Below are 56341 nucleotides of genomic sequence, written 5' to 3' on the forward strand. Positions count from 1 at the left end.
GGTGCGCGGGCAGGATATCATCGGACTCGTCCAGGCGCGCGATGGCGGCGACGACGGGGCCAGAAAGCTCGCGGCAATCGCGCGGGCGCGATTTGCCGATACCGGCGGTTGCCGGATCATCGGCTGTTTTACATCGGCTCAATTGGATTTGGCATTGGGTCGGTCAAATGTGATACATGCTGCACTGCTTGCAGGCCGGGCAGGCGAGAACGCTCTCGTCCGGGTTGAGGAACTGGAGCGTTTCCGTACCGAATCCGACAGGACCCCGGTTGCCGGAACGCTCGACGATCCGGTTTCGAATGACGGTGCGGGCGATGCGGTGATCCAGGACTGAAGGCGATATGAGCGAAACGAAGAACCCCGGCGACAAGACGATCAGCATGGAGCGCAAGACACTGGGCCTGAAGCGGCCCGGCGTCGAGCAGGGCACTGTTCGTCAGAGCTTCTCCCATGGCCGCACCAAGGCGGTCGTGGTGGAGAAGAAGAAGCGCCGGGTCGTCCTGCCGGGCGAAGGCGGCAAGCCGGAGGCCGAGGCCGAGGCGGCACCGCGCAGCGTGGCGCCGCCCCCCCAGCGCCGGCCCGATATCGAGCTGGCGACGCCCTCGCGCCGGTCGGAGACGTCCGGGCAGCAGCGGCCGCGTGGTGGCAACATCCTGCGCACTCTGACCGAAGACGAGGCGGCTGCCCGGCAGCAGGCCCTGATCGAGGCGCAGCGCCGCGACGCCGAAGACCGCAAGCGGCGCGAGGAAGAAGAGCGCCTGCGCGCCATCGAGGAAGAACGCCGCAAGGTCGAGGAAGCCGAGCGGGCCAGGCAGGAGGCCGAGGAGGCCGCCCGTCGTGCCGCCGAGGAGGCCGAGCGCAAGAAGAGCGACGACGGCCGCGAGAAGGTTTCGGCCTCGGACGCGGCCGACGCGATCTCTGCCGCAGTCGGCGAGGTGTCGGCTGACGCGCCGGCTCCGGCCGCCCGTGACGAGGCCGCGCGCAAGCCGGCCGCCGCGGCTCCCGCCGCCCCGGCCCGCCGGGCCGAGGGAGACGACGAGGACAGCCGCAAGGGCGGCGTGAAGGCCGTCAAGCGCGCCAAGGTTGCGCCGGTGCGCGCTCCGGCCAAGACCCCCGGCGCCGACGACCGTCGCCGGTCCAAGCTGACCATCTCCTCCGCCACCGGCGATGACGAGGGGCGCAGCCGTTCGCTCGCCTCGCTGCGTCGCCGCCGCGAGAAGGAGAAGCGGGCCGGCCAGCAGGTGGTGCGCGAGAAGATCTCCCGCGAGGTGGTTCTGCCCGAGGCGATCACCATCCAGGAGCTCGCCAACCGCATGGCCGAGCGGGCCGTCGACGTGATCAAGCTGCTGATGAAGCAGGGGCAGATGCTCAAGATCAACGATGTGATCGACGCCGACACGGCGGAACTGATCGCCTCGGAGATGGGGCACTCGGTCAAGCGCGTCTCGGAAGCCGATGTCGAGGAGGGCCTGTTCTCCGCTCCCGACGCGGACGACACGATGGAGTCGCGTCCGCCGGTCGTCACGATCATGGGCCATGTCGACCACGGCAAGACGTCGCTGCTCGATGCGCTGCGCCGCTCCAACGTGGTGCAGGGCGAGGCCGGTGGCATCACCCAGCATATCGGCGCCTATCAGGTCGAGCAGGGTGGCAACAAGATCACCTTCATCGACACGCCGGGCCACGCCGCCTTCACCCAGATGCGGGCCCGTGGCGCCAAGGCCACCGACATCGTCATCCTGGTGGTGGCCGCCGATGACGGCGTCATGCCGCAGACGAAGGAAGCCATCGCCCATGCCAAGGCGGCCGGCGTGCCGATCATCGTCGCGATCAACAAGATGGACAAGCCGTCGGCCGATCCGAGCCGCGTGCGCACCGACCTCTTGCGCGAGGACATCGTGGTGGAATCGATGGGCGGCGACGTCATCGATGTCGAGGTTTCGGCGCTGAAGGGCACCAATCTCGACAAGCTGCTGGAGATGATCCTGCTGCAGGCCGAGGTTCTGGAACTGAAGGCCAACCCGCACCGCACCGCCGAGGGCATCGTCATCGAGGCGCAGCTCGACAAGGGCCGTGGTCCGGTGGCGACGGTCCTGGTGCAGAAGGGCACGCTGAAGGTCGGCGACATCGTGGTGGCCGGCTCCGAGTGGGGCCGCGTGCGCGCCATGCTCGACGAGAACAGCCAGCAGGTGAAGGAGGCGCCGCCCTCCAAGCCGGTCGAGGTCCTCGGCTTCAACGGCACGCCGGATGCCGGCGACATGGTCGCCGTCGTCGAGAACGAGGCCCGCGCCCGCGAGATCGTCGACTACCGCCAGCGCCAGAAGCGCGACAAGGCCTCGGTCCTCGCCAGCGGCGCCCGTGGTTCGCTCGAGCAGATGATGAACCGTCTGCAGCAGAGCGGCCACAAGGAGTTCCCGCTGGTCATCAAGGGCGACGTGCAGGGCTCCGTCGAGGCGATCGCCGGTGCGCTGGACCAGCTCGGCACCGAAGAGGTCAAGGCGCGCATCCTGCATGCCGGCGTCGGCGGCATCACCGAAAGCGACGTGACGCTGGCGGCCGCCTCCAACGCGCCGATCATCGGCTTCAACGTCCGCGCCAACAAGCAGGCGCGCGACGCGGCCGAGCGGGAAGGCATCGAGATCCGCTACTACAACATCATCTACAACCTGGTGGATGACGTGAAGGCGGCGATGTCGGGCCTGCTGTCGCCGGAGCGCCGCGAGACCTTCCTCGGCAATGCGGAGATCCTCGAGATCTTCAACATCACCAAGGTCGGCAAGGTGGCCGGTTGCCTCGTCACGGAAGGCATCGTCGAGCGCGGCGCCCAGGTGCGCCTGATCCGCGAGAACGTGGTGATCCACGAGGGCAAGCTCGGCACGCTGAAGCGCTTCAAGGACGAGGTCAAGGAAGTCCAGTCCGGCCAGGAATGCGGCATGAACTTCGAGAACTACCAGGATATGCGCCCGGGCGACGTCATCGAGTGCTACCGGGTGGAGGAAGTCGCCCGCACCCTTTAAGGGGCGCGGCCGCGCAGTGCTCGCCGGCGGGATCGTCCCGCCGGCGTTTGCCGTTTGGCCCGGATCGGGGGGCGTGCGGGGAAGCCGCCGTCTTTGCTCCCGACATTTCCGGGCTCCCGAGAGGTCCCAGGTTACCAAGAGATCCCAGTTTGCCAGGCGATCCCGGGTTCCTGACGATCCGCAAAGAAGTGGACCGGCTCCATGGCTCCGAACAACAGACATTCCGCGGGAATGCCGTCGCAGCGGCAGCTTCGCGTCGGCGAACTGGTGCGCAAGGAAGTCTCCGACATCCTGGCGCGCGGCACGCTGGCCGATCCGGCCCTCGACGGCACCATCATCTCCGTGCCGGAGGTGCGCATGACGCCGGACCTGCGGCTCGCCAACTGCCTGGTGATGCCGCTCGGCGGCCGTGATGCCGAGCGTGTCATCGAGGCGCTCAACCGCAGCGCCCGCATCATCCGCCGCGATCTGGCGCGCCGGCTGACGATGAAATTCCTGCCCGACCTGCGCTTCGTCCTCGACACCCGCTTCGACGACGACGACCGCATCAACGCGCTGCTGTCCCGCGACGAGGTGCGCCGCGACCTTGCCGAGGACGAGGCGGACGAGACGGACGAGGCTTCCGACGACGCCCCCGGCGAGACCCCCGAAGACGCCCCCGAAGACGCCCCCGACGACGCCCCCGATCAGGGTGGACGCTAGGCGCATGGCACGACGCAGGAAGGCGGCCCGCAACCGCATCGACGGTTGGCTGGTGCTCGACAAGCCGGTCGGCATCACCTCCAACGAGGCGTTGACGCGGCTGAAGAAGATCCTCCACCCGGAGAAGGTCGGCCATGCCGGCACGCTCGACCCGCTCGCCTCCGGCCTGCTGCCGGTGGCCTTCGGTGAGGCGACCAAGACCGTGTCCTTCGCCATGGACGGGCGCAAGGTCTACCGCTTCACCGTCCGCTGGGGCGAGGCGACGGAGACCGACGACACCGAAGGGCCGGTCGTCGCGACCAGCGACGCGCGCCCGGCTGCGGCCGAGATCGCCGCGGTGCTGGCGGAGTTCACCGGCACGATCCTCCAGGTTCCGCCGAAATATTCGGCGATCAAGGTGGACGGCGCGCGCGCCTATGACCTTGCCCGCGGCGGCGAGGAGGTCGAGCTTGCGGCGCGCGAGATCGACATCCACCGGCTCGACCTTGTCGACTGCCCCGACCGCGACCACGCGGTGTTCGAGGCGGAATGCGGCAAGGGCACTTATGTGCGCGCGCTCGCCCGCGACATCGCGGAGCGGCTCGGCACCTGCGGCCATGTTGCCGCCTTGCGGCGCCTTGTCGTCGGTCCTTTCGACGAGGAGGACATGATTCCGCTGGAAACTCTGGAGGAGTTGGGGCAATGTGCGCCCGGCATGGGCCTGACCGAGGCCCATGCCGATTTCATTCTGCCTGTAGAGACCGCGCTGGACGACATCCCGGCGCTGGCCGTCAGCCGGCAGGATGCCGCCCGCCTCCGACGGGGGCAGGGCGTTTTGCTGCGCGGGCGGGATGCCCCGGCGTTTTCGGGCCTCGTGTCAGTGACCACTCAGGGAGAACTGGTGGCGATCGGCGAGATCGAGCGCGGGGAACTCTTGCCGCGGCGCGTCTTCAATCTCGCTCCGGACATGTCCGGGGCGGACATCGTTGAAAGGACATGACCGATGTCGATTACCGCTGAACGCAAGGCGGAACTGATCAAGGAATACGCGATCAAGGACGGGGATACGGGCTCTGCCGACGTGCAGGTCGCCATTCTTTCCGAGCGGATCGCCAACCTGACCGAACACTTCAAGAGCCATGGCAAGGACAACCATTCCCGCCGCGGCCTGCTGAAGATGGTGAGCCAGCGCCGGTCGCTTCTCGACTACCTGAAGAAGACCGACGAGGGCCGCTATCAGGACCTGATCAAGCGTCTCGGCCTGCGCCGCTAACCGGTACGGGCAACGCGGCGTCCGCAAGGGCGCCGCGTTCGCGCATCTGCCGCCGGACTGGCGGCGAAAGACGGTCATGGGGCAGGATAGCAGGCGGCTTGAACGCACCGGCATCGCGCCGGGCGGGCACGAGCCTCCTGCTGTCTTGCCCATGGCGCGTCGCTTGAATGGCGCAGCCGGCACGATGCCGTCTCCGCCTGCCCATGGGAGCAGCCCGGGCCGCATATGGATGCGGGCCGGGTGACCGAAATAGGATAACAACATGTTCGATATTCATCGCGTGGAAGTCGATTGGGGCGGACGCCCGCTGGTGCTGGAGACGGGCAAGATCGCCCGCCAGGCCGACGGCGCCGTGCTCGCCACCTATGGCGAGACCAAGGTGCTGGCCACCGTGGTCGCCGCCAAGGAGCCGAAGCCCGGCCAGGACTTCTTCCCGCTGACCGTGAACTACCAGGAAAAGGCCTTCGCCGCCGGCAAGATCCCGGGCGGCTTCTTCAAGCGCGAGGGCCGTCCGTCCGAGCACGAGACGCTGACCTCGCGCCTGATCGACCGGCCGATCCGCCCGCTCTTCGTCGACGGCTTCAAGTGCGACACCCAGGTGATCGCCACCGTCCTGTCGCATGACATGGAGAACGCGCCGGACATTCTGGCGATGGTCGCCGCGTCGGCCGCGCTGACGATCTCCGGCGTTCCCTTCATGGGCCCGATCGGCGGCGCCCGCGTCGGCATGATCAACGGCGAGTTCGTGCTCAATCCGCTGATCGACGACATGCCGGAATCCGCCCTCGACCTGATCGTCGCCGGCACCGGCGAGGCGGTTCTGATGGTGGAATCGGAGGCCAAGGAGCTCTCCGAGGACGACATGCTGAAGGCCGTGATGTTCGGCTTCAAGGGCTTCCAGCCGGTGATCGACGCGATCATCAAGCTGGCCGAGACCGCTGCCCGCGAGCCGCGCGATCTCAACCTGCCGGATCACTCGGCGCTTGCCGCCCGCATCAAGGAGCTGGCCGCCGGCGACCTGACGGCCGCCTATGCCATCCGCGAGAAGACCGAGCGCCGCAACGCCATCGACGCCGCCAAGGCCAAGACGGTCGAGACGCTGGCCGGCGAGGCCGGTGACGGCGGCATCGACAAGGTCGTCGTCGGCGGCCTGTTCAAGGACCTGGAGGCGGAGATCGTCCGCGGCGCCATCCTCGACAAGGGCGAGCGCATCGACGGCCGCGACCTGAAGACGGTCCGCCCGATCGTCTCGGAGGCCGGCATCCTGCCGCGCACCCATGGCTCGGCCCTGTTCACCCGCGGCGAGACCCAGGCGCTCGTCGTCGCGACGCTCGGCACCAACGACGACGAGCAGTTCGTCGACGCGCTGGAGGGGACCTACAAGTCCGCCTTCATGCTGCACTACAACTTCCCGCCCTACTCGGTCGGCGAGACCGGCCGCATGGGTTCGCCCGGCCGCCGCGAGATCGGCCATGGCAAGCTCGCCTGGCGCGCCGTGCGCCCGCTCCTGCCGGCGCATCACGAGTTCCCCTACACGCTGCGCGTCGTGTCCGAGGTCACCGAATCCAACGGCTCCTCGTCGATGGCGACCGTCTGCGGCACCTCGCTGGCCCTGATGGATGCCGGCGTGCCGCTGAAGGCGCCGGTGGCCGGCATCGCCATGGGTTTGATCAAGGAAGGCGACCGTTTCGCGGTGCTCTCCGACATTCTCGGCGATGAGGATCACCTCGGCGACATGGACTTCAAGGTGGCCGGCACCACCAACGGCATCACCTCGCTGCAGATGGACATCAAGATCGACGGCATCACCGAGGAGATCATGCGTGTCGCACTCGGCCAGGCGCGCGACGGCCGCATCCACATCCTCGGCGAGATGTCGCAGGCCCTGTCCGAGGCCCGCGCCGAGCTCGGCGAGCATGCCCCGCGCATCGAGGTGCTGAAGATCCCGGTCGACAAGATCCGTGAAGTCATCGGCTCCGGCGGCAAGGTCATCCGCGAGATCGTCGAGAAGACTGGCGCCAAGGTCAACATCGAGGACGACGGCACCGTCAAGGTCGCCTCGGCCGACGGCAAGGCGATCAAGGCGGCGATCAACTGGATCAACTCCATCGCCGCCGAGCCGGAAGTCGGCATGATCTACGAGGGCCGCGTCGTCAAGACCGTCGACTTCGGCGCCTTCGTCAACTTCTTCGGCGCCAAGGACGGCCTCGTCCACATCTCCCAGCTTGCCCCGCAGAAGGTCGCCAAGACCACCGACGTGGTCAAGGAAGGCGACAAGGTCTGGGTCAAGCTGATGGGCTTCGACGAGCGCGGCAAGGTCCGCCTGTCGATGAAGGTCGTCGACCAGGAGACCGGCAAGGAGCTCGCCGCGGAGGACTGAGCCTTCGCGGGCGGCTTTCGCCCGTCTCCACGACAAAGCGATACGGGCCGGACCTCGCGTCCGGCCCACCGCTCTCTGACAGATCACAGAAAGATCGCTGACAGACCCGCCGGTTTCGGCGGGTTTTGTTTTGCTCGGGCCTCACGAGCCGGAGGGTGCCTCCTTGCCGGCCGCCAGGCGGGCGAGGATCCCGGCGACCGTCATCGCCACGTCGCCCCCGGCCGCGACCCGCAGCCAGCCCGGATAGGCGATCTGCCGTTGGAGCTGCCGCGCCAGGATGTCGCCGGTCGCGTCGGAGGGGCCGCTGGTCCGGCGCTCGACCCGCTGCCGCAGGGTTTGCGGGTCGGCATCGAGCCACAGGCCGAGAAACGGCACGCCGGCCGCGGCTGCCGCCGCCGCGATCCCCGCCCGGTCGGCCGGCCGCTCGAACACCGCCTCGGCGATCGCCGCCCCGCCCTGGCGCAGGACCAGCGCGGCGCGCCGCTCCATCTCCCGGTAGACCCTGTCCGACACCTCCGCCCGATAGGCCTCGGCCGGCAGGCGCGTTTCGGCCGGCACCCCGTGCATCGCCTTGCGGATCCTGTCGCTCTCGATGATCCGCGCCCCCGGCGGCGCGCCGAGATGGGCGGCGAGCGCTTCCGTCACGGTGGTCTTGCCGGAGCCGCTGAGGCCGGCGATGGCGACACAGCGCGGCGGCTGCGGGTGCAGCAGCGCGCCCGCCAGCTCGAAATAGCCGCGCGCCGCCTCGGTGAGCCCTTCCGCCCCGCCGCCCTCCTCGATCTGGGTCGCGGTGACATGCGCCCGCACCGCCGCCCGCACCGCCATGAAGAAGGGCAGCAGGGCGAAGCCCTCGTCGTCGCCGGTCTCGTCGAGATACTGGTTCATGACGAGATTGGCGAGGTCGGCGAACCCGTGATGCCACAGGTCCATCAGCAGGAAGGCGAGGTCGTAGAGCACGTCGATGGTGGCGATGTCCTCGCTGAACTCGATACAGTCGAAGAGCTGCGGCGTGCCGTCGATCAGGCAGATGTTGCGCAGGTGCAGGTCGCCGTGGCAGCGCCGGACCCGGCCCTCCCGCGCGCGGGCGTCGAGCAGCTCGGCCTGGCCGGCCAGCGCCGCGCGGAAGGCTTGGGTGAGGGTCGCCGTCTCCGCCTCGCCGAAGACATGGCTGGTGGCGAAGCCCGCTTCGTTGATGTCGAGCACCCCGGCCATCAGGGCGGCGCCGCCGCGCCCCCGCGCCGCCGGCGTCTCGCGGTGGAAGCGGGCGATCATCCGCGCCGTCTCGCGCATCAGGGCCGGGGTCAGCCGGCCGGCGCGGGCCATCCGGTCCAGCAGGCAATCCTGGTCGAAGCGCGCCATCTCCACCACCGCGTCGACCAGCCGCCCGGCGCCGTCCAGCACCAGCCGGCCGTCGGCCTCCTCGGTGATCCGGCGACAGCCGAGGTAAAGTCCCGGCGCGGTCCTGGAATTCAGCTCCACTTCGGCGGCGCAGGCGGCGAGGCGCAACTCCGGCGTCGAGAAGTCGACATAGGGCAGCTTCACCGCCCGCTTCATCTTCCAGGCCCGCTCGCCGGCCAGCACCACATGCGAGATATGGGTCTCGATGACCTCGACCGGCCCCGGCATGTCGGCCAGCAGGGCCATCGCTGCGCTCTGGTCGTCGACGATCATCCGTTCCGCCTTTCGCCGTTGCCCGGCATCGCGATGCCAGAGGACCGCTGGGGCCCCCGCGCTCGCCCGCGCGTCCGGCACGATGGAGCAAAGCTCAGCCCGGCGTGATGAAAACTCAGCAGAACGGATCGGGCTTCTGTGGTCAAGTGTCCCGGCGGTCGCACCACGCGGGCGGACCGGAAGCACGAGCGAGGCAATGGAACCCACGACACTGGCGGCGCTCGCCATCTATGCCTTCGTGATGTCGATCACGCCGGGCCCCAACAACCTGATGCTGACGACCTCCGGCCTGATCTTCGGCATGGCGCGGACCTGGCCGCATATTCTCGGCATTCCCTTCGGCGTCGCGGTGCAGCTTTCCGCCGTCGGCGCCGGCCTTGGCGCGGTCTTCGCGCTCGAGCCGCGGCTGCAGGTCGCCTTGAAGCTGGTCGGCACCCTGTATCTGCTCTGGCTGGCGGCCAAGCTCTGGCGCGCGGCCGAACTCAGCGATGCCTCGATGGCCGCGCCCATCAGCTTCTTCCAGGCCGCCGCCTTTCAGTTCGTCAATCCCAAGGCCTGGCTGATCGCCGTCACCGTCATCGCCGCCTTCGTCGCGCCGGGCGAGGGCTATGTCGGGCGGCTGGCGCTGGTGTGTCTTGTCTTCGCGGTGGTCGGCATTCCCTGCATGTCGGTCTGGGCGGCGTTCGGGGCGGGCCTGCGCAAGGTGCTGCGCGATCCCCGCAAGCTGCTCATGGTCAACCGGACGATGGCCGGCCTCGCCGCGCTGACCGCCGGCCTGTTCTGGCTGTGAGCGCTGTCATGGAGGTGGTCGAAGCGGACGCGGACACGGTCTATACTTGGGGCGACGCCTGCCTCGGCTGGCGCCTGCTGGAGCTGGACGGGCTGCAATTGCGTCAGGAACGGATGCCGCCGGGAGCGCGGGAAGAGCCGCATGAGCATCGCCGCGCCCGCCAGGTGTTCTATGTGCTGGAGGGAGAAATGACCCTGGTCACGCCGCAGGCGGTGCTGCGCGCCGGCCCGCGCCAGGGGCTGCATGTGCCGCCCGGACAGCCGCACTGGGTCCGCAACGACGGCGCGGCCGACCTGGTTTTCCTCCTCGTCTCGGCGCCCTCGACCGCCGGCGACCGGCTGCCGGTCGACCCTGCCGGCTGGCCGGTGCCCACGCTCCCCTCGCATCCGCAAACGGCAGAAGGTGACAGCCGATGACCCCGATCGTTCGACCCGAAAACCTGTCGCTGCAGACCCAGCGCCATGGCGAGAGCTTCGAGGCGCGCATGGCCTCGATCGCCGCCCCGTTCGGCGCCCGCCGGCTCGGCGCCCGCTATGTGGAAGTGCCGGCCGGCAAGCGGGCCTGGCCGTACCATTGCCACCACGCCAATGACGAGATGTTCGTGATTCTCTCCGGCACCGGCCGGCTGCGCTATGGCGGGGGGGGGCATGCGCTGCGCGCCGGCGATGTCGTCGTCTGCCCGGCCGGCGGGCCGGCCACCGCGCATCAGTTGATCGCCGATGACGACGGACCGCTGCGCTATCTCGCCGTCAGCAGCATGCATGAGCCGGACGTGATGGAATATCCCGACAGCGGCAAGCTGGTCGCCTTCGCCGGGGCGGCGCCGGGCGGCGACAAGGCGGCCCGGCGGCTGGAGGTCGTGCTGCGCCGGGACGCCGTCGTCGACTACTGGGCCGGAGAAGGGGAGGCAGAAGGAGAGGCGGAGGCAGAGGCGGAAAGAGGCGAGGGTGGCTGACCGGCAGCCTCGGCCAGCAGCCAGCTCCGCAGGTTGCGGATGCGCCGGTCGCGCTGCAGCGCCGGCGGATAGCACAGATGGTAGCCGGCATCGGCGGCGAGCGTGTGGTCGAACAGCCGGGCGAGGCGTCCGGCGGCCATGTCCTGGCCGGCGATCTCCAGGCCCGCCAGCGTCACGCCGGCCCCGTCGATCGCCGCCTTCAGCCCGAGCCCGGACGAATCGACCAGCGTCACCGCCGCCGGGCGCAGCGGCCCGCCCGGCAGTCCGGCGTTCCAGCGCTCGAACGCCTCGCGCCGGTTCTGCGACAGGAACAGGATGCTGCGGCCGATCTGCCGCCGGGCGCTCTCCTCGTCCGGCCGGACAAGGCCGGGGGCGCCGAGCAGGCCGAGGCTCTCCTCGAACAGCAGGTCCGAGATCACCCCCGGCCAGGAGCCGCGCCCGTGGCGGACGGCGGCGTCGGCGGCGCCCGCCGGCAGGTCGACGCTGGCCTGGCCGGTCGAAATCAGCAGCTCGAAGCCGGCCCGCGCGAAGGGATAGCGCGTCAGGCGCGGCGACAGCCAGTGCGCCGCGAAGGTCGGCAGCATCGACAGCCGCAGCGGCCCGAGCTTGCGCTCGCTCTTCAGCAGCCCCACCGCCTCGGCGATGCGGCCGAAGCCGGCGGTGAGTTCGGGCGACAGCGCCTGGCCGGTCTCGGTCAGTTCCAGCCGCGGCCCGACCCGGCGCATCAGCTCGACCCCCAGCACCGTTTCCAGCGCCCGCAACTGATGGCTGATGGCGGAGGGCGTCACGCCGATCTCCCCCGCCGCCGCCTTGATCGACAGATGCCGTGCCGCCGCCTCGAAGGCGCGCAGCGCCGTGAGCGGCGCGGCAAGCCGCATCGCCCTCTCTGTCGCTGTCCTGTCTGCTGTTGTCCTGTCCACCGGGCGCGGCGGGACCAGGGTCGGGGCGGCAAAGGCGGAGTGCGCGTCCTGGCGCATGGCGGTGGTCCGGTCGGCTGCGGGGGAAAGCGGGACTTTCATGACGGGCCATGCTATGGGCTGTGACACTTCGTTAAAACAGCAAAAGTGTCACGTTACACTCCGGGAGTTCGCATGCGCCTGCAATCGCCCTGGCACCCGCGTCTGGCCGAGATCGACGGCTCGCCCGCCGAACGGCTCGATGCCGCCCTGTCGCAGGACATCCTGTCCGGGGCTCTGCCGGTCGGCGCCCGCCTGCCGGCGCAGCGCGATCTCGCCTGGCGCCTCGGCATCGGTCTCGGCACGGTGACCAAGGCCTATGCCATGCTGGAGCGGCGCGGGCTGCTGCGCTCCGAGCGCGGCGCCGGAACCTTCGTCGCCGCGACGGCGGCGCGGCATGGCGACTTCATCGACCTGTCGCGCAACGTGCCGCCGTCGGCCGTCGGCGAGAGGCTGCCGGGGCGCACCCTTGCGGCGCTGGCAAGGCGCATCGATGCCGAGATGCTCAGCACCTATCCGCCGGTCGCCGGCCATCCCCGCTTCCGCAACGAGCTGGCCCGCTGGTTCCGCCGCCTCGGCATGGAGGCCGATCCCGCCTGCCTGCTTCTGACCGGCGGCGCCCAGCATGCGCTGGCCGTCGCCCTCACCACCGTCTGCGGTCCCGGCGGCACGCTGGTGGTGGAGGCGCAGACCTATCCCGGCGTGCTGGCGCTCGCCAGGCATCTCGGCCTGCGCGTCGTCGGCGTCGCCATGGACGGGCAGGGCATGCGGCCAGAGGCTCTCGATGAGGCTCTCGACGAGGCGCTGGGGCGGGCTCTGAAGGACGCGGGGGGAGGCGGCACCGCCGTCTATCTGACGCCGACCATGCAGAACCCGACCACCGGCTCGATGGACCGGGGCCGCCGCGACGCGATCGTCGCGCTGTGCCGCGCCCGCGACGTCATGCTGATCGAGGACGATGTCTACCGGCTGGTGCCGGAGCCGGACTTTCCCCCGCTCGCCAGCCTCGCCCCCGAGCGGGTCTTCTATGTCAACAGCCTGTCGAAGACGCTCAACCCGGCGCTGCGCATCGGCGGGCTGGTGGTGCCGCCGGCCTGGTTCGAGCGGGCGGAGGCGGCGCTCCATGCCAGCGGCCTGATGATCTCGCCGCTCGGCTGCGCGGTGATGGAGCAATGGGTGCTGGACGGCACGGCGGAGGCGATCGGCGCGGCAATCCGCGAGGAGGCGCGGCGCCGCCGGGCGCTGGCTTCCGCGATCCTCGGCCCGGCCCTGCGCGAGGCCCGCCATGTCGGCTATCATGTCTGGCTGCCGCTCGCCCCGCCGCTGGCGGCGGCGCTGGAGGTGGCGGCGCGGGCGCTCGGGGTTCTGGTCACCCCGCCCGAGTCCACTCGGGCCGCCTCAACCCTCATCGCGCCGGATCCGGCCGCCTCCGGCGTGCGCCTGTGCATCGGCGGTCCGGCGCCGGACGATCTGGAGGCGGCCCTGCGCGCCATTGCCGGCCTTCTCGGCAATCTCGGCGCACCCGCGCCCGCCCGCCCCGTCCTTGCCTGAGCGCCTTGTCAGCCGAGCAGCGCGTCGAGCGTCTCGCCGAGCAGGCGCACCATCTCGGCCAGTTCCGCGCCCGTTGCCGTATAGGGCGGGGCGAGCAGCACATGGTCGCCCGCCTCCCCGTCCACCGTGCCGGCGCCGGGATAGCACAACAGCCCGCGCGCCTGCGCCTCGCGCTTGATTGTAGCGGCAAGCTGCCGCTCGGGCGCGAAGGGGGCCTTGCTGTCGCGGTCGGCGACCAGTTCCAGCGCGAAGAAGAAGCCGCGCCCGCGAATGTCGCCGACATGCGGATGCTGGCCGAAGCGCGCCTCCAGCAGCGCCCGCACTAGCCGCTCCTCGGCCTGGACCTTCTCCACCAGCTTCTCGCGGCGGATGATCTTCTGCGTCGCCAGCGCCCCGGCACAGGCGACCGGGTGGCCGACGAACGTATGCCCGTGCTGGAACGCGCCCGACCCGTCCGCGAAAGCGGCATGGACATGCCCGCCGACCAGCACCGCGCCGAGCGGCAGGAAGCCCGCCCCCAGCCCCTTGGCGACCGTCATCAGGTCCGGGGCGATGCCTTCGGCAAGACAGGCATGCAAGGAGCCGGTGCGGCCCATGCCGCACATCACCTCGTCGAGGATCAGCAACACCCCGTGCCGGTCGCAGATCTCGCGGATCCGGCGGAAATAGCCGGGCGCCGGCGGCACCGCGCCGAGCGTTGCCCCCGACACGGTCTCGGCGATGAAGGCGGAGACGGTGCCCGGCCCCAGCTCCAGGATCTTCGCCTCCAGCTCGTCGGCGGCGCGCAACCCATAGTCTTCCGCGCTCTCGCCCTCCTGCCGGCCGCGATAGGCATGGCAGGGCGAGATGTGATGCATGTCGATGAGGAGGTCGGCATAGGCGGCGCGGCGCGCCCGGTTGCCCCCCGCCGACAGGGCGCCGAGCGTGTTGCCGTGATAGCTCTGCCAGCGGCTGATCACATGCCGGCGCGCCGGCTCGCCGCGCTCGCGGTGATACTGATGCGCCATCTTCAGCGCGCATTCCACCGCCTCCGAGCCGCTCAGCACGAAATAGACCTTGTCGAGCCCGCGCGGCGCCCCCTCGACCAGCAGGTCGGCCAGCTCTTCCGCCGGTTCGCTGGTGAAGAAGCCGCTATGGGCATAGGCGAGGCGCCCGGCCTGCGCGGCGATGGCCTCCGCCACTTCCTGCTGGCTGTGGCCGAGGCAGGAGACGGCAGCGCCGCCGCAGGCGTCGAGATAGCGCCGCCCGTCGCTCCCCAGGATGTAGCTGCCCTCGCCGGCGACGGCGAGCGGCGGGGTGGCGCGGGCGGATCGGTGGAAGACGTGGCTCATCGCGGGACCTTTGCGGAAAGCGGCAGGCGGGCAGGCGGCAGGCGGAAAGCGGCAGGCGGATCGGCCGGGGCGATGCGGCCGTCGATTGACAGCGGTCCGGATTCGCCCCTAGGATCATCCGCATAGTGAACACAAATCCGCTAAACGGACAAGCCTGTGGCGCGACAGCCCCGATTTTCTCCCGATCCCCTCCACCCGACCAGAAAGAGAGCGTGATGCGGCGTCTGGCGATTGCGCGGCTGTGGCATGAGGCCAATGCCTTTTCCCCCGTTCCCACCGGCCTTGAGAGCTTTCGCCGGCGCGAGTGGCAGGCGGGGCCGCAAGCGCGCGCGGCCTATCGCGGCACGGCGACGGAGATGGGCGGGACGGTCGCCTTTCTCGACGCCCGGCCGGACTGGCAGGGCGTGTTCCTGCGCTGCACCTCGGCCCCGCCCGGCGGCTTTGTCGAGCAGGCAGCGCTCGATGCCATCCATGACGAGATCGTCGCGGGCCTTGCCCGCGAGATGGCGCAGGCGCCGCTCGATGCGGTCTATGTCTCGCTGCACGGCGCCCTTGCCGGCACGCGCGACCCTGGCCCCGACCGCACGCTGCTTGCCCGCATCCGCGCCGCGATCGGCCCCCTTGTGCCGCTCGCCGTCAGTTTCGACCTGCATGCCTGCCTCGATCCGCGCAGCGCCGAAAGCGCCGACATCGTCGTCGGCTACAAGACCTATCCCCATGTCGACATGGTTGAGACGGCGGAAAAGGCCCTCGGCCTCCTTGAGCGGATGGTGCAGGGCGAGCGCTTCCGCTCGCTGATCCTGCCGGTGCCGATGCTGCCGCCCAGCCATTCCATGCGCACCGACGGCGAGCCGATGGGCGGGCTCGTCCGCCTGGCGGCCGAGCGCGAGGCGGAGGCCGGCCTTGCCGATGTCACCGTCTTCGGCGGCTTCGCCTATGCCGACACGCCCTGGACCTCGGCCGCCATCACCGTCTGCCACCGCGACGAGGACGATGGCGAGGGCGAGGGGGCCGGGGAGGGCGCCCGCGCCAGCGCCCGTGCCGTGGCGCAAGGGATGGCGGACGCGCTGCTGCGCTGCCATGGCGCCTTCCTGCCCGATCTGCCGGGAGCCGCCGAAGGCCTGGCGCGCGCCACTCGCCTGCTGGAGACCGGCACCCGCTGGCCGGTCGCGGTCTTGGAAAATTCCGACAATCCGCTGTCGGGCGGCGCCGGCGACACGCCGGGCCTGTTCCGCGCCCTTGTCGAGGCGGCGCCGCCCTGGCCGGCGCTGTTCGCCAGCTTCTGCGATCCCGATCTCGTCGCCCGCGCCCATGAGCTGGGCGCCGGTGCCCGGCTGGAGGCCGCTCTCGGCGGGCGGCTCGGCACGGCCTTCGGCCCGCCGGTGCCGTTTTCGGGCGAGATCGTCCGCCTCACCGACGGGCGCTTCGTCAACACCGGGCCGATGGAGCGCGGCCGGCCGGAGGCGGTCGGCCGCACCGTGCTGCTGCGCGCCGGCAATGTGTCGGTGGTGGTCGCCGAGACCGCCCAGAGCGTCAACGATCCGGCCTGGGCCGCCCTGCACGGCATCGACCTTGGAGAGGTCGCCCTGTTCTGCACCAAGGCCAAGAACCATTTCCGCGCCGCCTTCGGCACGTTTTGCGGCGCCATCATCGATGTCGACACGCCCGGCCCGGCCCCGGCGGATCTGACCAGCCTGCCCTATCGCCATGTGCCGGCGAGCTTCCTCCGCCCCGACGCCCCACCTGAGTGCTGGATCCTGTCATGAGTGCTTCGTCTTCCTTCGACGCCGTCATCATCGGCGGCGGCCATAACGGTCTCACCTGCGCCGGCTATCTTGCCCGCGCCGGCCTGCGGGTCGCGGTGGTCGAGCGCCGCGCCATCGTCGGCGGCGCCTGCGTCACCGAGGAGTTCCATCCCGGTTTCCGCAATTCCTCCTGCGCCTATCTGGTCGGCCTGCTGGCGCCGGAGGTGATCGCCGATCTGGAGCTGCACCGGCACGGGCTGGAGATCCTGGAGCGCGAGGGCGGCACCTTGAGCGTGCTGCCCGACGGGCGGTCCATCGAGCTGCTCGGCGACAAGGCGGCGGTGATGCAGCAACTGGCTGCCGAAAGTCCGTCCGACGCCAAGGCCTATGCGGAGCTTTCCGCCCTGCTCGACGTCTCGGCGACGGTGATGCGGGCGATCGCCCGCGAGCGGCCGCCGGAACTGACCGGCGGCTGGGGCGAACTGCTGCAGAGCGGCCGGGTCGGCTGGCACCTGCGGCACTTCAGCCGCGAGCAGCGCGCCGGCTTTGCCGACCTGATGCTGAAGAGCCTTGCCGATTTCCTGAACGAGCGGTTCGACAGCGAGGCGTTCAAGGGCATCTACGGCTTCAAGGGGCTGGTCGGCAACATGGTCAGCCCCTCGGCACTCGGCTCGGCCTATGTGCTGCTCCACCACGTCTTCGGCGAGGTCAACGGCAAGCGCGGCAAGTGGGGCCAGCCGCGCGGCGGCATGGGCGGCATCACACAGGCGATGCAGAAGTCGCTGGAAGCGCGCGGCGGCGTCGTCCATCTGGGGCGCGGCGTGCGCGAGGTGATCGTCGAGAAGGGCCGCGCCGCCGGCGTCGCGCTGGACGACGGCACCGTGCTGCGCGCGCGCATCCTTGCCTCCAGCGTCAATCCGCGCCTGCTGTTCCTGAAGATGCTGGACAGCAGCCTGCTCGACAGCGCCTTCCTGCGCCGGCTGCGCAACTGGCGCTGCCGCTCGGGCACCTTCCGCATGAATGTCGCGCTCTCCGAACTGCCGGACTTCATCGCCCGCCCGGGGCGCGAGATGCAGCGCCACCATGCCGGCACCATCGCCATCGCCCCCTCGCTCGGCTATCTGGAGACCGCCTATGACGAGGCCCGCCATCGCGGCTGGTCGCGCCGGCCGGTCGTCTCCATGTGCATCCCGACCGCCGTCGAGCCGGAACTGGCGCCGAAGGGGCAGCACATTGCCGGCCTGTTCTGCCAGCATTTCAACCCGGACCTGCCCGAGGGCGCCTCCTGGGACGATCACCGCGACGAGGTGGCGAAGCTGGTGATCGATACGATCGGCGACTATGCACCGAATTTCCCCGCCTCGGTGCTCGGCTACAGCGCGCTGACACCGCTCGATCTGGAGACCGAATACGGCCTTGTCGGCGGCGACATCTTCCATGGCGAGATGCATCTCGACCAGTTGTTCAGCCTGCGCCCGGCCGCCGGCCATGCCGCCTATACCAGCCCGGTCAAGGGCCTGTTCCAATGCGGCTCCGGCACCCATCCCGGCGGCGGCGTCACCGGCCTGCCGGGGCGCAACGCGGCGCGGGAGATCCTCAAGCGGCGCCGGGAGTTCGTCTAGCGAACACTCGTGCGTCATGCTAACGAGGGTCGCACGGGATGATTCTTGGAAAGGGCCGCCATGGCGCAGGACGATGTCGAGGACCTTGCGGACGCGCAGGCGGACACCAGCTCCGATTTCGTGCGCTCGCTGGCCCGCGGCCTTGCCGTCATCAAGGCGTTCGACCGCTTCACCCCGGCGATGACCCTGAGCGAGGTGGCGCGCAAGACCGGCCTGCCGCGCGCTGCCGCCGGCCGCTTCCTGAAGACGCTGGTGACGCTCGAATATGCCAGCTTCGACGGGCGCGACTATCGCCTGCGGCCGCGGGTGCTGGAGCTGGGCATGGCCTATTTCAGCTCCTTCTCCTTCATCGAGATCGCCAATCCGATCCTCGAGGCGGCGGCCAAGCAGGCCGAGGAGCCGTGCTCCATGGGCGTGCTCGACGGCGCCGAGGTGGTCTATGTCGCCCGCCACACCGCCAACCGGATGATGTCGATCAGCATCGCGCTGGGCAACCGCTACCCGGCCACCTCCACCTCGCTCGGCCGGGTGCTGCTTGGCGGCCTGCCCGATGCCGAGCTCGACGCGCTGCTTGCCCGCTCTGAGATCCGCCAGGTCACGCCGCTCACCGTCACCGACCGCCATGCGCTGCGCGAAATGATCCTCAAGGGCCGCTCCGACGGCTACTGCACCGCCGAGGGCCAGCTCGAGGTCGGTATCCGCTCCATCGCCGTGCCGGTGCGCGGGCGCGACGGACGCGTCATCGCGGCGATCAACATGGGCGTGCCGGCGACCCGCCACACCATGGAAAGCCTTGTCTCGCAGCTCCTGCCGGTGCTGCGCTCGGCCGCTTCCGAGATCGAATTCGCGATCCGCTCGCGGCCCTGAGCCGCGCGTCCCCCATCTTTCCCCGTCCTGTCGTTTCCCGCTAGCCCGCGCCGTCGGCGCGCGCGCCTGCCTTTGCGCATCTGCCTGCCCGCCTCTGCCCGCCCCTGCGCGCCTGCCCGTGTTCGCCTGTCTGTGTTCGCCTGCCGCCCGTTTGTTCGGGCGCTTGACAGCCTCGCTATTCCTTCCTAACGTGTGCGCACAGTGAACGCATGACCGCCAAGCGAACAAAACGGATCGCAAGGCGGTCGCACCGGGAGGGCTGCATGACCGACGGGACGCCGATCGTCGTTGACGACCTGCACAAGCGCTTCAACCAGTTGGAGGTGCTGAAGGGCATTTCGCTGCGGGCGGAAAAGGGCGACGTCATCTCGATCATCGGCGCGAGCGGCTCGGGCAAGAGCACCTTCCTGCGCTGCATCAACCTTTTGGAGCGCTATGACAGCGGCTCGATCCGCGTCTTCGGCGAGGAGCTGAAGGTCGGGCCGAAGGGTCGCGTCGACAACCGCCAGGCGGACCGGGTCCGCCGCCGCGTCGGCATGGTGTTCCAGGACTTCAACCTGTGGAGCCACCGCACCATCCTGGAAAACCTCATCGAGGGCCCGGTGCATGTGCTCGGCCGGCCGCGCGCCGAGGCGGTGGAGCAGGCGGAAGCCCTGCTCGACAAGGTCGGCATCCACGACAAGCGCGGCCATTACCCTGCGCATCTGTCCGGCGGCCAGCAGCAGCGCGCGGCCATCGCCCGCGCCCTTGCCATGGACCCGGACGTGCTGCTGTTCGACGAGCCCACCTCGGCGCTCGATCCCGAACTCGTCGGCGAGGTGCTGCGCGTCATGCGCGCGCTCGCCGAGGAGCACCGGACGATGATCATCGTCACCCATGAGATGCGCTTCGCGCGCGACGTCTCCTCGAAGGTCGTGTTCCTGCACCAGGGCCGCGTCGAGGAGGAGGGAACCCCGGCACAGGTCTTCGGCGATCCCGCCTCCGACCGCTGCCGGCAATTCGTCCGGCAGTCCTTCGAGGCCGCCTGACCCGCATCCACGGCCGCCCCATCGACCGACCAACCAGAGGAAGAACAAGACAATGACAACGCTGCGCATGAAATTCGCCACGCTGCTCGCCGCCTGCGGCCTCGGCCTTGCCGCTTCGGCGGCGCAGGCCCAAACCCAGACCCAGACGCTGCGCATCGCCACCGAGGGCGCCTATCCCCCGTTCAACTTCGTCGACGCCAAGGGCGAGCTGCAGGGCTTCGATGTGGAGATCGCCAAGGCGCTCTGCACTGAGATGAAGGTCGAATGCACCATCTCGGCCCAGGCCTGGGACGGCATCATTCCCGGCCTCAATGCCGGCCAGTACGACGCCATCGTCGCCAGCATGTCGATCACCCCGGCGCGGCTCGAGGCGGTGAACTTCACCAAGCCCTATTACCAGGCCGGCGCCGTGCTGGTCGCCCCCAAGGCTTCCGACCTTGCCCCGACCGCCGAGAGCCTTGCCGGCAAGTCGCTCGGCGTGCAGCGCGCCAGCACCTATGCCGCGCTGATCGACGCCCGCTTCCCGAAAGCCGACGTGCGCCTCTACGACAAGGTCGAGAACCACAATCTCGACCTCGTCACCGGGCGCATCGACGGGGTCGTCGCGCAGCGCATCGCCATGTCGAAGTGGCTGGAGTCCGACGACGGCGCCGCCTTCGAGATCAAGGGCGAGGCGATGCTCGACCCTGAGATCCTCGGCCTCGGCGCCGGCATCGCCGTGCGCAAGGACGACACCGACCTGCTCGCCCGGCTCGACGCGGCGCTCGCCACCATCAAGGCGAACGGCGTCTATGACGAGATCAACGACCGCTTCTTCCCCTTCAGCATGAAGCCGGCCGACTGATCGCAGTCGCGACGTCGCGGCGCGGCCGGGCCCGGACCCCGGCCGCGTCTTCCGCTTTTCCAGCCAATCGCAGGACCCCGCCCGATGCCCGACTTGCAAGGCTTCGGCCCGATGCTGGCCGTCGGCACGCTGATGACCGTCCAGGTCGCCCTTCTCAGCACGCTCTTCGGCATTCTCATCGGCATCGCCGTCGCCATGATGAAACTGTCGTCGAGCCGCACGGCCCGCATCGCCGGCGATGTCTACACCACCATCGTGCGCGGCGTGCCGGCCCTGGTGCTGATCCTGCTGATCTATTTCGGCGGCGTGCGCGCGGTGAACGGCCTTGCCCGCTGGCTCGGCCATAGCGAGCATGTCGACATCAACGCCTTCGTCGCCGGCGTCTTCGCCCTGTCGCTGGCCTTCGGCGCCTATGCGACCGAGGTCTTTCGCGGCGCCTTCCAGGCGATCCCCAAGGGCCAGATCGAGGCGGCGCGCGCGCTCGGCATGGGCCGCTGGCTGACCTTCCGCCGGGTGTCGCTGCCGCAGGTCTGGCGCATCGCGCTGCCTGGTCTCGGCAACATCTTCCTCGTCATCCTCAAGGAGACGGCGCTCGTCTCCGTCATCGGCCTGGAGGAGCTGATGCGCAAGACCGAATACGCGGTCGGCTTCACCCGCCAGCCCTTCACCTTCTTCCTCGCGGCGGCCTTCATCTATCTCGCGCTGACCATCGTCAGCATGCTCGCCATCCAGGTGCTGGAGCGCCGGGCCTCGCGCGGCCTCGAACCGGCGGGTGCGGCATGAACCTCCAGGTGATGATCGACGCTCTGCCCGCGCTGCTTGGCGGCGCCGGCCTGACGCTGCGGCTGGTCGGCCTTGCGCTTGTCGCCGGCTTCGTCATGGCGCTTGGCGTGGCGCTCGCCCGCCTTGCGCGCAGCCCGTTCGCGTGGATGCCGGCCTATGGCTTCGTCTTCTTCTTCCGCGGCACGCCGCTCCTGGTGCAGATCTTCCTCGTCTATTACGGCCTGTCGCAATTCGCCGCCGTGCGCGCCAGCCCGTTCTGGGTGGTCCTGCGCGAGCCGTTCTGGTGCGCGCTGATCGCCTTCTCGCTGAACACCGCCGCCTATACGGCGGAGATCGTCCGCGGCGCCGTCCAGGCGGTGCCGCGCGGCCAGGTCGAGGCGGCGAAGGCCATCGGCATGTCGCGGCTGACCCGGATGCGCCGCATCGTCCTGCCGCAGGCGCTGCGCATCGGCCTGCCGGCCTATGGCAACGAGGTGATCCTCCTGATCAAGGCGAGTTCGCTCGCCAGCACCGTCACCCTGCTCGACCTCACCGGCGTCGCCCGCACCATCAGTTCGGTCAACTACATGCCGGTCGAGCTGCTCTCCATGGCCGCGCTGATCTACCTGACGATGACCTTCATCGTCACCCGCGCCTTCAAGCTGGCCGAGCATCTTCTGTCCGGCGACCGCCGCCAGCCGCCCTCCCTTGCGGCCCGCCCCGGTCCCGGTTCCGGCGCCGTCTCCCCTGGTGAAGCGAAATGACCCTGTCCCCCACGCCCGTCGCTGCCCCCACTCACGTCAAAGACTGGCACGCCGCCGCCCGCGACCTGTCGCCGGAGGCTGAGGCCTTCATCGACGGCCGCTACCGCCCGGCGCGCTCCGGCGCCACCTTCGCCACCCTCAACCCGGCGACGGGCCGCATCCTCGCCGATGTCGCCGCCTGCGGCGAAGCCGATGCGGACGCGGCGGTCGCGGCCGCCATCCGCGCCTTCGAGACGGGAAGCTGGTCGCGGGCCGCCCCGGCGGCGCGCAAGGCGGTGCTGCTGCGCCTTGCCGACCTCATCGAGGCGGATGCGGACGCCTTCGCGCTCCTTGAAACGCTCGACATGGGCAAGCCGATCCGCGACAGCCTGGCGATCGACGTGCCGGCGGCGGTGCGCTGCCTGCGCTGGTTCGCGGAAGCGGCCGACAAGCTCTATGACGAGATCGCTCCGACCCGGGGCGACGTGCTCGCCATGATCCGCCGCGTGCCGGTCGGGGTGGTCGCCGCCATCGTCCCCTGGAACTTCCCGCTGGTCACGGCGATGACCAAGATCGCCCCGGCGCTCGCCGCCGGCAACAGCGTGGTGTTGAAGCCGTCCGAACTGTCGCCGCTCTCGGCCCTGCGGCTCGGCCGCCTCGCCGCCGAGGCCGGCCTTCCCGACGGCGTCTTCAACGTGCTGCCGGGCATCGGCGCGGAGGCCGGCCGCGCGCTTGCCCTGCATGACGGCGTCGCCTCGCTCGCCTTCACCGGCTCCACCGCCGTCGGCAAGCTGCTGATGACCTATGCCGGCCGGTCCAACATGAAGAAGGTGGGCCTCGAATGCGGCGGCAAGTCCGCCAATATCGTGCTTGCCGACTGCCCGGACCTCGACCGGGCGGTGCAGGCTGCCGCCATGGGCGTCTTCCAGAACCAGGGCCAGATCTGCAATGCCGGCACCCGGCTGATCCTCGAGCGCCCCATCCGCGACGAATTCCTGGAAAAGCTGGTGGCGCTGGTGCGGACCTTCGAGCCGGGCGATCCCCTGCTGCCGGAGACCCGCTTCGGCGCGCTGGTGTCTGCGGCCCATGCCGAGCGGGTGCGCGGCTATATCGCCAAGGGGCTTGCGGACGGCGCGACCCGCCTCACCGGCGAGGGGCCGCCCGCCGCCGGCCTTGTGCCGGAAACCTGCGTCCGCCCCACCGTCTTTGCCGATGTCGACAACAGCATGGCCATCGCCCGCGAGGAGATCTTCGGTCCCGTCCTCTCGGTTTTCGATGCCGGCAGCCTCGACGAGGCCGTCGCCATCGCCAATGACAGTCCTTACGGGCTGGCGGCGGCGGTGTGGACCGGCAGCCTTGCCCGGGCGCTGGAGGCCGAGCGCCGCTTGGACACCGGCTTCGTCTGGATCAACACCCTGCGCGTCGGCGACATCACCGTCCCCTTCGGCGGGGTGAAGGCCTCGGGCAGCGGCCGCGACAAGTCCTTCCACGCCTTCGACAGCGTCACCCATCGCAAGAGCGTCTGGGTCGACCTCTCGGCAAGTTCGTGAGCGCCATGGCAAAGCGCGTCCTCGTCGGTGCGATCCTGCACGAGACCAACACGTTCAACGTGGTGCCGACCCGGCTCGCCGATTTCGCCGGCCGCTATCTCGTCTTCGGCGAGGCGGAGGCCCGCGCCCGGCTCGCCGGCACCGGCACGGAGGTCGGCGGCTTCCTGGAGGCCGCCGCCGCCCATGGCTGGGAGATCGTGCTGCCCGTTGCCGCCGCCTGCGGTCCCTCCGGCCCGCTCGCCGCCGCCGACTGGGCCGCCCTAAAGGACGCGATGCTCTCGGCAAGAGGGAGCTTCGACGGGGTGCTGCTCGCCCTGCACGGGGCGATGGTCAGCGAAGACTGCCTCGACCCGGAGGGCGAGCTGCTTGCCGCCCTGCGCGCCCGCCATGGCGAGCGGGTGCCCATCGTCGCGACGCTCGACATGCACGCCAATGTCTCGCCCCGCATGGTCGCCGCCGCCGATGCCTTATTCCCTTATCGCACCTATCCCCATGTCGATCATTTCGACTGCGCGGTGGAGGCCGCCGACGCGCTGGCGCGGCTGATGCAAGCGGCCGACAGGGATGAAGCCGACAGGGGCGGAGCCGGCAGCGGCCGGCTCACCCGCGCCGTGCTCGCCCGCCCGCCGATGATCGATGCCGCCGACCATGGCCGCACCGGCCCGCCGGGGCCGATGAACGCGCTGCTCGCCCATGCCGCCGCCCTTGCCGCGCGGCCAGGCGTCGTCTCGGCCGGGCTCACCATCGGCTTTCCCTGGGCCGATGTGCCCGATGCCGGGCCGGCCGCGATGGTGTCGGTGATGGCGGACGCGGCGGTCGACCCGCGCGCGCTGGCGCTCGACCTCGGCGAAAGGCTCTGGGACAGCCGCACGGAAACGCAGCTCGACTTTGCCGGCACCGAGACCGCGATCGCCGCCGCGCGCGCGCCGGGCGGCGACCCCCGGCCGCTGGTGCTGGCCGATTTCGCCGACAATCCGGCCGGCGGGGCCTATGGCGATTCGCCCAACCTGCTGCGCGCCATGCTGGAGGCGGGGCTGGACAACGCCGCTTTCGCGACGATCTGCGATCCCGCCGCCGTCACCCTTGCCGGCGAGGCGGGGGAGGGCGCCATGCTCGACCTGGCGCTGGGCGGCCGCCTTGCGCCGCACATCCCCCCGCCGCTGGCGCTCAGGGCCCGCGTCCTGCGGCTGCATCCCGGCACCTTCCGCTGCGAAGGTCCGGTGCTGCGCGGGCTCTCCGTCGACATGGGGCCGATGGCCTTGCTGGAGGCGGCGGGCCTTCGTATCGTCGTCGCCAGCCGGGCGCTCTCCGTCACCGATCTCAACCTGTTCCGCGCGCTCGGCATCGAGCCCGCCACGCTCTCCGTCATCGGCCTGAAGAGCCGCAACCATCTGCGCGCCGCCTTCGGGCCGATTGCCCGCGACATTCTGCTGGTCGATGCCGGCGGCATCGCCACCATGCGCTTGTCGCAGATCCCCTATAGTCGGATCAGACGGCCGCTCTGGCCGCTCGATCCCGTCGAGCACTTCTCCAACCTGGACGCTATCCATGTCTTCGACACCCAATCCGGACCTGAGGAACGATCCCTCCCCGTCGACGGCCACGCTCAAGGCCGCTGACCTTGCCCATCACCTGCATCCCTTCACCGACCATGGCGAACTGGCCGGCGAGGGCGGCGCGCGGGTCATCGTCTCGGCCAAGGGCTGCTACCTGACCGACAGCGACGGCGACCGCCTGCTCGACGGCATGGGCGGGCTGTGGTGCGTCAATATCGGCTATGGCCGCTCGGAACTGGCCGAGGCGGCGGCGCGGCAGATGCGCGAGCTGCCCTATTACAACACCTTCTTCAAGACGACGATGCCGGTCACCACCCTGCTCGCCGAGGAGCTGGCCGAACTCGCGCCCGAGGGGCTCAACCGCGTCTTCTTCGCCGCCTCCGGCTCGGAGGCGAACGACACCAACATCCGCATCGTCCGCAGCTACTGGCAGAAGCGCGGCGAGCCGCAGCGCACCGTCATCGTCTCGCGCAAGCTCGCCTATCACGGCAGCACCATCGCGGCGGCAAGCCTCACCGGCCTTGCCAGCATGCACGATATCCCCGGTATCCCGATCCCCGACATCCATCATGCGCCGGCCCCCAACTGGTGGGGCGAGGGCGGCGACATGAGCCCGGACGAGTTCGGCCTGAAGGCCGCGCGAGGGGTGGAGGAGACGATCCTTGCCGTCGGGCCGGAGCGCGTTGCCGCCTTCATCGGCGAGCCGGTGCAGGGCGCCGGCGGCGTCCTCGTGCCGCCCTCCAGCTACTGGCCGGAAGTCCAGCGGATCTGCCGCAAATACGGCATCCTGCTGATCGCCGACGAGGTGATCTGCGGCTTCGGGCGCACCGGCGAATGGTTCGGCAGCCAGACCTTCGGCATCGCCCCGGACATCATGACGGTCGCCAAGGGCCTGTCCTCCGGCTACCAGCCGATCTCGGCCAGCATCGTCCATGACCGGGTCGCCGAGGTGGTGTTCGACACGCCGGGCCGCTTCCCGCACGGCTACACCTATTCCGGCCATCCGGTCGCCGCCGCCGTTGCCCGCGAGAACCTTGCGATCCTGCGCCGGGAAGGCATCGTCGAGCGGGTCGGCGCCGATATCGGTCCCTATTTCCAGCAGCAACTCGCCACCCTGCTCGACCATCCGCTGGTCGGCGAGGTGCGCGGCGTCGGCCTGATGGCGGCGGTGGAGCTGACCCGCGACAAGGCCGGCCGGTCGGAGGTCCAGCCGGTCGGGTCGATGTCGACGCCGGTGCGCAATGCCTGTTTCGCCAATGGCCTTGCCACCCGCGCGGTGCGCGATTGCCTGGTCTTCTCCCCGCCGCTGGTGATCTCGCATGCCGAGGTCGACGAGCTGGTGTCGATCCTGCGCCGCAGCATCGACGAGGCGCTCGGCTGAGGCGCCTGATTGGCAAACTCCACATGAAAAACCCGCCGGGACGGTCGTCCCGGCGGGTTTTGCGTTTCGTCGCGCGGGCTTTGCGTCAGGCCGCGACCAGCTCTTCCAGCTTGCCCTTGGCCTCGTCGATCGAGGCCTCGCGCGCTTCCGGCCCGAAGGCCAGCTTCTCGGCGTAGACGAAGGTGATGTCGGTGATGCCGATGAAGCTCAGCATGGTCCGCAGATGCGGCTCCTGCGAATCCATCGCCTTGGCCGGGCCTTCGCTGTAGAGGCCGCCGCGGGTCGCAACAACGATGGCGCGCTTGCCGGTCATCAGGCCTTCCGGCCCGGCCTCGGTGTAGCGGAACGTCACGCCGGCGCGCAGCACGTAGTCGAACCAGGCCTTCAGCGTCGAGGGAATGCCGAAATTGTACATCGGCGCGCCGATCACCAGCACGTCGGCGGCCTTGACCTCGGCGATCAGCTCGTCGGAAAGCTTCTGGGCGGCGGCCTGCGCCGCGTTCGCCGGCTCGCCGCCGCGAATGGCGGTGGCGCCGTCGAGGTCGAGATGCGGCACCTGGCCGTTGCCGAGGTCGCGGCTGACGAGCTGCAGGCCCGGATTGCGGGCGGTGAGCTGGGCGATCGTGTCGTTCACCAGCTTGTTGGAAGCGGACGCATCGCCCAGCGCGCTGCTGGTGACGGCGAGAACCTGCAAAGTCGAGGGCATGCCCTGATCCTTTCGATAATGTGGTATCGCAGAGGTAGTCGCCCTTGCCCGGCATCAGAATTGCCGAAATCCGCACCACACTGTTGCGCCAGCAGGAACGCCGGATGATCGAACTGGAAGACATGCGCTATTTCGTCGAGATCGCCGACAGCGGCGGCTTCAGCCGTGCCGCCGCCCGCCTCGGCGTCTCCAAGTCCATCGTCAGCCGGCGAATCGCCCGCATCGAGGAGCATCTCGGCGCCCGCCTGCTCAACCGCACGACCCGCGGCGTCACCGCCACCGATGCCGGGCTGGAGTTCAAGGCGCGGGCCGAGCGGCTGCTTGCCGACTATGACGAGGCGCTCGACGCGGTCGCCGTCCATGGCGGCGAGGTGGTCGGCCGGCTGCGCATCTCCGCGCCGCTCTCCTTCGGCATCCACCATCTGGCGCCGGTGCTGGCCGAGCTTGCCGCCGCCCATCCGCGCCTGGAGCTCGACGTCTCGCTCACCGACCGGCTGGTCGATCTGATCGGCGAGCGGATCGACGCGGCGATTCGCATCGGCAAGCTGGAAGATTCCAGCCATGTCGCCCGCCGCATCGCGCCGATCCGCTCCCTCGTCGTCGCCAGCCCCGCCTATCTCGCCCGCAAGGGCCGGCCGGCCCGGCCGGAAGACCTTGCCGGCGACCATGACTGCCTGATCTATACCGGCAGCCGCTCGCCCGACTGGGTCTTCACCCGCGGCGAGGGGGTCGTCGCCGTGCGCCCGCGCGGCCGGCTGCGCAGCGACAGCGGCGAGACGCTGGTCGCCTGGGCGGTCGCCGGCCTCGGCATCGCCCAGCTCCCGTCCTTCCTGCTTGGCGACACGGTCGACACCGGCGCTCTCGTGCCCCTGCTGCTCGACCATCCGACCCCCGAATTCGGCATGTATGTCGTCCGCCCGCCCGGCCCCCATGCTCCCGGCAAGGTCAGGGCGCTGACCGAGGCCCTGCTGCGCCATTTCGGCGGCACCCCGGCCTGGGACCGCTGCGTCCGCCAGATGGCGCAGGAGGAGGCCGCCCGCCGCCCGGCCGGCGAAGCCGGCGCGCGGGGATAAGGCGCGCGCCGGGCGGGGATAACCGGGTTTTTCGGGCCATCGGCCGCCGTTTTTCGCCGTCGACGGCCCAATGTGCCGGTTTTGAGAACGCCGTCTCGAAATTCGCCGATATTGAGACGGAATTTTGCAAAATCCGTCTCGAAATTTTCCAAGCGTCCGGCGGCGGTCTTGTCCCCGTCTGTCCCCGCCCGTCGTCATGCTCCTTGCCGGCGGCAATTTCGTGCTAACCTGCCGGTCTTGTTGCGATTTGCGCCGCCTGCCGCGGTCGCGCGAAGGAGGCTGCGATGACCCTTGTACCCAGGCTGACATTTCACGGGGCGGCGGGGTGCGTCACCGGGTCGTGCTACCGGCTGGAAACGGCGGGCGGCACGCTGCTGCTCGATTGCGGCCTGTTCCAGGGCTCCAAGACCGAGAAGGAACTGAACTACCGGCCCTTCCCGTTTTCCGTCGGCGACATCGACGCGGTCATCCTCAGCCACGCCCATATCGACCATTCCGGCCTGCTGCCGAAGCTCGTCCGCGACGGCTATTCCGGGCCGATTTTCGCCACTGGCGCCACCTTCGAACTGTGCAGCGTGATGCTTCCCGACAGCGCCCACATCCAGGAGATCGAGGTCGAGCAGCTCAACCGCCGCAACCGTCGGCGGTCGCGCCGCGATGCCGTCGAGCCGATCTATACCGGCGCGGACGCCCAGGCGACGCTGGCGCTTTTCCACCCCTTTGCCTACGGCCACTGGTTCCAGGTCCTGCCCGGCCTGCGCGCCCGGTTCTGGAACGCCGGCCACCTGCTTGGCTCCGCCTCGGTCGAGCTGGAGATCGCCGAACCGCCAATGAAACTGCTGTTTTCCGGCGATATCGGCCCCGACTACAAGCTGATGCATCCGGAGCCGGAAGGCCCGAGCGGCATCGACTATCTCGTCTGCGAGAGCACCTATGGCGACACCGACCGGGAGGACGCTACCCCCGCCCACCGGCGCGGCCAGTTGCGCGCCGAGGTGAAGGCGGCGATGCATCCGGACGGCGTCCTCCTGATCCCCTCCTTCGCGGTCGAGCGGGCCCAGGAACTGATCAGCGACCTTGCCCGGCTGATGGCCGAGGGCGCCCTGCCGCAGATCCCGATCTATGTCGATTCGCCGCTCGCCGCCGCCGCGACCCGCGTCTTCGCCCGCCACGCCCGCGAGCTGGAAGGCGGCGAGGTTCTGCTCAAGGGCCTCGCCGCCCGCAACCTGCACATGACCGAGACGGTCGAACAGAGCAAGGCGCTCGACCGCGTCCGCGGCTTCCACATCGTCATCGCCGCCAGCGGCATGTGCGAGGCCGGCCGCATCCGCCACCGGCTGAAAAACTGGCTCTGGCGCGACGAGGCGACGGTCCTCTTGGTCGGCTACCAGGCGACCGGCACGCTCGGCCGCATCCTCCAGGACGGCGCGCCTTCGGTCCGTATCCAGGGCGAGGAGTTCAGCGTTCGCGCCAGAATCCGCTCCATCGACCTCTATTCCGGCCATGCCGACGGCCCGGAACTGGTGAGCTGGATCGCCGAACGCCTGCCGCTTGCCCACGACATTTTCCTGGTCCATGGCGAGCCCGAGGCGATCGACGGACTGGCCGCCCGCCTGCCCGGCCTCGTTGAGGCGGAGCACGTTCTCAAGCCCGGTCTCGACGAGACCTTCGAGCTGACGCCGACCGGCGCGGTTCGCCTTGCCGGCACGGCGCCGCCGCGGCTGCCGCGCGAGGAGGTGGCTCATCTCGATTGGCACAACGACGTCACCCGCCTGCTGCTCGACATCAGCGACCAGCTCGCCACCGAGCCCGACGAGAAGAGCCGCAACGTGGTGATCCGCCGGCTGCGCCGTGCGCTGTCCGAAGAGGCGGCGCAATAGGGCATCGCCCGGCCCTGTCGACCGCTCGCGCGTCACACCTGTCCGGCGCTCATCCCGCCTCCGGTCAGAAGATCAGCATCAGGATGCCGATCACCACCACCAGGCCGACGAGAAAGATGAAACCGACGGTTCCGCCGATGAACTTGAGCATGTGTCCCTCCATCGTGTCGGAAGGGCAACGCGTCAGCGGCCGGATCGTTGCACGGCGCCTGCAAGAGAGGGCGTCGATGCCGTCGAAGGATTCAGCTTTCTGAATCAACGCCGTGGCTGAAAGCTGCCGGCGGCCCGCAGACTCCTGTTGCGTTTGTTCTCATTTTGTTCTTTCATTCGGGCATGCAATACACGTTGCCGCTCGTTGCCGACACCCGCCTTGCGCGGGTTCACGGACTGCTGCTTGCCCGGTTCGGTCCGGTGCCGGAGTGCTACCGGCTCGACCCGGTGAGCCAGCTCGTCTTCGCGATGCTGAGCGGCCGGACACGGGATGCGGTCGCCATGGAGGTCTTTGCAGCGCTGGCCCGCCGGATGGGTGCCTGGGAGCGGCTGGCGGAAACGGCGGCGAGCGAGCTGGAGGGCATGATCGCCGGGGTGACCTTCGCCGAGCGCAAGGCGCGGCAGATCCCGGCCGCCCTGCGCGAGATCGCGGCCCGGCGCGGGCGGCTCGACCTGGAGTTCCTTGCCGGCTGGCCGGTGGAGGAGGGCCGGGTCTGGCTGGAGAGCCTGACCGGGGTCGGCCCCAAGACCAGCATGGCGGTGCTCGGGCTCAGCACGCTGCGCCGCCGGGCGCTGATGGTCGACACGGCCCATAACCGGGTCGCCGGCCGGCTGGGCCTCGTGCCGGTGCGCGCCGACATTGCCCACGCCACGCGGCTGCTCAATCGGCAGCTACCCGCAGCCTGGACCGCCGACGATACGGAAACCCACCATTTTCTGATGCAGGGGCTGGGCCGCAGCCATTGCCGTCACCGCCGGCCGGTCTGCGCGGACTGCCCGTTGTGCCGCCTCTGCCAGGCGGTGCCGGAGGGGCGGGCATGAGGGACGGGAAGATACTGGCGGCGCTGCGCGCCCGCATGGCCGCGGGCGGGCTGGACGAGGGGGCGGCCTGGCCGGCGGTCGGGCTGGATGCAGGGGCGGACGCGCAAGGGGCAGTGCTGCCCGGCGGGCTGGCGAGCGGGGCCCTGCACGAGCTGCAGCCGGCGACGCCGGCCGATATCGGCGCGGCGACCGGGTTTGCCCTGGGCCTTGCCGCGCGGCTGCTGGCGCGCCGTCCCGGCCCTCTTCTGTGGGGGCTGCCGTCGACGCGGGGCTGGCGCGAGGGTCGGCTTTATCCGGTCGGCCTTGCCGCCTTTGGTATCGATCCGGACCGGCTGATCCAGGTCGAGGTGAAGAAGACCGCCGACCTCCTGTGGAGCCTGGAGGAGGCGCTGGACCACCCCTCGCTCGCCGTCGTCGTCGGCCTGCTGCCCGAAGGCGACCGGCTCTACGACTTCACCGCGAGCCGCCGCCTGGCGATGCGCGCCGCCCGCCACGGGGCGACGGTGCTGCTGCTGGGAGCGGCGCCTGTCTTCGACATGGCAACGGCCGCCTCGACCCGCTGGTCGATTGCCGCTTCGGCAAGCCGGCCCGTGCCCCATGCCGGCCAGGCGGTGCCGGGGCTCGGCCCGCCGCGCTGGCAGGCCCGGCTGGTGAAATCGCGCAAGGGTCTTCTGGACGCCTGGGATCTCGAGTGGAACCATGACACGCTGTCTTTCCGTCTGGCTGCCCCGCTGGCCGACCGAGCGCCGCTGCGCCGGGCCGGCCCGCTCGCGCCGCGATCGACTGCCGCCTGACGAGGCGGGCCCGCTCGTGCTCTCCGTGCTGGAGCGGAATGGAGCACGGGTCAGCGCGGTCAACGCGCCCGCCGCCGCGCTCGGCCTTGCGCCGGGCATGCCGCTGGCCGATGCGCGGGCGATCCATCCCGCTCTCGCTGTTGCGTCGGCGGACCCGGACGGCGATGCGCAAGGCCTGCGCCGGCTCGCCCTGTGGTGCCAACGCTACAGCCCGCTGACCCGCATCGACGCGCCGGACGGCGTCTCCATCGACATTGCCGGCTGCGCCCATCTGTTCGGCGGCGAAGAGGCGCTGATGGCGGATCTCGCCGACCGGCTGCATGGCTTCGGCCTCACCGCCCGGCTTGCGCTGGCGCCGACGCTCGGCGCCGCTTGGGCGCTTGCCCGCTATGGCGAGACGGAGATGACGCGAGCCGCCCCCGGCGAGACGGGCGAGCGACTGGCGCCGCTTCCCGTCGCCGCCCTGCGCATCGAGGCGGAGACGGCGCGCGCCCTGGCCCGGCTTGGCCTCGACCGGATCGGACTATTAGCCGGCAAACCACGGGCGCCGCTCGCCGGCCGCTTCGGCCCGCTCCTGGTGCTGCGGCTCGACCAGGCCTTGGGGCGCGAGGGCGAGCGCTTCGATCCGGTCGAGGCGGCGCCGGTCCACCGCATCGCGCGCAATTTCGCCGAGCCGGTCGTCACGCTGGAGGCGATCGCCGAGGTGGCGGCGCGGCTTGTCGGCGAGCTTGCCGAGATGCTGCAGGGCCTCGGCAAGGCGGCGCGGCGGCTGGAACTGGCGCTCTATCGCGTCGACGGCTGGCGCGAGGCGCTGGAACTGCGCATCACCCGGCCGAGCAACGATGCCGCGCATCTTTTGCGCCTGCTCGGCGAGCGGCTCGACCGGCTGCGCGACCATGCCGGCTTCGGCTTCGAGGCGGCGGTGCTCTCCGCCTTCGAGGTGGAGCGCGCCGAGGCGGTGCAGGCGGCACTGTCGGGGCGCGAGCGTGTCGTCCCCCCGCCGGGCGATCTCGACCGCTTGCTCGACCGGCTGGTCAATCGCTTCGGGCCCGAGCGCGTCTGCCGCTTCGCGCCGCGCGAAAGCCATGTGCCGGAGCGCGCCTGCCATCCGGTCTCGGCGCTTGCTCAGGCGGTGCGCCACGACTGGGCGGCGCATTGCCGGGCCCTGCATGGCGGTGCCGCGCTTGCCCGCCCGCCGCTGCTGTTCGAACGTCCCGAGCCGGTGGAGGTGCTGGTGGAGATGCCGGACAAGCCGCCGGCGCGCTTCGAGTGGCGGCGCACCGCGCACCGCATCGTGCGCGCGGAAGGGCCGGAGCGGATCGCGCCGGAATGGTGGGCGGGCGGCGAGGCCAACCGCCTGACCCGCGACTATTACCGTGTCGAGGACACGGACGGGCGGCGCTTCTGGCTGTTCCGCGAAGGCCTTTACGACCGGCCCGGCGACACGGTGCGCTGGTTCGTCCATGGGCTGTTCGCATGATGGCGGCCTTCGCGGAACTGGTGGCGACCAGCAATTTCAGCTTCCTGCGCGGCGCCTCGCATGCGGCGGAGTTGGTGGCGACGGCGGCCCGGCTCGGCCTTGCTGCCATCGGCATCGCCGACCGCAACACGCTGGCCGGCGTCGTGCGGGCGCATGTGGCGGCGCGCGAGCATCCCATTCGTCTGATCGTCGGCGCGCGGCTGGTGCTGCGCGACGGGTTCGAACTGGTCATCCATCCGCAGGACCGGGAGGCCTATGGCCGGCTGAGCCGGCTGCTCACCCTCGGCAACCGGCGGGCGCCGAAAGGGGAATGCCATCTCGACTTTTCCGATCTCGGCGGGCTCGGGGAGGGGCAGCAGCTCATCGTCATCCCGCCGCGCAGCCTTGATGCCGCCTTCGCCGCGCGCCTTGCCGAGTTGGGGCAGGGCTATGCCGGCGCCGTCTCGCTGGCCCTGTCGCCCGCCCATCGCAGCGACGACAGGGCCCGTTTCGACCGCCTGGCGGAGCTTGCCGGGGCCTGCCGCACACCGCTGGTCGCGACCAACGACGTGCTCTACCACGCGCCCGAGCGGCGTCCCTTGCAGGATGTGCTCACCTGCATCCGCGCGCATGTGACCATCGACGCGGCCGGCTTCCTGCTGGAGCCGAATGCGGAGCGACACCTGAAGCCGCCGCGGGAAATGGCGCGGCTGCTGTCCGGCCATGAGCGCGCGCTGGAGCGCAGCCTGGAGATCGCCGAGCGTTGCCGGTTCAGCCTCGACGAGCTGTCACCGCATTATCCGGACGAGCCGGCCGGCGAGAGCGCGACGCCGCAGCAGGAGTTGGAGCGGCTGACCTGGCTGGGGGCCGAAAACCGGTTTCCGCAAGGCATCCCACCGGATGTGCAGGCGAACATCGCGCGCGAACTGCGGCTGATCGGCGAACTCGGCTTCGCCTCCTATTTCCTCACCGTGCAGGACATCGTCCGCTTCGCCCGCAGCCAGGATCCGCCGATCCTGTGCCAGGGGCGCGGCTCCTCGGCCAATTCCGTCGTCTGCTATTGCCTCGGCATCACTTCGGTCAATCCGACCGAGATCGACCTCTTGTTCGAGCGCTTCGTGTCGGCGGCGCGCGGCGAGCCGCCGGATATCGACGTCGATTTCGAGCATGAGCGGCGCGAGGAGGTGATTCAGTACATCTATCGGCGCTATGGCCGCGAACGCGCCGGCCTTGCCGCCACGGTGATCCGCTACCGCGCCCGCAGCGCCGTCAATGACGTCGGCAAGGCGATGGGCCTGTCGACCGACGTGGTCGGCGCCATGTCCGGCCTGATCTGGGGCTGGTCGGGCAGCGCGCCGGCGGAAGGCGAGATCCGCCAGGCCGGGCTCGATGCCCGCGATCCCCGCCTGACGCAGACCGTCCGGTTGGTGCGCCAGTTGATCGACTTCCCCCGCCACCTGTCGCAGCATGTCGGCGGTTTCGTCATCACCCGCGAACGTCTCGACGAGGTGGTCCCGATCGCCAATGCGGCGATGGAGGACCGCACCGTGGTGGAATGGGACAAGGACGACCTCGACGCGCTCGGCATCCTCAAGGTCGATGTGCTGGCGCTCGGCATGCTGACCTGCCTGCGCAAGAGCTTCGACCTGCTGCGCGGCCATTACGGCCGCGACATGGGGCTGGCGAGCGTGCCGCGTGACGATCCGGCGACCTATGCGATGATCCAAAAGGCCGATACGGTCGGCGTCTTCCAGATCGAGAGCCGGGCGCAGATGTCGATGCTGCCGCGCCTTAGACCTGAAAACTTCTACGATCTCGTCATCCAGATCGCCATCGTCCGCCCCGGACCGATCCAGGGCGACATGGTCAATCCCTATCTGCGCCGGCGCAAGGGGCTGGAGCAGGTCGACTATCCCTCGCCCGAGCTTGCGGCGGTGCTGAAGAAGACCCTGGGCGTGCCGCTGTTCCAGGAACAGGCGATGAAGATCGCCATCGTCGGGGCCGGCTTTTCGCCGGATGAGGCGGACCGGCTGCGCCGGGCGATGGCCTCCTTCCGCAACATCGGCACGATCGAACAGTTCCGCGAGAAATTCGTCGCCGGCATGATCGCGAAGGGCTATCAGCCCGACTTCGCCGCCCGCTGCTTCGAGCAGATCAAGGGCTTCAGCGATTACGGCTTTCCCGAAAGCCATTCGGCAAGCTTCGCCCTGCTCGCCTATGCCTCCTCCTGGCTCAAGTGCCACTATCCGGAGGTTTTCGCCTGCGCTCTGCTCAACTCGCAGCCGATGGGTTTTTATTCCTCCGCCTCCATCGTGCGGGACCTGCGTGCCCATGGCGGCCGCGTGCTGCCGGTCGATGTCAATCACAGCGGCTGGGACCACACGCTGGAGGCGGCGGAGCGATCCGGAGCGCAGACGGGCGAGGGCGGCAATGCCTTCGCCCTGCGGCTCGGCCTGCGCCAGGTCGACGGATTGGGCGAGGAAGCGGGAGAGGCGCTGGCGGCGGCCCGCGGCATGGGCTTTGCGGATCTCGCCGACCTGCATGGCCGGGCCGGCCTCGACAGCCGGGCGCTGGTGGCGCTGGCCAATGCCGATGCCTTCCGCTCGCTCGGCCTCGACCGGCGCCAGGCCTTGTGGGAGATCAAGGGGCTGGCCGGCCGGCTCGGGCGCGCGGGCGGCCAGGACGACCTGCCGCTGTTCGGCGGGCGGCAGGGACTGGCCTTGCTTGCCGCGCGGGAAGAGCAGGTGGAACTGCCGTCCATGCGCCCCGGCGAGCATGTGGTGGAAGACTACGCTAGCCTGCACCTGTCGTTGAAGGCGCATCCCTTCGCCTTCCTGCGCGCCCGCCTCGAGGCCTGCCGCAGCTTGCGCGCGGCCGATCTCGCGTCGCAGGGCAATGGCCGGTTCGTCCGCGTTGCCGGCCTCGTGCTGGTGCGCCAGCGTCCGCAAACCGCCAAGAACGTCACCTTCCTGACGCTGGAGGACGAGACGGGCATCGCCAATATCGTGGTCTGGAGCCGGCTCTTCGAGCGCAGCCGGCGGATCGTCATGGGCGCGCGCGCCATCCTGGTGGACGGCGCCATCCAGAAGGAGGACGGCGTCATCCATCTGGTGGCGCGGCAGCTCACCGACATCACGCCGGAGCTGATGGCCGCGCTGTCGAAGGAGCCGCCGCCGCAGGAGGGGCCGAAGCTTTCGGGGGCGAGCCTGTGGCGCCATCCGCGCGACACCCGCGTCCTGCCGAAGGGGCGGAATTTCCACTGAGGGCAGGTGCGCTGCGGCCCACCGGCTCAGGCGGCGGAGCGCTGGAGCATGTAATGCACGATGCCGTGTTCGCCGGCGGTAACAGTCACGCTGCCGAGCCCGCAGGCCGGCAGGTCCAGCCCCTGCAGCAGGTTTTCGCCCTTGCCGAACACCGCGGGCACGACCGCAAGATGCATCTCGTCGATGAGGCCGGCCTCAAGATACTGGCGCAAGGTCGAGACGCCGCCGCCGACCCGCACGTCGCGGTCGCCGGCCGCGGCCCTTGCGCGCTCCAGCGCCGCATGAATGCCGTCGGTGACGAAATGAAACACCGTACCGCCCGGCATCTCGAAGCTGGCACGAGGATGGTGGGTCAGGACGAAAACGTCACAGTGAAAAGGCGGAGTATCGCCCCACCACCCCTTCCAGCCGTCGTCCGGCCAGGGACCGCGCACGGGACCGAACATGTTCCGCCCCATGATCCAGGCGCCGACATTCTCGAAGCTGCGGGCGATGAACTTCTCGTTGATGCCGGGAGTGCCGCCGTCTTCGCCCAGCACGCGGCGGCGGAAGCTCGGCGTGTCGAACACCCACTCGCGCAGGGCCTCGCTGCCGACGCCCATCGGCTCCGTCTCGCTCTGGTCGGGGCCGGCGCCATAGCCGTCGAGCGACAGGCTGAAGCAGTGAACGCGGAGCTTGGGCATGGGTTCCTCCAAACCGATTGCAAACCGAAAGCAGTTGTCTTGTGTCACGACTGCTCCTAGATTGCAACCGGTTTTGACGGAGGCGGCATGCAGGACATCGAGCGCCGGTCGGGATGCCCGATCAATCTGGCGATGGAAGTGCTGGGGGATCGCTGGAGCCTCGTCGTCATCCGCGACATGATGTTCGGCAACCGCCGGCATTTCCGCGAGTTGCTGACCCGTTCGGAGGAAGGCATCGCCTCCAACATCCTGGCGGCCCGGCTGAAGCGTTTGGTCGCGCTCGGCCTCGTCACGAGGCGGGACGATCCGAGCCACAGCCAGAAGGCGATCTACAGCTTGGCCGAACCGGCGATCCAACTGGTGCCGGTGCTGGCGATGCTCGGCGCCTGGGGGCGCCGGCACCTGCCGGTCAGCGAGGAACTGTCGATCCGCGCGCAGCTTCTGGAAGAGGGCGGCGAGCCGATGTGGACCGCCTTCATGGATGACCTGCGCCGCCTGCATCTGGAGAACCCCGTCGCCGGCGCCAGCGGAGCCATTGTCTCGCCGGTTCTCGCGGACCTCACCAGGGCCTTTGAGGCCGTGCGGGCGCGGTCGGCACCTGCCGGATAGGAGATCCTCCCTGGGCGCTGTCCTTGGGCGCCTCGCCGGGGCCTCCTGCCCTCTGGCTGCGATTCCCTCAAGATGTCGGCTGTGCCGATAGCGAGGCGCGAGGCCTTGCAGGAAGGCTGTCCTTTCCGCCGTCCTTCTGCTGCGGGCGGAGGGCCGAACATTTAGCCGGATCTCCTGCTCTTGGTGTTCTTGACAACGTTGTCATTCGAATGTTAGTGGCAATGACAACGTTGTCATGCGGTGATTGACGAGCCGATGGAACGGATCGGTTCGGTGTTTCGGAGACGACGAAAAGGCCAGCCGACCGGAGGCTCGGCAGCGAAATCCAGGCGGGAGGGCGTGGCGGGAGCCGCGCGAGGGACGGAACGATGCGGGAAGACGGGATCCTCAAGGCAAGTGCTGCACAAGGCGCCGGCGGTCCGGACCTCGGCCTGTCGCCGGAGCGCGGAGAGCTCGCCCTGCCGGTCCTGACCCTGGACGAGGCAGCCTTCGACGCGAATGTCGAGGCGATGTTCGACTATGTCGCCAAGGCCGGCGTCTCCATCGCCCCGCATGCCAAGACGCCGATGTCCCCCGAACTGTCGCAGCGCCTGCTGGATCGCGGTGCCTGGGGGCTTTCCGTCGCCAACCTGCAGCAGGCACGCGTGTTCCTCGAGAGTGGCGCCCGCCGTCTGCTCGTCGCCAACCAGATCGGCGGCCTTCGCTCGGCCGAACGGTTCGCCGCGCTCCTGCAGCGCTTTCCCGACGCGACGCTCGTCTTCTTCGCTGACGCGCCCGAGAGCCTGGAGGCGGTCGATCATGTCGGCCGCACCGCCGGACGCACCGTGCCGGTGCTGGTGGAGGTCGGGGCGGGCCGTGCCGGTGCGCGCAGCCTCGACGCCGCCTGCGCCGTGATCGACGCCGCGTCCCGCCTGTCCCATGTCGAGCTTGCCGGCGTCGCCGCCTATGAGGGGGCTGCTGCAACCGCCGATCCGCAGGAAACGATGAGGGCGATTTCCGCGCTTGATGCGCTGGTCGGCGAGGTGCATGCCCTGCTGCGCGCTGCCGCGCCGGGCCGTCCGCTGATCCTCAGCGCCGGCGGGTCCTCCTTCTTTGATCTCGTCGTCGGCGATCTCAAGCCGCTGGCGCGCCGGGACGGCAACACCGAACTGGTGCTGCGCAGCGGCGCGATCTTCTTTCACGACCACGGGGTCTATGAGCGGGCGCTCGCCGCGATGGATGCGCGGGCCGGCTTTGCCGCGGTGACGGGCGTTGCTGCGCTCGACGCCTTCCGCCCGGCGCTGACCGTCTGGGCCGAGGTGCTGTCGCGGCCCGAGCCGGGGCTTGCGATCTGCGGCATGGGCATGCGCGACGTCTCCTATGACCAGGATCTGCCGGTACCGCTTGCGGCCTGGCGCGAGGGAGTGCAAACAGCAAGCCGCGATGCCCTGGGCAAGGTGGTGAAGCTCAACGACCAGCACGCCTTCCTGCGGCTGCCGGAAGGCAGCGATCTTGGCGTCGGCGACATCGTCGCCTTCGGCATCTCCCATCCCTGCACCTGCCTGGACCGCTGGCGGGTGATCCTCGGGCGCGGCACCGATGGCCGGATCGCCGCCGCCTATCCCACCCATTTCAGCTAGGACGCCGGAAGGCACATGCTCCAGCTCAATTTCAACCAGCTCTGGCGCTATCAGGACGAGTTCCTGCACGGCATGTCGCTGACCCTGCTGCTCACCCTCGTGGCGACGCTGGCGGGTCTGGCGATCGGTCTTGCCGGCGCCGCCGCCGCCGGCAGCCGCTTCGCCGCGCTGCGGCTGTTCGTGCGCAGCTATGTCGAGGTGATCCGCAACACGCCGGCGCTGATCCAGCTCTTCCTGATCTTCTTCGTGCTGCCCTATGCCGGCTTGCGGCTGCCACCGGTCTATGCCGCCGCCGCCGCGCTCTCCATCTACATGGGCGCTTATGCGTCGGAGATCATTCGCGGCGGTCTCGCCTCGATCCCGCGCAGCCAGATCGAGGCCGGGCAATGCCTCGGGCTGACCCGCTGGCAGGTGTTCCGCCATGTGATCCTGCCGCCGGCCCTGCGCAACATCTATCCCTCGATCACCAGCCAGATCGTGCTGCTGCTGCTCGGAACCTCGCTGGCCTCGCAGGTCTCGGCGCCGGAACTGTTCCATGCCGCCGCCTTTGTCGAGAGCCGCACCTTCCGCAGCTTCGAGGTCTATGCGGTCGTCTGCGCGATCTACTTCACCCTGGTCCTGGCATTCCGGCTGGCTTTCGCGGGCATCGGCCGGATCGCCTTCCGCTGGCCGACCGGTCGATAGGAGGCGGGACGATGCGCGGTTTCACGATTTCCGACGTCCTCACCATGCTGGCCGCCGTGCAGTGGACGGCGACGCTGGTGGTCCTTGCGCTGGCCTTCGGCGCGCCGCTGGCCCTGCTGCTCGCCCGCATGTGCACCGGGCGCAGCCGCCTCGCGCGGCTCCTCGCCACCGGCATCCTGCAACTCGTGCAGGGCGTGCCAGTGCTCGGCCTGCTGATGTTCTTCTATTTCGGCATGCCGGTCTTCCTCGGCATCAAGGTTCCGGCGCTGGTCTCGGTCGGCGCGGCCTTCACCATCTTCACCGCCGCCTTTCTCGGCGAGATCTGGCGCGGCGGCATTCAGGCGGTGCATGTCGCACAAGGCGAGGCGGCGGCCTGTCTCGGCCTGACCCGCTGGCAGACCTTCCGCCATGTGATCGCGCCGCAGGCGTTCCGCATCGCGCTGCCGGCGACGGTCGGCTTCCTGGTGCAGCTCATCAAGAACACGTCGCTCGCCTCGGTGGTCGGCTTCGTCGAGCTGGCCCGTGCCGGGCAGCTCGCCAGCGCGGCGACGTTCCAGCCGCTTCTTTCCTATGCCTGCGTGGCGGCGATCTATTTCGCCCTGTGCTTCCCGCTCACGCTCTGGTCCCGTTCCCTGGAGGACAAGCTCAATGGCGCTCGTTGAGATCCGCAACGTCCACAAGTCCTTCGGCGAGGTGGAGGTCCTGCGCGGCATCGATCTTGCCGTCGAGAAGGGCGAGATCGTCACCATCATCGGCCGCAGCGGCTCCGGCAAGTCGACGCTGCTGCGTTGCATCAACGGCCTGGAGCAGATCAACGGTGGCGAGATCCTCGTCGCCGGCGAGCGCGTCCATTCCCGCTCCACCGACCTGCGCAAGCTGCGCGAGCATGTCGGCATCGTCTTCCAGCAGTTCAACCTGTTTCCGCACATGACGGTGGCGCGCAACATCACCCTGGCACCGGTGCTGACCGGCAGGGTCGCCAAGGGCGATGCGGCGCGCGAGCTGGCGCTCAAGGTTCTCGCCCAGGTCGGGCTGGAGGAGAAGATCGACGCCTATCCCGGCCAGCTTTCCGGCGGCCAGCAGCAGCGCGTGGCGATCGCCCGGTGCCTGGCCATGTCGCCCTACCTGATGCTGTTCGACGAGGTCACCTCGGCGCTCGACCCGGAATTGGTCGGCGAAGTGCTGAAGGTCATGGAGGACCTCGCCACCCAGGGCATGACGATGATCCTCGTCACCCACGAGATGAACTTCGCGCGCAACGTCGCCTCGAAGCTCGTCTTCATGCATGCGGGCATGGTCCATGAAGAAGGCCGGCCCGCCGATCTTTTCGCCAATCCCGCAACGCCGGAGTTGGCGAATTTCATAAGCTCGGTCCGCTGACGGCCGGCTTCTTCCAAAGGAAAGGGGAACCCCCATGAACTTCTTCAGGACGGCTCTCGCGGCAGCAGCCATCGCTGCCGTCTCGCTCACCTCCGGCTCGGCCTTCGCCGACAAGCTGCAGGACATTCTCAATGCCGGCAAGGTGCGCATCGGCGTGCTTGCGGATTCCGCCCCCTGGGGCTTCCGTGACGGCGAGGGCAAGCTCACTGGCTTCGACGTGGAACTCGCCGCCCTCGTTGCCGCCGATCTCGGCGTCAATCTGGAGATCGTCGAGGTGACCGGCGCGGCCCGCCTGCCGAGCCTGCTCTCCGACCAGATCGACGTGCTCGTCGCGGCCGCTGGCGCCACCCCTGAGCGCGCGCAGCAGGTCATGTTCACCTCGCCCTATGTCGCGGTCCAGCTTGGCGTCTACGGCAAGGCCGGCACGCCCGCCTATTCCAGCCCGGAAGAGCTTGCCGGCAAGTCGATTGCCGTTGCCCGCGGCACCACGCTCGACGTCTGGCTGACTGACAACGCGACGGGCGCCAATCTCGTGCGTTTCGAGGATGCGGCCAGCGCGCTCGCCGCCTTCTTCGCCGGCCAGACCGAATACTTCGCCGAGAACAGCGCCATCGCGCTCAACGCCTCCGGCTCTGCCGACGTGGAGCTGAAGTTCCTGATCCGCCAGTCGCCGGCCCACGCCGCCGTTCGCCACGGCGAGCACAACCTGCTGCAGTGGCTGAACACGGACCTGTTCTTCAACCGCATGAACGGCAAGCTCGAGGCGCTGCAGGTCAAGTGGTTCAAGGAAGCGACGCCGCTTCCCAACATGTGAGTTCCTCCCGGACGGGCGGGATCGCGTTCCCTGTGGCGTGGTCTCGTCCGTCCGGGCGTTCCAGTATTTCGACAGTCACGGAGTAAAGTCGATGATCACGCGTTTCCAGGTCGGCCCGCGCATGTCCCAGGCCGTCGTCTCGGGCGGCCATGTCCACATTGCCGGCCAGGTGGCCGACAACCGCAAGGGCAGCCTTCAGGAGCAGACCCGCGAGGTCCTGGCCAAGATCGATGCGCTTTTGGCTGAGGCCGGCAGCGACCGCTCGCGCCTCGTCGCGGTGACCGTCCTGCTGCCGCATATCATCGACTTCGACGCGATGAACGCCGTATACGACGCCTGGATCGATCCGGCCAACCCGCCGGCGCGGGCCTGCTACGAGGCGCGCCTCGCCGATCCGGACCTGCGCGTCGAGATGACCGCGATCGCCGCCCTCTGATCCTCCCCTCCCAGGCCGGGCGACCATGCACACTGGCGTTTTCCACGATCTCGACCTGACGGCACAGGGCCGGCGGCTTGCCCGCCTGTCCGTGCCGTTCTCGATCGACCGCTCGCCCTATTTCCAGGCGAAGATCCCCGTCGTTCGCCTGCGCAACGGCGAGGGACCGCGCATCCTGCTGATGGCCGGCAACCACGGCGACGAATACGAGGGCGAGATCCTGCTGGCGCGGCTGGCGCGCGAACTGACGCCCGAGCGGATGCGCGGCGAGGTCACCATCATCCCCTTCGCCAATGCGCCTGCTGTCATGGCGGCGCGGCGGCGCTCGCCGCTCGACGAGGGCAATCTCAACCGCGCCTTCCCCGGCGATCCGCTCGGCACACCGACGGCCCGCATCGCGCATTTTCTCGAGCACGAACTGTTCCCCGTCCATGACGTGGTCTTCGATCTGCACTCAGGCGGCACCTCGATGGAGCACCTGCATTGCGCGCTGATCGAGCGCCAGGGCCCGCCGGAGCGCTTCGCCGCCGCCCTGCGGCTGATGCGGGCGACCGGGCTCCCCTACGGCTTCGTCGCGGAGAACGGTGCGGCGGCACCGACTTCCATGGCGGCGGCCGCGCGGGCCGGGGCCATCGGCCTCAGCGGCGAGTTCGGCGGCGGCGGCACGGTGACGGCCGAGTCCATGCAGGCGACGGCCTGCGCCATCGACAACGTCTTGATCGAGCTGGGCGTCATCGATGCTCCCCTGCTGTCCCGTAAGCCCTTGTCGCGCAAGGAAATGACCGTGCTGGCCCTTGAAAGCCACGCACAGGCGATCTATGCGGTTCGGCGGGGCTGGTTCGAGCCGGCGGTGGCGCTGGGCGACAGGGTCGAGGCCGGCGATCTCGCCGGCTGGTATCACGATTTCGAACGGCTCGACCTGCCGGAGGAGGAGCTGCGCTTCGCTCGGGCGGGCATCGTGCTGTCGCGGCGGTTGCATTGCGACAGCCAGGCCGGCGATTGTCTCATGCAGGCGGCGCGTCCCCTGCGGGAGGACGAAATGGCCTGACGGCGCGGGAGAACGGGGCAGCATGGCGAAAGCGACCGATCTGACGGCACATACCCATGATGCCGTGCTGCGCCTTGCACCCGACAGGCCGGAGGGAGCTGCCGCCCGCCCGGCCCGCCCGCCGCGCATCGAGGATGTCGCCCGGCAGGCCGGCGTCTCGCCGATCACCGTGTCCCGCGCCCTGCGCACGCCCGATATGGTCTCGCCGAAGACCCGCGACCGCATCCTGCAGGTGGTGGAGGCGACCGGCTACTGGTCCAATCCGCATGCCTCGGCCCTGCGCTCGGGCCGCTCCAGCATCGTCGCGGCCTTCGTGTCCAACCTGCTCAGCCAGCAATACAGCCAAGCAGTGCGCGCCTGCGCCCGGGTGGTGGAGCAGCACGGCTACCAGTTGATGGTCGGCCAGACCTCCTATTCCTATTCGCGCGAACTGAGCGCCATCCAGTCGCTGCGCTCGCTGCGGCCTGCCGCGGTCTTCTTCACCGGTGTTATCGAGCTGGAGGAAAACCGCGGCCTGCTGCGCGAACTCGACATTCCGATCGTCGAGAGCTGGGCCTACCCGCCCGATCCGCTCGACATGCTGGTCGGTTTCTCCAACACCGATGCCGGCCGGCTGGCGGCAAGCCACCTGGTCGAACGCGGCTATCGGCGGCTTGCCTTCATGGGCCGCAGCGGCGGCCGCGGCGCCCTGCGCCTTTCCGGCTTTGCCGAGCGGGCGGCGGAGCTGGGGGCGGAGATCGTCGAGACGATCCGGGTGGAACAGGTCGACAGCGTCATTGACGGGCGCCAGGCCTACCGCAGCCTGGTGGAGGGCGGGCGTGGCTTCGATGCGATCTTCTGCGCCAACGACCTGCTCGGCCTCGGCACGCTGTTGGAGGCGCGCCAGCAGGGACGGCGCATCCCCGACGATCTCGCTCTGCTGACCTTCGGCGACAACGACCTGGCCGGTGAGCTGTCGCCGCGCCTGTCGACCATCTCCTTCGACAGCCATGCCATGGGCACCCATGCGGGCGAGATGATCGTCGACCGGCTGGACCCGCGCAGCGAGGGGAGGCTGCCGTCCAGCCTGTGCCTCGATCTGGAGCTGATCCCCGGCGAGACGACCTGAGGTTCAGCCGATCAGAGTGCCGTCGCGCAGGCGTACGAAATAGTCGTCCTTGCCGATCTGGCCGCCCTTGAGGATCAGCTCGACACCCGGCTCCCCGTCGGCGCCATGGGCGTTGCAGACCGGCGAACCGGGGCTGTCGGGAATCGGATGGCGCAGGGTCAGGGCGTGAATGTCGAGCGCGCCGAGCGCGTGGCTCGACGTGTCGCCGCCGGCCACCGCCACGCGGGCAAGCCCGTGACGCACGAGCAGCGCGGCGAGCAGCCGGCCGAGCGCCTCGCCCACCGCATCGTCGCCTCCCTGGTCGTGACCGGCCGCCACCACGCTGGTCTGGCCGAGGGCGGTATAGACAAGCGGACTGCCGCCGGAGGAGAGCACGCCCTCAGCGCGGGCCAGCACCGTCTCGAACGCCGCCTCTCGACCCTCACCGGAGGCGAGCGCCGCATAGTCGATCTCGATGCCGGTAAAACCGGCATCGAGCGCGGTACGGATCTGCCGTTCGGTCGTCGGCGAGCAACTGCCCGAGACGATCGCCATCCGCTCCTGCCGCGTCAGCGGCTCGAACCGCGCAGGACGTACCCCCGTCTCGCTCTGCCGCCATGCCTCGAGCAAGGCATACTCGATGCCCGACGAGCCGAAGACCAGCGGGCCGTTCTGCCGGCCGGCGTCCTCGAGATAGGCGCCGGCGGCCACCTGGGAGGCCTTGTCGAAGACATCAAGGAGGACGATGCGGGCCTCGTCCGGCGGCACCTGTCCCAGCGCCGGATCGGTCGGGCCGACCAGGGTGGAGGGCAGGGAGGTCTGGGCGGCGAGATGCAGCAACAGGTCGGCCTCGCCCATCGGCGTAGCCGGATGGTGCGCCATCACCGGGTGCCGGTCGATGCGGTGCAGCGTGTCGCGCCAGGCGGCGAAGAGATGGCCGGAGAACGTGTAGCGCCGCAATTGCGGCGCGCCGACGACGAGCGCCAGCCGGTGCTGGCCGAAGGCGGCAAGGCCGATCTCCATCGCCCGGCCGATGGAGCCGCGATGAGGGGCGCTGTCGAAGGTCGAGCAGACTTTGTAATGGCAAAAGCGTGCGCCGAGCGACTTCAGCCAGGCAAACACCTGCGGCAGTTCCGCGTCCATCCAGTCGGGCGATCGGCTGCGGCTGGTGCCGGCAAGCCCCACTGCCCGGCAGCCGGCAAAGCGCGCCAGCAGGGCATCGTCCGGCCTGCGGGTGAACAGCACCGTTTCGATCCCGTTGGAGGTCAGCGCCTCCATCACGTCGGTCGAGCCGGTAAAGTCGTCGCCGTAATAGGAGAGCAGCAGGTCGCCGGCCATCAGCGCTTGTCCTTGAACAGGGACAGGGCGGCGGCAAGCTCGGGATGGGTCAGGGCGTGGGTGTCGATATCGTTGCCGGCCATCGCCGCATCCGCCGCCTGGCGCAGGCTCGCCACGCCGCCGGCAATGCCGTGCGGATGGCCCATGATGCCGCCGCCGGCGCAATAGAGGAAGTCGGGCGAACCGACCGCCGCATGGGTGCCGGCGACCTGCGCCGCCGTCTGCCCGGAGGAGAAGACCGGCAGCGCCTCGAAACCGGGCAGCCCGTTCCCGAACAGCGGCGCGCCGACGGCTCTCGCCGAGGCGATCACGGAGGCATCGCTCTCGGAGAACTTGTTGGCCAGCCCGTTGACATGCAGGTGGTCGGCGCCGGCGATGCGCCAGAACTTCTGCCAGGCTTCATATGAGATGCCGATGTCGGGCGAGCGGGAAAACAGGCCCCAGCCGTTGCGGTGGCAGTGCAGCGGCAGGCTGGCATGGCGACGAATGGCGCCAAGGCCGGCCAGCCCGATCGAGTGCAGGCTGACCATGATGCAGGTGCCGCCGCGCGCCACAACATGATCGGCGCGACGCTTCATCTCGTCGATCTCGCCGGTGATGTTGAAGGCGACCATCGCCTTGCGGCCGTTGCGCTGCGCATGATCCTCGACCACCCGCATCACCGCATCGACGCGCGCCTCGAACGGGCAGTGCGAGCCGTCGGCCTGCAGTTCGTCGTCCTTGATGAAGTCGATGCCGCCGGCAACCAGTTGCTCGACCATCGCCGCCGTCTCGTCGGGCGCAAGGCCGACGCTCGGCTTGATGATCGTGCCGATCATCGGCCGACCCTCGACACCGGCAAGGCGCCGCGTGCCCTGAACGCCGAAGGCCGGGCCCGGATAGGCGCCGGCAAAGCTCGGCGGGAAGGTGATGTCGAGAAGGCGTAGCGCCGAGACCTCCGCCAGCTCGAACAGGTTGCCCGCGACCGTCGCCAGCACGTTGGTCAGCGAGGGGCCGAAATTCTCCAGCGGCCAGGACAGCACCATCTCGCCGCGCCGGTAGCGGTCCGAGCGGATCCGGCAGGGCAGGGCCGGGGTCGGCGAGCTTCCCGTCTCCACAATGCTCTCGACCCTCGCGCCGGAGCGCTCGCGCAGCTCGTCGGTCTCTCCCGGCAGGCGCAGGAAGGTGCCGCAGGACTGCTCGCCGGCGATCACCCCCGCGGCATCTTCCAGCGGCAGCGGGCTTTCCAGTTCGTAGCGTGCGTAAAGCCGTTCCATCTGCCACGTTCCCTCTCGCATCCCTGCCGCGTGCCGGCATCCGTTGGCAGGTTCGATATCATCTCATCATACCAGTTGACAACATGATGTTTGACGGGTTTCATCGCCGCCAAACAGGAGGTCGACTGATGAAGATTGCTTTGCTTGGCGCCGGCGGAAAGATGGGCGTGCGTCTTGCCACCAACCTCAAGGGCTCGCGCTATGAGGTCGCGCATGTGGAAATCGGCGAGGCGGGGCGCGCCCGCCTGCGCGAGGTCCTCGGCGTCGAATGCGTCGACATGGACGCCGCTCTGTCCGGGGCCGGCGCCGTCATCCTCGCCGTGCCGGATACGGCGATCCAGGCGGTCGCGGCAACCGTCGTGCCGAAGCTCGATCCCGGCACGCTGGTGATGGCGCTCGATGCCGCCGCGCCCTTTGCCGGCCACTTCCCGGAGCGCGCGGACGTCACCTATTTCGTCTCGCATCCCTGCCATCCGCCGATCTTCAACGACGAGACCGAGATGGCGGCCAAGCGCGACTATTTCGGCGGCGTTGCCGCCAAGCAGGCCATCGTCAGCGCCCTGATGCAGGGACCGGAGGAGCACTACGCGGTCGGCGAGGAGATCGCCCGCACCATCTACGGCCCGATCCTGCGCTCGCACCGGGTCACGGTGGAGCAGATGGCGCTGCTCGAGCCGGGCCTGTCGGAGACGGTCTGCGCCACCCTGCTCGTCGTCATGAAGGAAGCGATGGACGAGGTCGTTGCGCGCGGCGTCGATCCGGTCGCGGCCCGCGACTTCCTGCTGGGCCATCTCAACATCCTCGGTGCCGTCGTCATGGGCGAGGTGCAGGGCGCGTTCTCCGATGCCTGCAACAAGGCCATCGCCAACGGCAAGCCGCGGCTGATGCGCGACGACTGGCGCGGCGTCTTCGAGCCGCAGGAGATCGCGGCGAGCATCCGCGCCATCACCTGACGGCGTTCGGGACGACGTTTGCGGCTGCCATATAGGCAGCCGCACTCCAGCATTGCTATAGGAGGTGGATGGCCTGGGCGAGGGAGCTGGAATGCGCAAGCGCGGCACGAAAACGGACGAGGGCGACAAGATCGTCAGGCGGAAGCTGTCGGACCAGGTGCTGGAACGGCTGCTGGAGATGATCACCCGCCGCGAGGTGCTGCCCGGCGAGCTGATGCCGTCCGAACGCGATCTGATGGAGCGCTTCGGCGTCGGCCGGCCGGCGGTGCGCGAGGCGCTGCAATCGCTCGACACGATGGGCCTGATCAGCATCTCCCACGGCGAGCGGGCCCGGGTCAGCGCGCTCACCGCCGACACGGTGATCCGGCAGATCGACGGGGTGGCCCGCCTGATGCTGTCGGCCTCGCCGGACAATCTGGAGCACCTCAAGCAGGCGCGCCGCTTCTTCGAGATGGGCATGGTGCGGCTCGCCGCCGCCAATGCCACCGCCACCGACATCGCCGAACTGCGCCGGCTCGTCGACCGCCAGCGCGAGGCGCTGGGCGATGCCGAGGCCTTCATCGCCGCCGATATCGCCTTCCACCGCAAGATCGCCTCGCTGTCGGGCAATCCGATCTTCGCCGCCGTCGGCGATGCCATGCTCAGTTGGCTGTTCAACTATCATTCGGAGCTGCTGCTGTGGTCCGGCGGCGAGACCAAGACCCTGGCCGAGCACGCGGTGATTGTCGACCGGCTCGCCACCGGCGACCAGGAGGGCGCCGCCGCCGCCATGGGCATCCATCTCGACCGCAGCGATCTTCTCTATCAGCACCGCGAGGATGCCTGAGACGTTTTGTATAGTTGTAAACTCAATTGACTCATCTGGCGCTTTGCCGCATGGTCGCCGCCGGAATTAAAGACGTCTCGGGAGGTGCTCCATGGGCAGGAATTACGATATCGCGGTGATTGCGGGCGACGGCATCGGCAAGGAGGTCGTGCCCGAGGGCCAGCGGGTGGTGGAGGCGGCCGCGCGGCGCTTCGGGTTCACGGTCGACTGGAAAGACTACGACTGGAACTGCGACTACTATGCCCGCCATGGGCGGATGATGCCGGAAGACGGCGTCGACCAGGTGCGCGGCGCCGATGCGATCTTCCTCGGAGCGGTCGGCTGGCCCACCGTGCCGGACCACATCTCCACCTGGGACCTGATCCTGCGCCTGCGCCGCGAGCTCAACCTCTATGTCGCGCTGCGGCCGGCCCGCCTGCTCAAGGGCATCACCTCGCCGCTCGCCGGCCGCGATGCCAAGGATATCGACTTCGTCATCGTCCGCGAGAATTCGGAAGGCGAGTATTCCTCCGCCGGCGGTATTCTCTATCAGGGCACGCCGGAAGAGCTGGTGATTCAGGAATCGGTGTTCTCCCGCCGCGCCACCGACCGGATCCTGCGCTATGCGTTCGAACTGGCGCGCACCCGCCGCAACAAGGTCTCGCTGGCCACCAAGTCGAACGGCATCAAGATCGCCATGCCCTATTGGGACGAGCGCTTCGCGGCGATTTCGGCCGAGTATCCCGACGTCGCGGCGAACAAGTTCCACATCGACATCCTGACCGCGCATTTCGTCAACCATCCGGACTGGTTCGACGTGGTCGTCGGCTCCAACCTGTTTGGCGACATCCTCTCCGATCTCGGTCCCGCGGTCGCCGGCAGCATCGGCATCGCACCGTCCGGCAATATCGACCCGACCCGCGCCAATCCCTCGATGTTCGAGCCGGTGCACGGGTCTGCCCCCGACATTGCCGGCCAGGGCATTGCCAATCCCATCGGCCAGATCTGGGCCGGCGCCATGATGCTGGAGCATCTCGGCGAGCTGGAGGCCGCCCGCGCCATCGAGACCGCGATCGAGACGGTGCTGTCGCAGGGCGGTCCGCGCACCCGCGATCTCGGCGGCAGCGCCGGCACGATCGAGGCCGGCAAGGCCATCGCCGAGGCGCTCGCCTGATCCTTTGGCAGAACCAGCCGGTGCGTGTTGTCGGCTGGTCCTTTCCCCGGTTTCAGCCACTTTCAGGAGCAAGTACGATGCTCGACAGGACATCCATCACGGCCTTCGGCCACATCATCGACGGCAAGGTCGTCGACCGCGCGGACAAGGGCGGCATCGACGTCGTCGACCCGGCCGACGGCCGGGTGTTCGCCCGCCTGCCGCGCGGCGGCGCGGCCGAGGTTGACCGGGCCGTGGAAGCGGCGCGCGCTGCTTTCGAGGGCGAATGGGGCGCCAAGAGCGCTCTGGAGCGCGGCCGCATCCTGATGCGCTTTTCCGCGCTGATCCTCGATCATGCCGAGGAGCTCGCCGAGCTGGAATGCCTCGACACCGGCAAGCCGCTGACCCAGGCGCGCAACGATATCGCCGCGACCGCCCGCTATTTCGAATATTACGGCTCGGCCGCCGACAAGCACCATGGTGAGACGATCCCCTATTCCAAGGGCATGACCGTTCTGGCGCTGCGGGTGCCCCATGGCGTCACCGGCCACATCATCCCGTGGAACTATCCCTCGCAGATCTTCGGCCGCTCGGTCGGCGGCGCCCTGGCGGCCGGCAATGCCTGCGTCGTCAAGCCGGCAGAGGATGCCTGCCTGACGCCGCTGCGGCTTGGCGAACTGGCGCTTCAGGCGGGCCTTCCGGCCGGGGCGCTCAACATCGTCTGCGGCTTCGGCATGGAGGCGGGTGCAGCGCTCGCCGGTCATCCGGGGATCAACCACATCTCCTTCACCGGCTCGCCCCAGACGGGCACCGCCGTTGCGAAGGCGGCGGCGGAAAACCACGTGCCGGTAACGCTGGAGCTCGGCGGAAAGTCGCCGCAGATCCTCTTTGCCGATGCGGATCTCGACGCGGCGCTGCCGGTCGTCGTCAACGCCATCGTGCAGAATGCCGGCCAGACTTGCGCGGCCGGCAGCCGCGTGCTCATCGAGCGCTCGATCTATCCGGAGGTGATGGCGCGGCTCGCCGAGCGCTTTGCCGCGCTGAAGGTCGGTCCCGGCATCGACGATCCAGACTGCGGTCCCATCGTCAGCGCCCGCCAGTTGCGCCGGGTCACCGAACTGGTCGAGGCGGCGCTCGCCGACGGCGCACAGGTCGTTGCCAAGGGGCAGGTGAAACCCGACGCGCCCGAAAGCGGTTACTACTTCCCGCCGATGCTGCTGGACGGTGCGGCGCCCGACAGCCGCCTCGCCTGCGACGAGATCTTCGGTCCCGTGCTGGCGGCCTTTCCCTTCGATGACGAGGCCGAGGCGATCCGCCTCGCCAACGGCACGCCCTACGGGCTCACCGCCTCGGTCTGGACCCAGGATGGCGGCCGGCAGATGCGCTGCGCCCATGCCATCGAGGCGGGCCAGGTCTTCGTCAACAATTACGGCGCCGGCGGCGGCATCGAACTGCCCTTCGGCGGCATGAAGCGCTCCGGCTACGGCCGCGAGAAGGCCTTCGAGGGCATGATCAGCTTCACCACGATCAAGACCGTGGTGTTGAAGCACGGTTGAGCCGCGGATATCGCAACAAGATCGGACAGGCGGGGCCTTCGGGTTCCGCCCGTTTCGTGTGGCCGGGAGCGATGAGGGGTCAGAAGCCGGGGCGGCTGTTCATCATTCGCGTGCGGGCGTGTTCGATATGATTGCGCATCGCGCGCTTGGCCTTGGTCGCCGCGCCCGCCTCGATATGGCGGAAGATGTCCTCGTGCTCCGCCTGCACCGCCTCGGCGCGCACCAGCGGCTGGAACTTCACCAGGAAGCGCATCAGGGTCACCGAGCGGGTGACGTCATATTCTAGCGATTTCAGCGTCTTGACGATGCGCGGATTGCAGGTGGCGATGGCCACCGCCTCGTGGAACGCATAGTCGTGATAGTGCATGATCGCGTTGGTGTGCATTGCCTCGGAGAAGCGATCGAGCGCCTCGCGCAGCCGCTCGATATCCGCCGGCCCGCGCCGCTTGGCGGCGAGATAGGCCGCCTGCGGCTCGACGATCAGGCGCAGTTCGATGCCGTTCAGCATATCGCCGATACGCTCCAGCGCGTCGCGGTCGTCGTCGCCGGTGGCGCGCTCGGGGCTGGCGCCGAGGGCGTTCTGCACATAGTTGCCCGAGCCGCGCACCGAGGAGATCAGCCCGTCCTCGCGCAGCTTGTCCAGCGCCTCGCGCAGGACGGGGCGCGACACGTCGAACTCTCCGGCAAGCACGTTTTCCGGCGGCAGCTTGGTGCCTGCCGCGATCATGCCGGTGACGATGGCATGGAACAGGTTCTCATAGACCCGGTCGGCCAGCCGATCGGCCTTGCTCTGCTGGAGGTCGGCGAAGGTGAACTCCCCCGACCGCGATGTCGGTGCGGCCTTGTCCATGTCTCGACTTATTGGTCAATCCTGCCGTTCGGTCAATATCGCCGGGCGCCGACGCTCTATTGCGGCAATTGCCAGGCCCCAGCTTGCGGGTGATCATCATACCAGTTAGAGTTAAGTTGTAAAACGTGTTGACTGGATGATCGATCGCCGCCAAACTTCGCGATCGGTGCAGGAGACACCAGGGAGGATATCGCTATGTTTCGTTTCCGCAGCTTGACTGTCGTGTCCACGCTCGCCCTTTCGATGGCGATGGGGGGTGCCGCCACGGCGCAGACCGTTCTGAACTTCGCGCATTCCACGGCGCAGAATTCCCACTACAGCATGGGCGTCCAGGCGTTCGGCAAGAAGCTGTCCGAGCTCAGCGGCGGCAAGTACGAGATCCGCGAGCAGGCCGCCGGCGCGCTCGGCGGCGAGCGTGACGTGATCGAGGGCCTGCAGATCGGCTCGGTCGAACTGACCATTTCCTCGACCGGCCCGCTCGGCAATTTCGTGCCGGAAGCGCTGGTGCTCGACCTGCCCTTCCTCTTCAAGGACTATGCCTCGGCACGCGGCGTGCTCGACGGCGAGATCGGTCAGGAACTGCTCGACAAGGTCAGCGAGAACAACCTCGTCGCCCTTGCCTGGTCGGAGAACGGCTTCCGCCACGTGACCAACTCCAGCCGCCCGATCAACACGCCCGCCGACCTGCAGGGCCTGAAGATCCGCACCATGGAGAACCCGGTGCATATGGAAGCCTTCCGCGCAGCCGGTGCCTCGCCGACGCCGATGGCCTTCCCGGAGGTCTTCGCCGCCCTGCAGCAGAACGTCATCGACGGCCAGGAGAACCCGATCCCGGTGATCACCGCCTCGAAGTTCTGGGAGGTGCAGAGCAACCTGACCCTGACCGGCCACGTCTATTCGCCGGCCATCATCCTCGCCTCGCCGAGCCTGTGGGACGGATTGTCCGACGAGGAAAAGGGCTGGTTCGAGGAGGCCGCCAAGGTGGCCGTCGAGGCGACCCGCGCCAAGGTCGAGGCCGATGAGGCCAACGGCGTCGCCCTGCTGCGCCAGAACGGCATGAACGTGGTGGAGACGGTCGATCAGGCTGCCTTCCAGCAGGCCGTCGCCCCAGCCTATGACAGCTTCAAGGCGAAGTATGGCGACGAGATGCTGAAGCGCATCCAGGCCGCGCAGCAGTAAGGCCCTCCCAAGGCCCCGCCCGCCGGGCACCGCGAGGCGACTGGTCACGGTCGTCTCGCGACCGGCGTCCCTGGGGCGGCCGCGAGCGGTCGCCCCTGATGGCGTTCCCCGGTCGGCCGCAGGTGGCGCCGCCGTCGCGGTCGCCAGCGGTTCTCCGGCAGGAGTTCGATCATGCAATGGTTCTTCGCCGCCGAGCGCCGGGTGACCCGCGTCGCTCTCGAACTGTCGGTCCTCGCCCTGGCGGCGATCGTCGCTCTCACCTTCTACCAGGTGGTGACGCGCTTCGTCTTCGGGCATCCTTCCGCGTGGTCGGAAGTGGCGGCCCGCTCGGCGATGATGTGGATGGTGTTTCTCGGCCTTGCCGCAGCGTTCCGCCAGGGCGCGATGATCGCCGTCGATTTTCTGATGGATGTCGGGCCGAAGCCGCTTCGCCAGGTGCTCACCATCGTGATTGCCGCCGCGTCGCTGATCTTCCTCGCCCTGCTGATCTGGTACGGCACGGCCATGGCGTTCAGGGTGCAGCGGCAGAACCTTGCCGGCCTTGATGTCAGCATCGCCTGGGTTTATGCGGCGCTGCCGGTCGGCGCAGCACTCGCCGTCCCCGGTGTCATCGCGCGCACCATCGTCAGCTTCACCGGTCAGGATGATGCCCGCTCCGGCGAGCTCAAGGACGTGGAGGGCCAGGTATGAACGCGGCCCTTGCCTTCTCGCTGCTGATCCTCTTTGCCGTCGCCGTTCCGATCGGCGTGTCGCTGGTCCTTGCCAGCGCCTTCGGCATCCAGTTCTTCTCGACTGTGCCGCTGCTGCTCGCCGTGCAGCGGATCTTCGCCAGCCTCGACTCGTTTCCGCTGCTCGCCGTGCCGCTGTTCATCCTGTCCGGCAATCTGATGGCGGCGGCCGGCATCTCCGAGCGACTGGTGGAACTGGCGAAATCGATGGTCGGCGGCATCCAGGGCGGGCTGGCCTGCACCTGCGTCGTCACCTGCATGATCTTCGCCTCGGTTTCCGGCTCCTCGGTCGCCACGACCTTCGCGATCGGCGTGATTCTGATTCCAGCCATGGTCCGGCACGGCTATCCGGTCGGCACTGCCGCCGCGATCCAGGCCTCCTCGGCCGAGCTCGGCGTGCTGATCCCGCCGTCGATCCCGCTCATCCTCTATGGCGTTGCCACCGAAACCTCGATCGGCCAGCTCTTCCTGGCCGGCATCGGCCCCGGCATCCTGGTGGCCAGCGCGCTCTTCGTCTACCTGATCATCCTGTGCCGGGTGAAGGGCTACGGAAAGATGGACGGCGACGGGCGCAAGCCGTTTTTTGGCGCTTTGGTCCATGCGCTCTGGGCCCTGCTGATGCCGGTGATTGTGCTCGGCGGCATCTATGGCGGCATCTTCACGCCGACCGAGGCCTCCTCCATCGCCGTGGTCTATGCGCTGTTCGTCGGCCTCTTCGTCTATCGCTCGCTGACCCTTGCCAAGATCCACGCGGCGCTGCGCACCTCGGTGATCTCCAGCGCGGTGATCATGGTGATCATCGCCGGCGCCGGCCTCTTCTCCTTCCTCGTCACCCGCTCCGGCCTTCCGGCGATCATCGCCGAGTGGGTCCAGCAGGTGTTCACCGACCGCGTCAGCTTCCTGATCGCCGTCAATGTCTTCCTGTTCATCGTCGGCATGTTCGTCGAGACGTCCGCGGCCATCCTGGTGCTGGCGCCGCTGCTCGCGCCGATTGCCATCGCCTATGGCGTCGATCCAGTGCATTTCGGCCTGATCATCGTGGTCAATCTGGCGCTCGGCATGTTCACGCCGCCGGTCGGCGTCAATCTCTTCGCCGCCTGCGCGGTGGCGAAGATCTCCATCCAGAAGATCATTCCGGCCCTGGTGCCGATGGTGCTGGTGGTGATGGGCTGCGTGCTGCTGGTGACCTACGTGCCGTTCATTTCGCTCGGCCTTGTCGAGCTGTTCTACAGGTAGCGATGGCGCTGCCTCTT

General features: G+C 69.2%; 50 protein-coding genes (1 of these 50 running past the window's edge). 42 read left to right on the forward strand and 8 right to left on the reverse strand.

Going from position 1 to position 56341, the window contains the following annotated elements; translation table 11 throughout:
* The 6 genes from TSB10P1A_RS14115 to pnp form a co-directional block, all read left to right on the forward strand.
* Positions 1–334, forward strand: partial view of an RNA-binding protein gene (locus TSB10P1A_RS14115; protein ID WP_186388578.1) — the end only. It extends 347 nt beyond the left edge of the window; the window shows 334 of its 681 coding nt (coding positions 348–681); its start codon lies off the left edge, out of view; the stop codon is at positions 332–334.
* 7 nt (positions 335–341) lie between these two features.
* Positions 342–3017: a translation initiation factor IF-2 gene (infB, locus tag TSB10P1A_RS14120; RefSeq protein ID WP_186388579.1), complete on the forward strand. Its 2676-nt coding sequence runs from the start codon at positions 342–344 to the stop codon at positions 3015–3017.
* Between the two features lie 231 nt (positions 3018–3248).
* Positions 3249–3719 (forward strand): 30S ribosome-binding factor RbfA, encoded by a 471-nt coding sequence (rbfA, locus tag TSB10P1A_RS14125; protein WP_371515101.1) that lies wholly within the window; start codon positions 3249–3251, stop codon positions 3717–3719.
* A gap of 4 nt (positions 3720–3723) precedes the next feature.
* A complete protein-coding gene (gene truB / locus TSB10P1A_RS14130; protein WP_186388581.1) occupies positions 3724–4698 on the forward strand; it encodes a tRNA pseudouridine(55) synthase TruB in 975 nt (324 codons plus the stop codon).
* 3 nt (positions 4699–4701) lie between these two features.
* Entirely contained in the window at positions 4702–4971 is a 270-nt protein-coding gene (rpsO, locus tag TSB10P1A_RS14135; protein WP_186388582.1) for a 30S ribosomal protein S15, read from the forward strand.
* Between the two features lie 262 nt (positions 4972–5233).
* On the forward strand, positions 5234–7351 hold the full coding sequence (pnp, locus tag TSB10P1A_RS14140; protein ID WP_186388583.1) for a polyribonucleotide nucleotidyltransferase: 2118 nt from the start codon (positions 5234–5236) through the stop codon (positions 7349–7351).
* A gap of 141 nt (positions 7352–7492) precedes the next feature.
* On the opposite strand, the gene TSB10P1A_RS14145 is transcribed toward pnp, so the two are convergent.
* Positions 7493–9022 carry a bifunctional aminoglycoside phosphotransferase/ATP-binding protein gene (locus TSB10P1A_RS14145; protein ID WP_186388584.1) on the reverse strand — a complete coding sequence of 510 codons (1530 nt, stop codon included), beginning with the start codon at positions 9020–9022 and terminating at the stop codon, positions 7493–7495.
* Between the two features lie 196 nt (positions 9023–9218).
* Between TSB10P1A_RS14145 and TSB10P1A_RS14150 the strand changes: the two genes are divergently transcribed.
* From TSB10P1A_RS14150 to TSB10P1A_RS14160, 3 genes are read left to right on the forward strand one after another with little or no spacing between them, the layout of a single operon-like run.
* A complete protein-coding gene (locus TSB10P1A_RS14150; protein WP_186388585.1) occupies positions 9219–9812 on the forward strand; it encodes a LysE family translocator in 594 nt (197 codons plus the stop codon).
* 8 nt (positions 9813–9820) lie between these two features.
* Positions 9821–10228, forward strand: a complete 408-nt coding sequence (locus TSB10P1A_RS14155) for a cupin domain-containing protein (RefSeq protein WP_186388586.1) — start codon at positions 9821–9823, stop codon at positions 10226–10228.
* Entirely contained in the window at positions 10225–10767 is a 543-nt protein-coding gene (locus tag TSB10P1A_RS14160; protein WP_186388587.1) for a cupin domain-containing protein, read from the forward strand. The genes TSB10P1A_RS14155 and TSB10P1A_RS14160 overlap by 4 nt, the downstream gene beginning before the upstream one ends.
* Here TSB10P1A_RS14160 and TSB10P1A_RS14165 read toward each other — a convergent pair.
* Entirely contained in the window at positions 10698–11645 is a 948-nt protein-coding gene (locus TSB10P1A_RS14165; RefSeq protein ID WP_186388588.1) for a LysR substrate-binding domain-containing protein, read from the reverse strand. The two genes, TSB10P1A_RS14160 and TSB10P1A_RS14165, sit on opposite strands and share 70 nt — an antisense overlap.
* Before the next feature lie 213 nt (positions 11646–11858).
* Between TSB10P1A_RS14165 and TSB10P1A_RS14170 the strand changes: the two genes are divergently transcribed.
* Positions 11859–13274, forward strand: a complete 1416-nt coding sequence (locus tag TSB10P1A_RS14170; protein ID WP_186388589.1) for a PLP-dependent aminotransferase family protein — start codon at positions 11859–11861, stop codon at positions 13272–13274.
* Positions 13275–13282: 8 nt separating this feature from the next.
* Here TSB10P1A_RS14170 and TSB10P1A_RS14175 read toward each other — a convergent pair whose 3' ends face one another.
* Positions 13283–14605 carry an aspartate aminotransferase family protein gene (locus TSB10P1A_RS14175; protein ID WP_186388590.1) on the reverse strand — a complete coding sequence of 441 codons (1323 nt, stop codon included), beginning with the start codon at positions 14603–14605 and terminating at the stop codon, positions 13283–13285.
* Positions 14606–14820: 215 nt separating this feature from the next.
* On the opposite strand from TSB10P1A_RS14175, the gene TSB10P1A_RS14180 reads away from it, so the two are divergent.
* The 10 genes from TSB10P1A_RS14180 to TSB10P1A_RS14225 all read left to right on the forward strand — a co-directional run bounded on the left by TSB10P1A_RS14180 (position 14821) and on the right by TSB10P1A_RS14225 (position 26703).
* Positions 14821–16371 carry a M81 family metallopeptidase gene (locus tag TSB10P1A_RS14180; protein ID WP_186388591.1) on the forward strand — a complete coding sequence of 517 codons (1551 nt, stop codon included), beginning with the start codon at positions 14821–14823 and terminating at the stop codon, positions 16369–16371.
* Positions 16368–17972, forward strand: coding sequence for an NAD(P)/FAD-dependent oxidoreductase (locus TSB10P1A_RS14185; protein WP_186388592.1), 1605 nt, complete (start codon positions 16368–16370; stop codon positions 17970–17972). Before TSB10P1A_RS14180 ends, TSB10P1A_RS14185 begins: the two co-directional genes overlap by 4 nt.
* Before the next feature lie 60 nt (positions 17973–18032).
* Positions 18033–18839, forward strand: a complete 807-nt coding sequence (locus TSB10P1A_RS14190; RefSeq protein ID WP_186388593.1) for an IclR family transcriptional regulator C-terminal domain-containing protein — start codon at positions 18033–18035, stop codon at positions 18837–18839.
* Positions 18840–19102: 263 nt separating this feature from the next.
* On the forward strand, positions 19103–19867 hold the full coding sequence (locus tag TSB10P1A_RS14195) for an ABC transporter ATP-binding protein (RefSeq protein ID WP_186388594.1): 765 nt from the start codon (positions 19103–19105) through the stop codon (positions 19865–19867).
* A gap of 52 nt (positions 19868–19919) precedes the next feature.
* Complete coding sequence (locus tag TSB10P1A_RS14200) at positions 19920–20711, forward strand: transporter substrate-binding domain-containing protein (protein ID WP_244293122.1); 792 nt, start codon at positions 19920–19922, stop codon at positions 20709–20711.
* Between the two features lie 84 nt (positions 20712–20795).
* Complete coding sequence (locus TSB10P1A_RS14205) at positions 20796–21494, forward strand: ABC transporter permease (RefSeq protein WP_186388595.1); 699 nt, start codon at positions 20796–20798, stop codon at positions 21492–21494.
* Entirely contained in the window at positions 21491–22237 is a 747-nt protein-coding gene (locus TSB10P1A_RS14210) for an ABC transporter permease (protein WP_186388596.1), read from the forward strand. The genes TSB10P1A_RS14205 and TSB10P1A_RS14210 overlap by 4 nt, the downstream gene beginning before the upstream one ends.
* A complete protein-coding gene (locus tag TSB10P1A_RS14215) occupies positions 22234–23766 on the forward strand; it encodes an aldehyde dehydrogenase (RefSeq protein ID WP_186388597.1) in 1533 nt (510 codons plus the stop codon). Before TSB10P1A_RS14210 ends, TSB10P1A_RS14215 begins: the two co-directional genes overlap by 4 nt.
* Positions 23767–23771: 5 nt before the next feature.
* Entirely contained in the window at positions 23772–25385 is a 1614-nt protein-coding gene (locus TSB10P1A_RS14220; RefSeq protein WP_186388598.1) for a M81 family metallopeptidase, read from the forward strand.
* Positions 25315–26703 (forward strand): aspartate aminotransferase family protein, encoded by a 1389-nt coding sequence (locus tag TSB10P1A_RS14225; RefSeq protein ID WP_186388599.1) that lies wholly within the window; start codon positions 25315–25317, stop codon positions 26701–26703. Before TSB10P1A_RS14220 ends, TSB10P1A_RS14225 begins: the two co-directional genes overlap by 71 nt.
* 85 nt (positions 26704–26788) lie before the next feature.
* On the opposite strand, the gene TSB10P1A_RS14230 is transcribed toward TSB10P1A_RS14225, so the two are convergent.
* Positions 26789–27409 carry an FMN-dependent NADH-azoreductase gene (locus tag TSB10P1A_RS14230; protein ID WP_186388600.1) on the reverse strand — a complete coding sequence of 207 codons (621 nt, stop codon included), beginning with the start codon at positions 27407–27409 and terminating at the stop codon, positions 26789–26791.
* 104 nt (positions 27410–27513) lie between these two features.
* Between TSB10P1A_RS14230 and TSB10P1A_RS14235 the strand changes: the two genes are divergently transcribed.
* The 6 genes from TSB10P1A_RS14235 (at position 27514) to TSB10P1A_RS14260 (ending at position 36910) form a co-directional block, all read left to right on the forward strand.
* Positions 27514–28482, forward strand: a complete 969-nt coding sequence (locus tag TSB10P1A_RS14235; protein WP_186388601.1) for a LysR family transcriptional regulator — start codon at positions 27514–27516, stop codon at positions 28480–28482.
* Positions 28483–28766: 284 nt separating this feature from the next.
* Entirely contained in the window at positions 28767–30362 is a 1596-nt protein-coding gene (locus tag TSB10P1A_RS14240; RefSeq protein ID WP_186388602.1) for an MBL fold metallo-hydrolase RNA specificity domain-containing protein, read from the forward strand.
* Between the two features lie 333 nt (positions 30363–30695).
* Positions 30696–31394 (forward strand): endonuclease III, encoded by a 699-nt coding sequence (nth, locus tag TSB10P1A_RS14245; RefSeq protein WP_186388603.1) that lies wholly within the window; start codon positions 30696–30698, stop codon positions 31392–31394.
* On the forward strand, positions 31391–32188 hold the full coding sequence (locus TSB10P1A_RS14250; RefSeq protein ID WP_186388604.1) for an ImuA family protein: 798 nt from the start codon (positions 31391–31393) through the stop codon (positions 32186–32188). The genes nth and TSB10P1A_RS14250 overlap by 4 nt, the downstream gene beginning before the upstream one ends.
* Complete coding sequence (locus TSB10P1A_RS14255) at positions 32094–33668, forward strand: DNA polymerase Y family protein (protein ID WP_186388605.1); 1575 nt, start codon at positions 32094–32096, stop codon at positions 33666–33668. The genes TSB10P1A_RS14250 and TSB10P1A_RS14255 overlap by 95 nt, the downstream gene beginning before the upstream one ends.
* Positions 33665–36910 (forward strand): error-prone DNA polymerase, encoded by a 3246-nt coding sequence (locus tag TSB10P1A_RS14260; RefSeq protein WP_208987103.1) that lies wholly within the window; start codon positions 33665–33667, stop codon positions 36908–36910. Before TSB10P1A_RS14255 ends, TSB10P1A_RS14260 begins: the two co-directional genes overlap by 4 nt.
* Before the next feature lie 26 nt (positions 36911–36936).
* Here the strand turns inward: TSB10P1A_RS14260 and TSB10P1A_RS14265 are convergent, their stop codons facing one another.
* Entirely contained in the window at positions 36937–37593 is a 657-nt protein-coding gene (locus TSB10P1A_RS14265) for a dihydrofolate reductase family protein (RefSeq protein WP_186388606.1), read from the reverse strand.
* Positions 37594–37680: 87 nt separating this feature from the next.
* Between TSB10P1A_RS14265 and TSB10P1A_RS14270 the strand changes: the two genes are divergently transcribed.
* From TSB10P1A_RS14270 to TSB10P1A_RS14310, 9 genes are all read left to right on the forward strand, one after another.
* Positions 37681–38202: a helix-turn-helix domain-containing protein gene (locus TSB10P1A_RS14270; protein WP_186388607.1), complete on the forward strand. Its 522-nt coding sequence runs from the start codon at positions 37681–37683 to the stop codon at positions 38200–38202.
* Positions 38203–38570: 368 nt separating this feature from the next.
* A complete protein-coding gene (locus TSB10P1A_RS14275; protein ID WP_186388608.1) occupies positions 38571–39821 on the forward strand; it encodes an alanine racemase in 1251 nt (416 codons plus the stop codon).
* Positions 39822–39836: 15 nt separating this feature from the next.
* On the forward strand, positions 39837–40505 hold the full coding sequence (locus tag TSB10P1A_RS14280; RefSeq protein ID WP_186388609.1) for an amino acid ABC transporter permease: 669 nt from the start codon (positions 39837–39839) through the stop codon (positions 40503–40505).
* Between the two features lie 11 nt (positions 40506–40516).
* Positions 40517–41167, forward strand: coding sequence for an amino acid ABC transporter permease (locus TSB10P1A_RS14285; RefSeq protein ID WP_186388610.1), 651 nt, complete (start codon positions 40517–40519; stop codon positions 41165–41167).
* A complete protein-coding gene (locus TSB10P1A_RS14290; RefSeq protein ID WP_186388611.1) occupies positions 41154–41885 on the forward strand; it encodes an amino acid ABC transporter ATP-binding protein in 732 nt (243 codons plus the stop codon). The genes TSB10P1A_RS14285 and TSB10P1A_RS14290 overlap by 14 nt, the downstream gene beginning before the upstream one ends.
* 34 nt (positions 41886–41919) lie before the next feature.
* Positions 41920–42699, forward strand: a complete 780-nt coding sequence (locus TSB10P1A_RS14295) for a transporter substrate-binding domain-containing protein (RefSeq protein ID WP_186388612.1) — start codon at positions 41920–41922, stop codon at positions 42697–42699.
* A gap of 91 nt (positions 42700–42790) precedes the next feature.
* Entirely contained in the window at positions 42791–43135 is a 345-nt protein-coding gene (locus TSB10P1A_RS14300) for a RidA family protein (RefSeq protein ID WP_186388613.1), read from the forward strand.
* Positions 43136–43160: 25 nt separating this feature from the next.
* On the forward strand, positions 43161–44183 hold the full coding sequence (locus tag TSB10P1A_RS14305; RefSeq protein WP_186388614.1) for a succinylglutamate desuccinylase/aspartoacylase family protein: 1023 nt from the start codon (positions 43161–43163) through the stop codon (positions 44181–44183).
* Between the two features lie 22 nt (positions 44184–44205).
* Positions 44206–45291, forward strand: coding sequence for a LacI family DNA-binding transcriptional regulator (locus TSB10P1A_RS14310; RefSeq protein WP_186388615.1), 1086 nt, complete (start codon positions 44206–44208; stop codon positions 45289–45291).
* A 3-nt stretch (positions 45292–45294) separates the two neighbouring features.
* Here the strand turns inward: TSB10P1A_RS14310 and TSB10P1A_RS14315 are convergent, their stop codons facing one another.
* Positions 45295–46608, reverse strand: coding sequence for a four-carbon acid sugar kinase family protein (locus tag TSB10P1A_RS14315; protein ID WP_186388616.1), 1314 nt, complete (start codon positions 46606–46608; stop codon positions 45295–45297).
* The gene (locus TSB10P1A_RS14320; protein ID WP_186388617.1) at positions 46608–47864 is read right to left on the reverse strand and encodes a ribulose-bisphosphate carboxylase large subunit family protein; all 1257 of its coding nucleotides are present in this window, start codon (positions 47862–47864) and stop codon (positions 46608–46610) included. Before TSB10P1A_RS14320 ends, TSB10P1A_RS14315 begins: the two co-directional genes overlap by 1 nt.
* 125 nt (positions 47865–47989) lie before the next feature.
* Between TSB10P1A_RS14320 and TSB10P1A_RS14325 the strand changes: the two genes are divergently transcribed.
* From TSB10P1A_RS14325 to TSB10P1A_RS14340, 4 genes are all read left to right on the forward strand, one after another.
* Positions 47990–48817 carry a phosphogluconate dehydrogenase C-terminal domain-containing protein gene (locus tag TSB10P1A_RS14325; protein WP_305849901.1) on the forward strand — a complete coding sequence of 276 codons (828 nt, stop codon included), beginning with the start codon at positions 47990–47992 and terminating at the stop codon, positions 48815–48817.
* 91 nt (positions 48818–48908) lie between these two features.
* On the forward strand, positions 48909–49643 hold the full coding sequence (locus tag TSB10P1A_RS14330) for a transcriptional regulator NanR (RefSeq protein ID WP_186388619.1): 735 nt from the start codon (positions 48909–48911) through the stop codon (positions 49641–49643).
* A 91-nt stretch (positions 49644–49734) separates the two neighbouring features.
* The gene (locus TSB10P1A_RS14335; protein WP_186388620.1) at positions 49735–50796 is read left to right on the forward strand and encodes a tartrate dehydrogenase; all 1062 of its coding nucleotides are present in this window, start codon (positions 49735–49737) and stop codon (positions 50794–50796) included.
* A gap of 77 nt (positions 50797–50873) precedes the next feature.
* On the forward strand, positions 50874–52331 hold the full coding sequence (locus tag TSB10P1A_RS14340; protein WP_186388621.1) for an aldehyde dehydrogenase family protein: 1458 nt from the start codon (positions 50874–50876) through the stop codon (positions 52329–52331).
* Between the two features lie 79 nt (positions 52332–52410).
* Here the strand turns inward: TSB10P1A_RS14340 and TSB10P1A_RS14345 are convergent, their stop codons facing one another.
* The gene (locus TSB10P1A_RS14345) at positions 52411–53181 is read right to left on the reverse strand and encodes a FadR/GntR family transcriptional regulator (protein WP_186388622.1); all 771 of its coding nucleotides are present in this window, start codon (positions 53179–53181) and stop codon (positions 52411–52413) included.
* A gap of 195 nt (positions 53182–53376) precedes the next feature.
* Here TSB10P1A_RS14345 and TSB10P1A_RS14350 point away from each other — a divergent pair, with 195 nt between their 5' ends.
* The 3 genes from TSB10P1A_RS14350 (at position 53377) to TSB10P1A_RS14360 (ending at position 56324) form a co-directional block, all read left to right on the forward strand.
* Positions 53377–54360 (forward strand): TRAP transporter substrate-binding protein, encoded by a 984-nt coding sequence (locus TSB10P1A_RS14350; protein WP_186388623.1) that lies wholly within the window; start codon positions 53377–53379, stop codon positions 54358–54360.
* A 171-nt stretch (positions 54361–54531) separates the two neighbouring features.
* Positions 54532–55050: a TRAP transporter small permease gene (locus tag TSB10P1A_RS14355; RefSeq protein WP_186388624.1), complete on the forward strand. Its 519-nt coding sequence runs from the start codon at positions 54532–54534 to the stop codon at positions 55048–55050.
* Positions 55047–56324, forward strand: coding sequence for a TRAP transporter large permease (locus TSB10P1A_RS14360; RefSeq protein WP_186388625.1), 1278 nt, complete (start codon positions 55047–55049; stop codon positions 56322–56324). Before TSB10P1A_RS14355 ends, TSB10P1A_RS14360 begins: the two co-directional genes overlap by 4 nt.
* Positions 56325–56341 lie beyond the last annotated feature (17 nt).

It is taken from the genome of Stappia sp. TSB10P1A (genome assembly GCF_900185725.1).
GTDB lineage: Bacteria > Pseudomonadota > Alphaproteobacteria > Rhizobiales > Stappiaceae > Stappia.

Coding starts and splice junctions, on each gene's coding strand:
- infB (WP_186388579.1), top strand. CDS start 342: ATGAGCGAAACGAAGAACCCCGGCGACAAGACGATCAGCATGGAGCGC.
- rbfA (WP_371515101.1), top strand. CDS start 3,249: ATGCCGTCGCAGCGGCAGCTTCGCGTCGGCGAACTGGTGCGCAAGGAA.
- truB (WP_186388581.1), top strand. CDS start 3,724: ATGGCACGACGCAGGAAGGCGGCCCGCAACCGCATCGACGGTTGGCTG.
- rpsO (WP_186388582.1), top strand. CDS start 4,702: ATGTCGATTACCGCTGAACGCAAGGCGGAACTGATCAAGGAATACGCG.
- pnp (WP_186388583.1), top strand. CDS start 5,234: ATGTTCGATATTCATCGCGTGGAAGTCGATTGGGGCGGACGCCCGCTG.
- TSB10P1A_RS14145 (WP_186388584.1), bottom strand. CDS start 9,022: ATGATCGTCGACGACCAGAGCGCAGCGATGGCCCTGCTGGCCGACATG.
- TSB10P1A_RS14150 (WP_186388585.1), top strand. CDS start 9,219: ATGGAACCCACGACACTGGCGGCGCTCGCCATCTATGCCTTCGTGATG.
- TSB10P1A_RS14155 (WP_186388586.1), top strand. CDS start 9,821: ATGGAGGTGGTCGAAGCGGACGCGGACACGGTCTATACTTGGGGCGAC.
- TSB10P1A_RS14160 (WP_186388587.1), top strand. CDS start 10,225: ATGACCCCGATCGTTCGACCCGAAAACCTGTCGCTGCAGACCCAGCGC.
- TSB10P1A_RS14165 (WP_186388588.1), bottom strand. CDS start 11,645: ATGCGGCTTGCCGCGCCGCTCACGGCGCTGCGCGCCTTCGAGGCGGCG.
- TSB10P1A_RS14170 (WP_186388589.1), top strand. CDS start 11,859: ATGCGCCTGCAATCGCCCTGGCACCCGCGTCTGGCCGAGATCGACGGC.
- TSB10P1A_RS14175 (WP_186388590.1), bottom strand. CDS start 14,605: ATGAGCCACGTCTTCCACCGATCCGCCCGCGCCACCCCGCCGCTCGCC.
- TSB10P1A_RS14180 (WP_186388591.1), top strand. CDS start 14,821: ATGCGGCGTCTGGCGATTGCGCGGCTGTGGCATGAGGCCAATGCCTTT.
- TSB10P1A_RS14185 (WP_186388592.1), top strand. CDS start 16,368: ATGAGTGCTTCGTCTTCCTTCGACGCCGTCATCATCGGCGGCGGCCAT.
- TSB10P1A_RS14190 (WP_186388593.1), top strand. CDS start 18,033: ATGGCGCAGGACGATGTCGAGGACCTTGCGGACGCGCAGGCGGACACC.
- TSB10P1A_RS14195 (WP_186388594.1), top strand. CDS start 19,103: ATGACCGACGGGACGCCGATCGTCGTTGACGACCTGCACAAGCGCTTC.
- TSB10P1A_RS14200 (WP_244293122.1), top strand. CDS start 19,920: ATGACAACGCTGCGCATGAAATTCGCCACGCTGCTCGCCGCCTGCGGC.
- TSB10P1A_RS14205 (WP_186388595.1), top strand. CDS start 20,796: ATGCCCGACTTGCAAGGCTTCGGCCCGATGCTGGCCGTCGGCACGCTG.
- TSB10P1A_RS14210 (WP_186388596.1), top strand. CDS start 21,491: ATGAACCTCCAGGTGATGATCGACGCTCTGCCCGCGCTGCTTGGCGGC.
- TSB10P1A_RS14215 (WP_186388597.1), top strand. CDS start 22,234: ATGACCCTGTCCCCCACGCCCGTCGCTGCCCCCACTCACGTCAAAGAC.
- TSB10P1A_RS14220 (WP_186388598.1), top strand. CDS start 23,772: ATGGCAAAGCGCGTCCTCGTCGGTGCGATCCTGCACGAGACCAACACG.
- TSB10P1A_RS14225 (WP_186388599.1), top strand. CDS start 25,315: ATGTCTTCGACACCCAATCCGGACCTGAGGAACGATCCCTCCCCGTCG.
- TSB10P1A_RS14230 (WP_186388600.1), bottom strand. CDS start 27,409: ATGCCCTCGACTTTGCAGGTTCTCGCCGTCACCAGCAGCGCGCTGGGC.
- TSB10P1A_RS14235 (WP_186388601.1), top strand. CDS start 27,514: ATGATCGAACTGGAAGACATGCGCTATTTCGTCGAGATCGCCGACAGC.
- TSB10P1A_RS14240 (WP_186388602.1), top strand. CDS start 28,767: ATGACCCTTGTACCCAGGCTGACATTTCACGGGGCGGCGGGGTGCGTC.
- nth (WP_186388603.1), top strand. CDS start 30,696: ATGCAATACACGTTGCCGCTCGTTGCCGACACCCGCCTTGCGCGGGTT.
- TSB10P1A_RS14250 (WP_186388604.1), top strand. CDS start 31,391: ATGAGGGACGGGAAGATACTGGCGGCGCTGCGCGCCCGCATGGCCGCG.
- TSB10P1A_RS14255 (WP_186388605.1), top strand. CDS start 32,094: ATGACACGCTGTCTTTCCGTCTGGCTGCCCCGCTGGCCGACCGAGCGC.
- TSB10P1A_RS14260 (WP_208987103.1), top strand. CDS start 33,665: ATGATGGCGGCCTTCGCGGAACTGGTGGCGACCAGCAATTTCAGCTTC.
- TSB10P1A_RS14265 (WP_186388606.1), bottom strand. CDS start 37,593: ATGCCCAAGCTCCGCGTTCACTGCTTCAGCCTGTCGCTCGACGGCTAT.
- TSB10P1A_RS14270 (WP_186388607.1), top strand. CDS start 37,681: ATGCAGGACATCGAGCGCCGGTCGGGATGCCCGATCAATCTGGCGATG.
- TSB10P1A_RS14275 (WP_186388608.1), top strand. CDS start 38,571: ATGCGGGAAGACGGGATCCTCAAGGCAAGTGCTGCACAAGGCGCCGGC.
- TSB10P1A_RS14280 (WP_186388609.1), top strand. CDS start 39,837: ATGCTCCAGCTCAATTTCAACCAGCTCTGGCGCTATCAGGACGAGTTC.
- TSB10P1A_RS14285 (WP_186388610.1), top strand. CDS start 40,517: ATGCGCGGTTTCACGATTTCCGACGTCCTCACCATGCTGGCCGCCGTG.
- TSB10P1A_RS14290 (WP_186388611.1), top strand. CDS start 41,154: ATGGCGCTCGTTGAGATCCGCAACGTCCACAAGTCCTTCGGCGAGGTG.
- TSB10P1A_RS14295 (WP_186388612.1), top strand. CDS start 41,920: ATGAACTTCTTCAGGACGGCTCTCGCGGCAGCAGCCATCGCTGCCGTC.
- TSB10P1A_RS14300 (WP_186388613.1), top strand. CDS start 42,791: ATGATCACGCGTTTCCAGGTCGGCCCGCGCATGTCCCAGGCCGTCGTC.
- TSB10P1A_RS14305 (WP_186388614.1), top strand. CDS start 43,161: ATGCACACTGGCGTTTTCCACGATCTCGACCTGACGGCACAGGGCCGG.
- TSB10P1A_RS14310 (WP_186388615.1), top strand. CDS start 44,206: ATGGCGAAAGCGACCGATCTGACGGCACATACCCATGATGCCGTGCTG.
- TSB10P1A_RS14315 (WP_186388616.1), bottom strand. CDS start 46,608: ATGGCCGGCGACCTGCTGCTCTCCTATTACGGCGACGACTTTACCGGC.
- TSB10P1A_RS14320 (WP_186388617.1), bottom strand. CDS start 47,864: ATGGAACGGCTTTACGCACGCTACGAACTGGAAAGCCCGCTGCCGCTG.
- TSB10P1A_RS14330 (WP_186388619.1), top strand. CDS start 48,909: ATGCGCAAGCGCGGCACGAAAACGGACGAGGGCGACAAGATCGTCAGG.
- TSB10P1A_RS14335 (WP_186388620.1), top strand. CDS start 49,735: ATGGGCAGGAATTACGATATCGCGGTGATTGCGGGCGACGGCATCGGC.
- TSB10P1A_RS14340 (WP_186388621.1), top strand. CDS start 50,874: ATGCTCGACAGGACATCCATCACGGCCTTCGGCCACATCATCGACGGC.
- TSB10P1A_RS14345 (WP_186388622.1), bottom strand. CDS start 53,181: ATGGACAAGGCCGCACCGACATCGCGGTCGGGGGAGTTCACCTTCGCC.
- TSB10P1A_RS14350 (WP_186388623.1), top strand. CDS start 53,377: ATGTTTCGTTTCCGCAGCTTGACTGTCGTGTCCACGCTCGCCCTTTCG.
- TSB10P1A_RS14355 (WP_186388624.1), top strand. CDS start 54,532: ATGCAATGGTTCTTCGCCGCCGAGCGCCGGGTGACCCGCGTCGCTCTC.
- TSB10P1A_RS14360 (WP_186388625.1), top strand. CDS start 55,047: ATGAACGCGGCCCTTGCCTTCTCGCTGCTGATCCTCTTTGCCGTCGCC.